We start from the raw sequence: 56,931 nt of genomic DNA on the forward strand, positions 1-56,931 counted from the left end.
AATGGTGTACCGCCGCGCTGGGGTGCCGTCGTGCCGGTTAGCGGCAGAAACGATGTCGCATAGTTCACATAGGGGGCAAGCCCCGACTCGAACAGATACAACAATCCGGCGCGGCCGGTGAACTTGCTTGGCTCGCTGTTGCTCGTCACACCCGTCAGGTCGTTGCGGTTCGAGAGCTCGGCAAAATCCTGCCGGCCGCCGACGGTCAGCCGCCAGCCGCCCCACGCCATCTGGTCTTGTGCGTAAAGCCCGACCTGGCCGAGCGTTTGGCTGTTGGTGCTCATGAGCCCCAGAGGCATCGTCGGCGCCGAACTGCCGTAAACCGGATTGATCAGATCGAGCGACGGCGCCAAGCCGGCATAATAGTCCAGCGTCGTGCTTTGCCGGAAATAATCAACACCCGCGAGGACCGTATGCTTGATCGGACCGGTGGCCAGCTTGGCCTCGATCTGGTTGTCGACGTTGAATGTGTTCAGCCGCTCACGGAAGGTCGCCGCGTAACGGTTGAGGGTGCGGCCATCCGGCGACAAACTGAGCGCATCGACCATGTTGCCCTCGAACGACACATGTCCGAGCCGGACATGCTGCCGGAACGCCAATGCCTCGTTGAAGCGATGCTCGAGCCTGTAACCGACCGAGGCCTGCCACTGCGTGAGCGCGTCGAATGCGGGATCGCCGAGACGAATATTGGTGACCACGCCGGTCACCGGGTTGCGAAGGTAATACGGCCACATCGACGTCTTGCTGCGCTCGTACTCGGCCAGCACGGTCAGCGTCGTATCCTCGTTCAGCTTGGCGGTCACGCTCGGGGCGAAAAACACGCGGTCGTCCCACGTCCCGGGAATCTGCGTGCCGCTGTCGCGCACCAGCCCGGTGAAGCGATAGAGCAGCTTGTCGTTATCAAGGCTCGGTCCGCTGAAGTCGAAACGTCCCTGATAGCGATCGAAATTGCCGATATCGAGGCCAACCTCGTTGAGCCGCTTGTCGAGCGGCATCTTGCTCACATAGTTCACCATGCCACCGGCTTCATTGGCACCGTACAGCACGGACGACGGACCGCGCATCACCTCGATGCGCTCGGCGCCATAGGGCTCGTTGCGGAAATAGGCGAACGAGCCGTTGCCCTGCCGCAAGCCGTCCCGATAATTGCCGTACTGGTTGGCCGCAAATCCCCGGATCAGAAACTGATCATAACGCGGGTCGAAGCCGTATGGCTGCGTCTGCACGCCGGCGGTGTAGGCCAACGCCTCGCCGACGGTTCGTGCGCCGGTGTCGCGGATCTGGTCCTGCGTCACGACCGAGACGGACTGCGGCGTCTCGATCAGCGGCGTATTCGTCTTGGTGCCGGTGGCGCTGCGCGTTGCGACGAAGCCCTGGACCGGACCCATCGCACTCTGAAGAGTCGTGACCGACACCGGAGCTGCTGCAGCAATCTGCGCCTCCCTGCGCGGATTCGGCCGCCGCACCGATCGTCGCATCTCGCTTGCGGCACCGGGCCGCGCGGACTGCGCGCGGCGGGCCTGCTGCGGCTTTGGAGCATCGACCGTCACTGGCGGTAGCTGAGATTGAGCGTAACTCTTGCCGTCAAGTCCTGCATCCAACACGAACAAACTGCAGGTCGCGAGAAAACCATGCCTCACGGCATTCAAACTCAGCATTCCAATCCCCGGTGAGCAAAAAATCAGACGCGGACTTATGGGCACACGGAAACAAGGAAGCGAAATTGAATGGGTCTAAAGAATGTCGTCTCGTCGCGACTGTGGCATTGTTGCGACTCCGATCCCGTATGCGCAGCGTGCGACATCTGGACATCGCACCCCTTGATGGATGGCGCTGCGAGCGCTGCGTCAAACCGCCCCGCGGCGATGTTGAACAAACACCGGCGTCAGGCGTCTACCGTTCCACCCTGTCAACTCAAGCGCGGAACGGAAGGATCCCATGAAGGTTCGCAAGTTTGCCGTGGCGGATGCGTCGTTCACGCTCGCCCGGGCAGGACGGAGACATTTTCGCAGGCAATGTGATCGACCAGCGCCACGGCGGCCCGATCACCATCGGATTCGGCCGCTATGCGCCGAACCAGAGCCTCGATGAAAAGCTCGCCGTGGACGATGTCATGCTCGTGCTGGAGGGCAAGCTATCGGTGTCGAGTGAAGCCGGCACCGTCACGGCAGGCCCCGGCGAGATCATCTACATGCCCAAGGGCGAGAAAGTCACTATCCGCTCGCACGAGCAAGGCGCCGTCACGGCCTACGTCACCTATCCACATTGGCAGGAGGCGCTTGAGTGAGGCGGTTCGGGTTCGGCGCAGCTCTCAGGCCCTCTTGCCGCTCCGCTTGGTCAGCGGTGCATTGCGTCGCTCCCGCTTGCCGCGCGCGATCTCCGTCGCCAGCGCGTCGAGCTTCGGCTCCCAGAAAGTCCTGAACCGACCGACCCACGCATCCACTGCCTGAAGTCCGGCCACGTCGACCGAGTAGAGGCGTCTTTGCGCTTCGGCCCGAACGGTCGCAAAGCCGCTCTCGCGCAGCACCTTCAGATGCTGCGACACGGCGGCTTGCGTGATGCCGAATTCGGCCCCGATCGCCTCCACGACTTCCCCGGATGCCATCTCTCCGGGGGCGAGCAGTTCGAGGATGCGTCGGCGCACGGGATCGGCGAGGACTTCGAAGACGTGCATCAGCTTCCTGTGCCGGGGTGCGCGATGTCAGGCGGCATCTCGCCGCGATAAAAGGCAATGGTACGGTCCGAGCGTTGCTTCGCCGAGGCCTCATCCACCCCGCTCGCGACATGCGCTGCGCGCCAAAATTCGCCGCTCCCGGTCATGAATTCCTTGCCCTCGGGCGAGCCCATCCACGCCTCGGCCGTCTCGTGGTCGACCGATGCGCCCGTCGCAACGTATCGCTCGAGCCCGGCAATGGCGAGGTCCCAACCGATGCCGACCGCACCCGGACCGAACTGATTCCAATGATCCTCGATCATCGCGCTGTGCTCAAGCGTCAAGCGCGCCTGGCTCCGTTCTGCCGCCAGCGTGACGTCGATCCAGCTGACCGCGCCCGCGAATTCCCATGTCGCCGCGAAATGGGTGGGCGGCGCACAGGCCGTGATGGTGCCGCCCGCATTGCCCTTGAGCTGATACCTTCCGCCGAGCTGGAGGTCTCCCTCGACCGGCAGGAACCAGCGCGGGATGCGTTCCCTGCTCGTCAGCGCGTCCCAGAGATCGTCGACGCTGGTGTCGTAAAGGCGCGTCAAGGTGACCGCGCTGGCCGGCTTCCCGTCCTTCTCGAAATTTCGCACCGAACGCGTGACAAGTCCCAACACCCTGGCAACGTCGATCTCCATCCCGGACCTCCCTTCTGGTTTCGTGAAGGAATATCGGCATGGTCTTATATAAGTCAATACTTATATTACGACAGGCGACTTGCGCCTCGCCGTCGCGCGCAATGGGTTCCGCTGCGCTCTACCTATCCTGCGGGCTGAGAGCGCGCCTATTGCTTAAAACAATGCTCGCGGTGCCATTGCAGAAAATGCGGATGAGGCCGATCCGACGGTCTTCTTGGCTCGAGTGCACGACCGGTCTTGTTGATGACCGAGCGGACCCCTTCCAGGTCGTTTGTCTGGCGCGAGATCAATATTTTCAGATCATCGGCCAAGCTGATCAAGCCACGATCGAACATCCAATGAGCGGTACCGGAGAGAGCGATCCCATTGCTCACGATGTCCGGCCCATTTGCCTCCACAGGCCGAATGTGCGCCGCAGCAACTTCCGCGCGCCCCATTCCGTTAATGAGCTTAAGCCCGGTAATGGCGCAGCGCTCGTCGTAGGCTCGCAAGACGATCCGACGAAAGACGCGGTCACGCAAGACTCTCGATACCGTCAAGCTAACGCGATCGCGCTGCTGCTCGAGTATGAACGGCGCCTGCTGACTTTCGTCGAGTTGAGACAATCGAACATCGGTATCGACTCGGGGCAGCAGCGGCGCGCCTTCCGCGAAACCGAGTTCGAATATTCCATTGAAATCGTCCGCTGAGATTGGCCGGACGGCCGACTGAGCACGCCCCGAGATTCGTCCCTGCTCATTCAGTACACCGCGCTCAACCGGACCAGTCGCCGTGTTGAAAGGGACCGGATTGGCAAAGTCGAGATAACTTCCGGGCTCGATCAGAGCGAGGTACATTCCCGAAGTACCGGAATCGGGAATGACTCGCTGAACCCGGGCGATCGCAAAGTAGCCCCGCGTCTCGGCGACCTTGCTTGGCTCATAATAAATGATCCAATCGCCGACGCAGGCCTCGACGCGCCGCAGATATTGACCGGGAAACTGGTATTGCTCAGCGGGGCTGTCATCGTAGATCGAGTCCGATCGATGGATGAATACCCCAAATCCCATTTATGCCGCGCCGCCTCTCCGAGAAGTAACGAGCTAATTCAGCTCTGTTGAACCTTGAGAGGAGCCCCTACTCCCACTCAATCGTCCCAGGCGGCTTGCTCGTCACATCGTACACCACCCTATTCACACCCTTCACCTCGTTGATGATGCGCGTGGCGGTCTCGCCCAGAAACTTCATATCGAACTGGTAGAAGTCCGCGGTCATGCCGTCGGTTGAGGTGACGGCGCGCAGGCCCACGACGTAGTCGTAGGTGCGGCCGTCGCCCATGACGCCGACTGTCTTCACCGGGAGCAGCACGGCAAAAGCCTGCCAGATCTCGTCGTAGAGACCGTGCTTCCTGATCTGGTCGATGTAGACGGCGTCGGCCTTGCGCAGGATGTCGAGCTTGTCGCTTGTGATGTCGCCGGGGCAGCGGATGGCGAGGCCCGGGCCCGGGAACGGGTGGCGGCCGACGAAGATTTCGGGCAGGCCGAGCTCGTAGCCGAGCTTGCGCACCTCGTCCTTGAACAGCTCGCGCAGGGGCTCGACCAGCTTCATGTTCATGCGTTCGGGCAGACCGCCGACATTGTGGTGCGACTTGATGGTGACCGAGGGGCCGCCGGTGAAGGAGACGCTCTCGATCACGTCAGGGTAGAGCGTGCCTTGCGCCAGGAAGTCGGCGCCGCCGATCTTCTTGGCCTCCTGCTCGAACACCTCGATGAAGAGGCGGCCGATGGTCTTGCGCTTGGTTTCGGGATCGGTGACGCCTTCGAGCTCGCCGAGGAACTGCTTGGACGCATCCACGTGCACGAGCGGGATGTTGTAGTGGTGGCGGAACAGGTCGACGACGGTCTTGGCTTCGTCGAGGCGCAGCATGCCGTGATCGACAAACACGCAGGTGAGCTGGTCGCCGATGGCTTCGTGGATCAGCACGGCCGCAACGGCCGAATCGACGCCGCCGGAGAGGCCGCAGAGCACCTTGCCCTTGCCGACCTGGGCACGGATTTTTGCGATCTCTTCCTCGCGGAAGGCGCGCATGGTCCAGTCGCCGGTGAGCCCTGCGATCTTGCGCACGAAGTTGCGGATCAGTTTCGCGCCGTCGGGCGTGTGCACCACTTCGGGGTGGAACATCAGGCCGTAATATTTGCGCGTCTCGTCCTGGATGATCGCGAACGGCGCGTTCGGCGAGGTGCCGGCGACGGAGAAGCCCGGCGGCATCTTGGTGATGCGGTCGCCGTGACTCATCCAGACCTGGTTCTTGCCGCCCGATGACCAGACGTCCTCGAACAGCTTGCTCGGCGCCTTGACCTCGACATCGGCGCGGCCGAATTCGCGGTGATGGCCACCCTCGACCTCGCCCCCGAGCTGGGCCGCCATGGTCATCTGGCCGTAGCAGATGCCCATCACTGGCACGCCGGAGTCGAAGATCGCTTGCGGGGCGCGGGGCGAGCCGGCCTCGTGGACCGACTCGGGGCCGCCCGAGAGAATCACCGCTTTCGGCTTCATCTCGTTGAAGGCGGCTTCGGCCTTGTTGAACGGGACGATCTCGCAATAGACGCCGTCCTCGCGCACGCGACGCGCGATCAGCTGCGTCACCTGGCTGCCGAAGTCGACGATGAGAATCTTGTCATGCGCCGAGGCCACCGAGGGCGTCGACGCGGAGCGGTCGTTCTGTGCTGCTGTCATGGCCAGCAAATACGCTGGCAGCGCGCGAGCCGCAACCGCGGTGGCGGCGCGCCCACATGCTTCTTTGGGCATGGACAAATGTATATAGGTAAGTATCATTGACCTAATTTGCCCCGCGTCTCAACCAGGGGCCGATCAGGGAGAACGCCATGCCACAGCATCATCAGCCATCAACGCTTGCCGCGCTCGGCCGAACCTGGGTCGAGGCCTGGAATGCGCGCGACCTCGAACGCGTGCTGGCGCTCTATGACGACGCGGCCGTGATGACCTCGGACCGCATCCCGGCGATGGGGTTCGACGCCAGCGGCACGGTGCGCGGCAAGGACGCCTTGCGGGCGTATTGGGGCAAGGCGCTCGCCCTGCTCCCGGAGCTGCATTTTTCGCTGATCGAATTGTTCGTCAGCCCCGATAGCGTCGTGGTGTTCTACGCCAACGAGCGCGGCAAGAAGATCTGCGAATATCTGCGGGTGAATGATGCGGGGCTGATCGTGCAGGGATCGGCGAACCATTTGGCGCATTGACGCCGCTCGCTCCCCGTCATTGCGAGCGCAGCGAAGCAATCCAAAATCCCTCCGCGGCGACAGTCTGGATTGCTTCGTCGCAAGAGCTCCTCGCAATGACGGAGACTGTGGAGACAGCTTGCGATAACAAACCCTCCGCCGGCTCCGCCATAGGATTCCCCCCATGAAGCTCCCCACCTCACCCTTCACCGTCACCGACTGGAGCAAGGTTGCGCCGACGACGCATCCGGGCGAGACCGGCCTAGCCACATGGCGGATGCTCAACATCGGCGACCTCCGGGTGCGGATGGTGGAGTATTCGCCGGGCTATCTGGCCGACCATTGGTGCGATCGCGGCCACGTGCTCTACGTGCTCAAGGGCGAGCTCGACAGCGAGCTGCGCGACGGGCGCAAATTCAAGCTCACGGCCGGGATGAGCTACCAGGTCTCGGATCACGGCGACGCCGCGCACCGGTCCTCGACCGCGACCGGGGCCACGCTCTTCATCGTGGACTGAGATCCGCCGGGCGGTTAATTTGCACCGCAAAATAGCAAAGTCGTGCGACGTGCCGGGCCACGGGTGGTGCCTTGAACTGGCCCCAAATTCTCGCTATATTGTGATCATCGATACTTGGCCGAACGACTGGGCCGCTTCGCTTCGTTGCTGACGGGCGCGCACGCTTCAGATGACTTCTCCAAACATCGACTGAACAGGGCCATGGGCGCAATGCTGCGTACCGGTCCACGTGCGTACCCTCTCTAACTAACTAAAGGAAATTCCCATGGCTATGGGCACCGTGAAGTGGTTCAACACCCAAAAGGGTTATGGTTTCATCCAGCCGGACGACGGCCAGAAGGACGTGTTCGTGCACATCAGCGCCGTCGAGCGCGCCGGCCTCTCCTCCCTCAACGAGGGTCAGAAGGTCTCGTTCGACATCGTCGCCGATCGTCGCAGCGGCAAGTCCTCGGCTGACAATCTCCGCGTCGGCTAACGCCTACGCAGCGTTCTGACCACGGACGTACCGGCAGAACGTTAGAAAAATGAAAGCCCCGCCACCGGGATCCGGTGCGCGGGGCTTTTGTTTCGGCTCCCCGTCATTCCGGGGCTCGCGAAGCGAGAGCCCGGAATCCATTGGACCGCAGAGACTGCCGCGCGATGGATTCCGGGCTCGCCCTGCGGGCGCCCCGGAATGACGGCGGAGTATTGTCAGCCCGCCTTCTTCAACACCGAGACGAAAAACCCGTCCGTCCCGGTCCGCCGCGGCGTCATCAGCCAGCCCTCAGGCGACTGCAGCGCGGCCTCGCCAAAAGCCTCCGCCTTGTCCCACAGCACGCTCGCGGTCTGCTCGGGCGGCACGGCCGCGAACTCGGGATGGCGCGCGACGAACGCCCTCACCTGCTCGCCGTTCTCTTCCGACAGCACCGAGCAGGTGATGTAGGCAATGCGGCCGCCAGCCTTCACCAGCGGCACCGCGCGCTCCAGCACCTCGGCCTGGTCGCGCAGGCGAATCTCCAGCGCGCCCGGCCGCATCCGCCATTTGGCGTCGGGGTTGCGCCGCCAGGTTCCGGTTCCCGTGCAGGGCGCGTCGATCACGACGAGGTCGGCCGTTGCGCTGATATCGGCCAGCGGATCGGCCTCGCCCTTGGGCGTGCGGACATCGGCATTGTGGACGCCGGCGCGCGACAGCCGTTCGTGGATCGGCGCGAGCTGGCGCTTGTCGCTGTCGGTCGCGATCAGCCGGCCCTTGCCCTGCATCAGGGCGGCGAGCGCCAGCGTCTTGCCGCCCGCGCCGGCGCAGAGGTCGATCACCTGCTCGCCGGGCTTTGCCGCGGTGAATTGGGCCGCCAGCTGCGATCCCTCATCCTGCACTTCAACGGCGCCCTTGATGAAATCCTCTTCGGCCTGGATCCCGGGGTTGCGCGCATCGGCCGAAAGCGCGATGCGCAGGCCCGTTGCCGACCAGGGCGTCGGTTTCGCATGAAGATGAGCAAGCGACTGCAGCGCCTTGTCGCGGTTGGATTTTAGCGTGTTGACGCGCAGGTCGAGCGGGGCCCGGCTCGCCATCGCGGCCGCCTCCGCGGCGCGGTCCTCGCCGAACACTTTTGCCAAGTGCGGATCCAGCCATTCGGGATAGTCGCCGGCGATCGCGGCCGGTGCGTCCTCGAGCGAGCGCGAGGCCAGCGCGGCCACTTCCGCCTCGGTCAGCGGCGCCGGCGCAAAGCGGCTGCCGTCGAACAACGCGCCCATCGTGGCCGTGTCCATGTCGCGCTCGAGCCGGAGCATGCCGATCAACCTGGCACGCGCGGTGTCGGACTCCATCAGGAACGCGCTCGAGGCGTAGCGGCGCAGCACGTCCCAGACGAGGCCGGCGATGGCGGCGCGGTCGCCCGAGCCGGCAAAGCGGTGCGCGGTACCCCACTCCTTCAGCGCCTTCGCCGCGGGCACGCGGTCTTTCTCGATGATGTCGATCAGTTCGATGGCTGCGGACAGCCTGGCGGCGGGAGTCATTCTCTATCTTTCAGATCAGTGTTGGCGGGCGCGCGGCTCAGATCAGCAACAGCATCTTCAGCGCGAAGTAGATCCACATCGCCAGCAGCACGAGCACGCCGGCGAGCCAGACCGTGGAGCGCTGGCCGAGATCGTTCGAGGAGACGAACACCCCGGCATGGGCAAAGCGCGTCACCACGAACACCCAGGACATCAGCACGATGAAGAGATCGGCATGGCGCAAGGGCAGCGCCAGCGCGATCAGGACATAGAGCAGCACCGGCAACTCGAACTGGTTGCGGTAGCAATTGGCGATCTGTGTGGCGCCCTTCGGCCAGTTCGGCTCGCCGAGCGCAATGTCGGGGATCCTGGTCTCGCCCGAGACCAGCGTCTTGCGGCGCGCGAATACCATGCCGATCAGAAGCGCGAAGGTAAGGCCGACCTGCACGAAGACAGGGAGCAGGACCATTTGGACGGACATCGGAACTTTCCCGTAGGGCGGAACGCCGCGAACCGTCATTAGCCGCCGCTCCTCGTCCTGACAATCAACCAGTTGAACCGGCGTTCCCGGTCTTGCGACCAACCACCGATAGTTAAAGCGATTTCGGCTCCTTTTCGGGGGCCCAAGGCGAGATAGAGGCGAGATGGCGCCATGACCACCCTGTCCAGCCTCTGGACCGAATCCGCCGACGGCCAGCTCGGTATTCTGATGTCGGCCCTCTCAGGTATCGCGATGGCACTTGCGGTCGCGCTGGCGATGACGGTCTACTTTCGCCTGAGCTACCGAACCTGGCGCGACGTCGTCCGGCATGGCCTCGCCACTCTGGCCGCCACTGCCCTGTTCGCCTTCGCCGCCTACGATATGCGCCACGCCGCGCTCGCCTATCTCGGCCTCAACCCGTCCAAGCCCGCCGTGGAGTTCGAGATCCGCATGCCCCGGGCGATGCTGACGGCGATGACCGACAGCCAGATCGAGCTGCATACCGACCGCAACCAGACGCTGGCGCTGGTCGACGGCGTGCGCGACCTCTCGGACGGCCGCGCGCTGCTGCGCGGCGCGGTCGCGCTCAACCACCGCACCGCGGACCGCGTGCTGGTCGTGAACCTGCCGGGCAAGGGCATTTTCGAGTTCCGCCTCCGTCTGCCCTCCGAGCCGCATCGCTCCGTCGAGTTCGGCCCTTGGCACCTCGCCGACCGCATCGCCTCGCCGCTCGCCGACGCCGTCGCGCCGCAGGACGCCTACACGATCCGCTACCGCGTGCTTTAAACTTTGTTCGCCTGCGATCCATCCCGCGCCGTCATCGTTCCGACGCGCAAGCACGGGTACGGTGGTCGCATGTCCGAATTTCGCCTGACGCAGATTTCCGACACCCATCTCGGCCGGCGCTTCCCCGGCCTGATCGCCAACTTCCAGGCGATCAGCGAACATATCGACGGCAACCGGCCCGATCTCGTCATCAACACCGGCGACGTCGCCTTCGACGGGCCGACCAGCCGCGACGATGTCGTCTTCGCAAAGGACCTGCACGACGCCCTGCCCGTCGCCTGCCGTTACCTCCCCGGCAATCACGACATCGGCGACAATCCGACCGCGATCGGCCCGGCGCCGAAACCGCCGGTCACGGAAGCGCATCGCCGGCAATTCTGCGACCTCATCGGCGAAGACCATTGGTCGTTCGAGGCCGGAGGCTGGCGCTTCATCGGCCTCAACTCGCTGGTGATGAATTCCGGGCTCGCCTTCGAGGCCGAGCAGTTCGACTGGCTGTCGCTGGAGATCGCGCGCACGAACGGCAGGCCGGTCGCGCTGTTCCTGCACAAGCCGGTGTTTCTCAACCTGCCGGACGACCCCGAGATACCGGAGACCGCGATCCGCTACGTGCCGCAGCCGGCGCGGGCACGGCTGATCGAGATGCTCGGAACGATCGATCTGCGCCTCATCGCCAGTGGCCACGTGCACCAGCGGCGCGACTTCACCCATTGCCACACCCGCCATGTCTGGGCGCCGTCGGCCGGCTTCGTCATCAACGATCAGCGCCAGGACCGGGTCGCGATCAAGGAAGTCGGGCTGGTCGAATACCGCTTCCGGCCCGACAGTTTCGAGGTCCGCCATGTCAGGGCCGCGGGCCAGGTCGATGTCGACATCGAGGAAGTGCTCGCCCAGATGGGCGGCGAGCATTAAGGCGCGCCGATCGGCTCAGGCGACGCTCTTGAGGTCCTGCTGGATCGCCGCGAGCAAGGATTGCAGCGCCTCGCTGTTCACCGGCTTGGCCGCGAGATCATTGGCAGGCGGCTGCCTGACAGGCGGCACGGCCTTGACCGGGCGCTTCGGGAATGGCGGGGGCGGTGCCGGCATCGAGGGGCGAGCAAAATCGCTCTCCTCGTCGACATGGACGAACTTGCCATGAATAACGTCGTCGTGGCGGCCCATGACGAACATGGCCAGCCAATAGCCGGCGGCAAGCAGGATAACGCAGAAAACACTGATCTCTAACATCGCAGCACCTAAAATATGCCCGATGATTCAATGCCTTCGCGGTCGCGTCAATGAACAGCCGGTCACACCTGCGGGTTTTGCGGGCAGGTGTGACCATTTGGTGACTCTTTCTTAACTATCCCTGGGCGGCGTGTGGCTCCCGAGCCACGGGAGCCCCAGTCCGTGTCGCGCTAGGCCTTATCCGGCCCGACCCGAACCAGCTGCTTGCCGAAATTGGCGCCCTTCAAGAGGCCCATGAAGGCGCCGGGCGCGCTCTCCAGGCCCTCGGTGACGAACTCCTTGTACTTGACCTTGCCGTCGCGGACCCAAGAGGACATGTCGCGCAGGAAGTCGCCATGGCGGGAGGCAAAGTCGGAGACGATGAAGCCGCGGAAGGTCAGCCGCTTGGTCAGTGTCGCGCGCATCATCGATGCGGCCCATTTCGGCGGCTTGGCTTCGGTGTCGTTGTAATGCGCGATCAGGCCGCACACCGGCACGCGCGCGAACGGATTGAGCAGCGGGAACACCGCCTCGAACACGGCGCCGCCGACATTCTCGAAATAGACGTCGATGCCTTTCGGGCAGGCCTCCTTCAGCTTGGCGCCGAGATCGGGATCGCGGTGATCGATGCAGGCATCGAAGCCCAGCTCCTTCACCACGTAGTCGCACTTGTCCTTGCCGCCGGCGATGCCGACCGCGCGTGCGCCCTTGATCTTCGCGATCTGACCGACGGCCGAGCCAACTGCACCGGAGGCGCCGGCGACCACGACGGTCTCGCCGGCTTGCGGCTTGCCGATGTCGAGCAGGCCCGTGTACGCAGTCATGCCGGGCATGCCGAGCACGCCGATCGAGGTCGAGATCGGACCCAGCCTGGGATCGACCTTGATCAGGCCCTTGCCGTTCGAGATCGCATGCGTCTGCCAGCCGGTCCGTGCACGGACGATGTCGCCCTTGGCAAAGTCGGGATTGTTGGAGGCCGCGACCTCGCTCACCGCCTCGCCTTCCATCACGCCGCCGACCGGCACCGGCGCAGCATAGGACGGACCATCACTCATGCGCCCGCGCATATAGGGATCGAGCGACAGCCAGATCGTGCGCAGCAGGACTTCGCCTGTCGCAGGCGCCGGGACATCGAATTCCTCCAGGCGAAAATCAGATGATTTGGGTTCGCCGACGGGACGCGCGGCGAGAACGATGCGCTTGGCTTGGGACATGGGTGCTTCCTCCGGATTGTGCTTCGGCGCGAACGGAAGCGGAGGGAGCGAGGCACGTCAATACAAAAGCGTGGAGTGGTTAGACGCAGAGACGCACGCAATTCTCGTGTCCCGGACGCGCTGCAACGTGCAACGTTGCTGCGCAGAGCCGGGACCCAGAAGGCAACACGGCAATATGCCGAGACATGGGCCCCGGCTCTGCAGCGCATCACCAAAGAGGTGCTGCGCTGCGTCCGGGGCACGAGAGCGGAGGAACTAGCCCCCGCCCGGATAGTTCGGGCTCTCGCGCGTGATGGTGACGTCGTGGACGTGGCTTTCGCGCAGGCCCGCGCCGGTGATGCGGACGAAGCTTGCCTTGTCGTGCAGCTCCTTCATGTCCTTTGCGCCGACATAACCCATCGCGGCGCGCAAGCCGCCGGCGAGCTGGTGCATGACGTGGCCGACCGCGCCCTTGTAGGGCACCTGACCCTCGATGCCTTCAGGCACGAGCTTGAGCGTATCCTTGATGTCCTGCTGAAAGTAGCGATCCGCCGAGCCCCGCGCCATCGCGCCGACCGAGCCCATGCCGCGATAGGCCTTGTAGGAACGGCCCTGCCACAGGAACACTTCGCCCGGCGTCTCGTCGGTGCCGGCGAGCAGCGAGCCGACCATCGCGATGTCGGCGCCGGCGGCGAGCGCCTTGGCAAGGTCGCCGGAGAACTTGATCCCGCCATCGGCGATGACGGGAATGTCGGCCTTCTTCGCCGCCTCGACCGCATCCATGATCGCGGTGAGCTGGGGAACGCCGACGCCGGCAACGATGCGCGTGGTGCAGATCGAGCCCGGGCCGATGCCGACCTTGATGCAGTCCGCGCCCGCATCGATCAATGCCTGCGTGCCCTCGGTGGTGGCGACGTTGCCGGCGACGACCTGCACCGAGTTGGAGAGGCGCTTGATGCGGTTCACGGCATGCAGCACGTGACGGGAATGACCGTGCGCGGTGTCGACGACGACGAGATCGACGCCGGCATCGATCAGCCGCTCGGTCCGCTCGAAGCCGGTGTCGCCGACGGTGGTAGCGGCGGCGACGCGCAGGCGGCCCTGGGCATCCTTGCAGGCGAGCGGATGGGCGACCGCCTTCTCCATGTCCTTGACGGTGATGAGGCCGACGCAGCGATATTGCTCGTCGACGACCAGCAGCTTCTCGATGCGATGCTGGTGCAGCATCCGACGCGCCTCGTCCTGGCTGACATTCTCGCGCACCGTGACGAGACCTTCATGCGTCATCAGCTCGGAGACTTTTTGCCTGGGGTCGGTGGCAAAGCGCACGTCGCGGTTGGTGAGGATGCCGACCAGCTTGCCCGGAATGTTCTTGGCGGCGCCGGTGACGACGGGAATGCCGGAGATGCCGTGATCGCTCATCAGCTTGAGCGCATCGTCGAGGCTGGCCTCGGGGCTGATGGTGAGCGGGTTCACCACCATGCCCGACTCGTAGCGCTTGACCTGCCGCACCTGGGCGGCCTGCCCTTCCGGATCGAAATTGCGGTGGATGACGCCGAGGCCGCCGGCCTGCGCCATCGCGATCGCCATGCGGGCTTCGGTGACGGTGTCCATGGCGGAGGCCATGATCGGGATGTTGAGCGGAATGGCGCGGGTGACGCGGGAGCGGATGTCGACCTCGCCCGGCATGACGTCCGACAGGCCCGGCTTCAGCAGCACGTCGTCGAACGTAAAGGCTTCGCGAATGCCTTGTTGCACCGTGGCCATGTGCCAACTCCTTCCGCGGCCCTGCCGCAAATAGCTATGGATGAGCGCCGCCCTCGGCGTACCTTGCGGCGTCGCCTTGAGAATCGGAGCCCATCGGTGGGGTTGACGCGGGTCGATAGCACGGTCGCGTGACGAATCAAAGCAATTCGGACCGCCGGCCAGCCATGCACAGGCTTTTTTTGGGGTAGATTCGGCATGGACAGCCAGGCGTTATCCCACCCCACCGTCATTCCGGGGCGCGACGAAGTCGCGAGCCCGGAATCCATCCCGCAGCGATCCCTGCGGCCTGATGGATTCCGGGCTCGCGCCAAAGGGGCGCGCCCCGGAATGACGAGAAGGGTCACACCGTTGTTACGCGAGACTTAGGTGCTATGCGTCGATCCGCGATGGTCGGGGACCAACGGCGGTGATAAGCCGCAATTCTCGCTCCTTCTTCCGATTTTCATTACCAATCCGTCATGGTCGACAAGCAACGCATCATTCCGCTGATCGTGGCCACTGCTCTCTTCATGGAGAACATGGACTCGACGGTGATCGCCACCTCGCTGCCGGCGATCGCGGCCGACATCGGCACCAGTCCACTGACGTTGAAGCTCGCGATCACCTCCTATCTGCTGTCGCTCGCGGTGTTCATCCCGGCGAGCGGCTGGACCGCCGACCGGTTCGGCGCGCGGATGGTGTTCGCGATCGCGGTCGGCGTGTTCATGGTGGGATCGGTCGGCTGCGCGCTCTCGGGTTCGGTCACCGATTTCGTGTTCGCGCGCATCCTGCAGGGCATGGGCGGGGCGATGATGACGCCGGTCGGGCGCCTCGTGCTGCTGCGCTCGGTCGACAAGAGCGCACTGGTCAACGCCATGGCCTGGGTGACGGTCCCTGCCCTGATCGGTCCCGTGATCGGGCCGCCGCTCGGCGGCTTCATCACGACCTATGCGTCCTGGCACTGGATCTTCCTGATCAACATCCCGATCGGGCTGCTCGGCATCTTCATGGCGCTGCGCTTCATCGACCCTATCAAGAGCGAGGAGCGCGAGCCGTTCGACCTCTACGGCATGGTGCTCGCAGGCATCGGCCTCGCCGGCATCGCGTTCGGCCTGTCGGTTGCCGGTCTCAACCTGCTGCCCTGGAGCACCGTCGCCGCGCTGATCGCGGGCGGCGCGATCTCGATGACGCTCTACGTCATTCACGCCCGGCGCACGGGCTCGCCGGTGCTCGATTTCTCGCTCCTGAAGCTGCCGACGCTGCGCGCGGCCGTGTTCGGCGGCTTCCTGTTCCGGCTCGGCATCGGCGCGCTGCCGTTCCTGCTGCCGCTCTTGATGCAGATCGGCTTCGGGCTGTCGCCGTTCCATTCGGGTCTCGTCACCTTCGCCTCTTCGCTCGGCGCCATGGGCATGAAGACGCTGGCGGCGCGCATCATCCGCACCTTCGGCTTCCGCAATCTGATGACGGTGAACGCGATCGTCAGCGCGTTCTTCCTCGCCGTCTGTGCGCTGTTCACGGTGACGACGCCGCTGCTCATCATCATGGTCATCCTGGTGGTCGGCGGCTTCTTCCGATCGTTGGAGTTCACCGCGATCAACACGGTCGCCTATGCCGACGTCGAGACGCCGCAAATGAGCCGCGCCACCACCCTCGTCAGCGTCAACCAGCAGCTCGCGGTCTCCGCCGGCGTCGCCGTCGGCGCGGCTTGCGTGGAAACGACGATGTGGTTCAACCATGTCAGCGAGATCGACGCCACCGTGTTCGCCCCCGCCTTCCTCGTCGTCGCACTGACCTCGGCGGCGTCGAGCTGGTTCTTCTGGCAGATGCCCGTCGATGCCGGCCATGAGATCTCCGGCCGCAAGGCCGTGGAGATCGCCAGCCGCAAAGGCGCCGGCAAGGGTGCAGAAAAGGCGGCGGTGAAGACCGCGACGGAGGATACCCAGGACGTGCGGGATCAAAGGTTGGGGTGAATACCTCCTTGGTCATTCCGGGGCGATGCGCAGCATCGAACCCGGAATCCATCGCACCACAGAATCCGTAGAAACATGGATTCCGGGCTCGCCTCTTCGAGGCGCCCCGGAATGACGGAGTACGAGGCTATGCGGTTCCGGCGCCCCGAAATCCAGTCGCCAGGACGTAACGCTCCGACGAATCCTGCCGGCTCGCCGCGGGCTTGACATGGCGCACCGTCGCAAAATCGCGCTTGAGCTGGGCGAGCAGATCGGCGTCGGCGCCGCTCTGGAACGTCTTGGCGAGGAATACGCCGCCGGGCTTGAGCACGTCGCAGGCAAACGCAGCCGCGGTCTCAACCAGGCCGACGATGCGGAGCTGGTCGGTCTTGCGGTGGCCGGTGGTGTTGGCGGCCATGTCGGACATCACGAAATCGGCACCGCCCCCCAGCATCGCGGTGAGCTTGTCCGGCGCGTCGCTGTCCATGAAGTCGAGCTGCGCGAAATCGACGCCGGGAATCTCGGGCATTTCCAGCAGGTCGATGGCGACGACCTTGCCCTTGCCTTCCACCGAGCCGACGCGCTTGGCCGCGATCTGGCTCCAGCCGCCGGGCGCCGCGCCGAGATCGACCACGGCCATGCCGGGCTTCAAGAGCCGAAATTTGTCGTCGATCTCGAGCAGCTTGAACGCCGCGCGCGAGCGATAGCCCGCCGCCTTGGCTTTCGCGACATAGGGATCGTTGAGCTGCCGCTCCAGCCACAGCTTCGACGACAATTTGCGCTTGCCGCCGGTCTTGACCTTGGTCTTGACTTGGACGTGCAAGCGGCCGGTGGTGTCCTTGGCCATCTCACCAGCTCCTGAGCGCGCCGTCCTCGCGCATCATCTCGACCAGCATGCCCTCGCGCAGGCCACGGTCGGCGACGCGCAGGCGCGGCAGCGGGAAGGCGCGGCGGATCGCATCGAGGATGGCGCAGCCGGCGAGCACGAGATCGGCGCGCTCGACGCTGATGCAGTTGTTGCCGGCGCGCTCCTCGTAGCTCATGCCGAGCAGCTTGTTGATGGTCGCGGTGATGTCGGAATCGTTCATCCAGATGCTGTCGATGCGGCGGCGGTCATAGCGCGCGAGGTTCAGATGGATGCCGGCGAGCGTCGTCACCGTGCCCGAGGTGCCGAGCAGGTGCATGTCGGCGAGATCGCCGCCGTGCACTTCGGCGAAAGGCGCGACGTGGTTCGCGACCTCCTGCTCCATCGCGGCATAGATCTCCGGCGTCACGTCGCGGCCGCCGAACTGCTCGGCGAGCGTGACCACACCGTAGGGGATCGACATCCAGGCCTTGATCCGCGGCTCCGGATTTTGCGGATCGCGCTCGATCCGCACCAGCTCGGTCGAGCCGCCGCCGATGTCGAACAGGATCGCGCCGCGTCCCCTGGGGTCGACCAGGGGCGAGCAGCCGAGCACGGCGAGCGCGGCCTCGGTCTCGCGGTCGATCACCTCGAGCTCGATGCCGGTTTCGGCCGCGACGCGGCTGCGGAACCCCTCCGCATTCGAGGCCGCGCGGCAGGCCTCGGTCGCGATCAGCCGCAACCGGCGCGCTTTGCGCAAATTGATCTTGTCGCGGCAGATGCTGAGCGCGGCGATGGCACGGTCGATCGCGGCCTCGCTGATGCACCCCGTCGACGAGACCCCCTCCCCGAGCCGGATGATGCGCGAGAAGGAATCGACGACGCGAAAGCCGTCCTGGGTCGGACAAGCGATCAGCAGCCTGCAATTGTTGGTGCCTAGGTCCAGCGCCGCATAGACGCCGGTTCCCGGCGCCTGCGCGCCGACAGCCGGTTCGGTGGCCAACGCCACCGCCGCCATCGACCCCTCCAGCTCACCGTGCGGCGCATGGCCGTCGCGGAGCCGCGTGTGGTCATTCATACAAACTGTCTTTCCGCGGCCGGTCGGGCCGGTCTGGAATTGATTTTTCGCCTGAAACATTAGCAGCGCGGCAGGCCTGCGCAACAACGCATCACATGGGACCATGCCCATTCGTGCGTTGTCGTGAACGGGACCGTGGGCTATTTTTGAGGGGTCCGGTCCTCCAGGCGTCCCCCAAAACGCGCATTTGCCGGCTTTTCAGGTCAATTCCATGCAAGAACACACCAAATCGTCCACGCTCGAAAACGCCATTGCACTGCAAAAATATGGCGTCGGGCAGCCTGTCCGCCGCAAGGAGGACGACACCCTGGTGCGCGGCAAGGGCCGCTACACCGACGATTTCAACCTGCCCGGCCAGGCCTATGCCGTGGTCGTCCGCTCCACCCACGCCCACGGCACCATCCGCGGCATCGGCCTTGATGCCGCCAAGGCGATGCCGGGCGTGCTCGGCGTGTGGACCGGCAGGGATCTCGATGCCGCCGGCTACGGCCCTTTCACCTGCGGCCTGCCGCTGAAGAGCCGCGACGGCTCGCCGTTGCTCCAGACCAACCGCCAGCCGCTGGCAACCGACAAGGTCCGCTTCGTCGGCGATCCCGTTGCCTTCGTCGTGGCGGAGACGCTGGCGCAGGCCCGTGATGCCGCTGAAGCCGTCGAGCTCGACATCGAGCCGCTGCCCGCTGTGACCGACCCTGAAGAAGCTGCCAAGCCCGGCGCGCCGCAGCTCTACGAGCACATTCCCGATAACGTCGCGCTCGACTACCATTATGGCGACATGGAGAAGGTCAACGCGGCCTTTGCCAGCGCCGCCCATGTCACCAAGATCGACATCGAGAACACCCGTGTCGCCGTGGTCTCGATGGAGCCGCGCGTCGGTCTCGCCTCCTACGACAAGAAGACCGAGCGCTACACGCTTCAGGTGCCGACCCAGGGCGTCGCCGGCAACCGCGCCAACCTCGCCAAGAACCTGAAAGTGCCGAACGAGAAGGTGCGCATCCTCACCGCCAATGTCGGCGGCTCCTTCGGCATGAAGAACATCAACTATCCCGAGTACATGTGCATCCTGTATGCGGCGAAGGAATTGGGAAAGCCGGTGAAGTGGCTCGACGAGCGCTCGACCGCCTTCCTCTCCGACAGCCACGGCCGTGCGCAGAAGATCCACGCCGAGCTGGCGCTCGACGCCGAAGGGCATTTCCTCGCGGCCAAGCTGTCCGGCTACGGCAATCTCGGCGCCTACATCACCGGCGTCGCACCGGGGCCGCTTTCGCTCAACACCGGCAAGAATTTTTCCAGCGTCTACCGCACGCCGTTGATGGCGGTCGACATCAAGGTGGTTCTGACCAACACCACGCTGATGGGCGCCTATCGCGGCGCCGGCCGGCCCGAGGCGAACTACTACATGGAGCGATTGATCGACCGCGCCGCCGACGAGATGGGCATCAACCGGCTGACCCTGCGCAAGCGCAACTTCATCAAGCAGAACCAGATGCCGTTCGCGGCATCCTCCGGCGTCACCTATGACAGCGGCGACTTCCAGGCCGTGTTCAACAAGGCGCTCGAAATCTCCGACCACGAGAATTTCGCCAAGCGCAAGAAGGAGAGCAAGAAGGCCGGCAAGCTGCGCGGCATCGCGGTCGGCTCCTATCTCGAGGTCACCGCGCCGCCGAGCCCCGAGCTCGGCAAGATCGTGTTCGACGCCGACGGCAGCGTGCAGCTGATCACCGGCACGCTGGATTACGGCCAGGGTCATGCGACCCCGTTCGCGCAGGTGCTGTGCGAGCAGCTCGGCGTCCCCTTCGAGAGCGTCAAGCTGGTGCAGGGCGACAGCGACATCGTCCATACCGGCAACGGCACCGGCGGCTCGCGCTCGATCACCGCGAGCGGCCAGGCCATCGTGGGAGCAGCAAAGCTCGTCATCGAGAAAGGCAAGCGCGCAGCGGCGCATATGCTCGAAGCGTCCGAAGCCGACATCGAATTCGAAGGCGGCAGCTTCACCATCGCCGGCACCGATCGCAGCATCGACATCATGGAGCTCGCCAGGAGGCTGCATGACGGCAAGACGCCGGAGAGCGTGCCCGACAGCCTCGACGTCGATCACACCAGCGAACCGATCGCCTCGGCGTTCCCGAACGGCTGTCATGTCGCCGAGGTCGAGATCGATCCGGAAACCGGCGTGGTGCAGATCGTGCGCTACAGCGCCGTCAACGATTTCGGCACGGTGATCAACCCGCTGCTGGTCGCAGGCCAGCTCCATGGCGGCGTGGTCCAGGGCATCGGGCAAGCGCTGATGGAGCACATCCGCTACGACGAGAGCGGCCAGCCGATCACGGGCTCGCTGATGGACTACGCGCTGCCGCGCGCCGAGGACGTTCCCAACATGACGGTCGGCGATCACCCGGTGCCCGCCACGACCAATCCGCTCGGCAGCAAGGGCTGCGGCGAAGCCGGCTGCGCCGGCAGCCTGTCGACGGTGGTGAACGCGGTGCTCGACGCGCTCTCGGACCACGGCATCAAGCAGATCGACATGCCACTGACCCCGGAGCGCGTGTGGCGGGCCATTCAGGATGCGAAGGGCAAGGCGGCGTAAGCATCGTCCTTCTTTCGCAGACGGTCCAATCGCCGTCTCCACACGCACACTGTCATCGCCCGGCCAGTGCGCAATTGCGCACTAGGAACGGGCGATCCAGTATTCCAGTGACGGCGCGGCTAGAAGCGATAAGCCGCGGCGTACTGGATGCCCCGGTCAAGCCGGGGCATGACACCGACTTTGAATCTCACCAGTCGTTCCGGGGCGATGCGCAGCATCGAACCCGGAACCTCGAGATTCCGGGGGCGGTCCTGCGGACCGCCCCGGAATGACAGTGGTTGATGCTATGCCGCCTGCTCGCGCGGCTGATAGATTGCAATGTGCTGGCAGTGCGCGATCGGCGTCGTGCCGTTGGCGACGACGAGTGCGTCGAGCTCGACGAAGCGGTGGCCCTTCTTCTCGTAGTTCGCGGTGACTTTCGCCCGCGCAGTGATCTCGTCGCCGGCGCGCAGCGCCGACAGCAGCTGCATGCGGCTGCCGACGTGGATCCACGGGCCGAGAATGGTGTTGTCGACCAGCACGCGGTTCATGACCCGCTGGATCAGGCCGGGATGGCCGAGCCCTTCGCGCGCAAAGATCGGATCGGTTTCCCTGACATCGGCGAGATAGTCTGCGGCGGCCTGCCCGGCCCACCGGCGCGGCTCGGTGCCCAGCCATTTGCCCGTCTCGAACGTCGCCGGACTGACCGGCTTGCGCTCGGCGGCCACGGGGACCGCGACATAGTCGCTCAGCGACACTGCCGGCGCTGCCGCCGGCAGCGAGGCCGTGCCTGTCGCGCAGAGCTCGGTGCGGCTGAACACTTCGATCGTCAGCAAGCCGTTGTGCTCGGTCGCATCGACATCGGCGGGCTCGCCATCATAAACCGGCTTGATGAAGCGCGCCTCGACCAGCCCGCGGGACAGGAAATCGCGGCCCCAGCGAGCAATCGGCACGTGCATCATGTAGGCGAAGACATCGACGCCCGGGACCAGCCCGCCGGAAAAGCCAAAGCGGCGCGCCACGGTGTCGTCATGCATCTTGTTTTCGGATTGCTTGGCGGTGTTGTAGGCCTCGACGCGCCAGGTCTCGAGCCGGTTCGGCATGGGGTCATCTTCCCTGTTCTTGTTGTTTCGGGCTGATCGTAGGCCCCAGGGAACACCGGTCAATCCCCTCGCCTTTGCGGCCCGAATGGGGTACCACGCGGCGAATGACCGACACCCCCACCCGCATCTATGTCGACGCCGACGCCTGCCCGGTGAAGGACGAGATTTATCGCGTCGCGCTCCGGCACGGCGTGCCCGTGAGCGTGGTCGCCGGCAATTTCATCCGCGTGCCGCACGATCCGCTGATCGAGCGTATCGCCGCAGGCGCCGGGATGGACGCTGCCGACGACTGGATCGTCGAACGCGTCAAGCCCGGCGACGTCGTCGTCACCTCGGACATTCCGCTGGCGAGCCGCTGCGTCAAGGCCGGCGCCGACGTGATCGCCCCGAACGGCAAGCCGTTCACGGAAGAATCGATCGGGATGACGCTGGCGGTGCGCAATCTGATGACCGATCTGCGCTCGGCCGGCGAAGTCACCGGCGGCCCGCGCTCGTTCGCACCGCGCGACCGCTCCGCCTTCCTCTCGGCGCTCGACCAGACGCTGCGCCGGATCCAGCGCCGCCGCGCCGATCAGGCCGCGACGAGCCAGAATTTGAGTCAAGGCTGACGATGGCGCCGCCGCTGATCCAACTGAAAGACATCAGGCTGACCTTTGGCGGAACGCCGCTCTTGAGCGGTGTCGAGCTCAATGTCGCGCCATCCGAGCGCGTCTGCCTGATCGGCCGCAACGGCTCCGGCAAGTCGACGCTGCTGAAGATCGCGGCCGGCCTGGTCGAGCCCGACGGCGGCACGCGCTTCGTGCAGCCGGGCGCGACCGTTCGCTATTTGCCGCAGGAGCCGGATTTCGGCGAGCACAAGACCACGCTCTCTTATGTCGAGTCCGGGCTCGCCCCCGGCGACGACCAGCATCAGGCGCGCTATCTGCTCGAGCAGCTCGGGCTCACCGGCGACGAGAACCCGCACAATCTCTCCGGCGGCGAGGCCCGTCGCGCGGCGCTGGCCTATGTGCTCGCGCCCTCGCCCGACATTCTGCTGCTGGACGAGCCGACCAACCATCTCGATCTCTCCACCATCGAGTGGCTGGAGCAGGAGCTCGACAGCCGCCGCAGCGCGCTGGTGATCATCAGCCACGACCGCCGCTTCCTCACCAATCTGTCGCGCTCCACCGCGTGGCTCGACCGCGGCAAGATCAAGCAGATCGACCGCGGCTTTGCCTCGTTCGAAAGCTGGCGCGACGAGGTGCTTGCGGAGGAAGAGCGCGACCAGCACAAGCTCGACCGCAAGATCGTCGACGAGGAGCACTGGCTGCGCCACGGCGTCTCCGGCCGCCGCAAGCGCAACGTCAAGCGTCTCGGCAATCTGCATGCGCTGCGCGACCAGCGGCGCAACTATCGCGGCACGGCCGGCACCGCCAATCTCGCGGCGGCAGAGGCGGAGCAATCCGGCAAGCTGGTGATCGAGGCCAAGGGCGTCACGAAAGCCTATGGCGAGCGCAGGATCGTCGACAATTTCTCCACACGCATCCAGCGCGGCGACCGGCTCGGCATCATCGGGCCGAACGGCGCCGGCAAGACCACGCTGGTCAATCTGCTCACCGGCGGCGCGCAGCCGGATTCCGGCACGATACGTCTCGGCGCCAATCTGGAGATAGCCACCCTCGATCAGCACCGCGAAAGCCTCGATCCCAAATCGACGCTGGCCGAAGCACTCACCGGCGGTCGCGGCGACCAGATCATGGTCGGCGGCAAGCCGAAGCATGTCGTCGGCTACATGAAGGACTTTTTGTTCGCGCAGGAACAGCGCGGCACGCCGGTGGAAGTGCTCTCGGGCGGCGAGCGCGGCCGGCTGATGCTGGCGCGCGCGCTGGCGAAGCCGTCGAACCTGCTGGTGCTGGACGAGCCGACCAACGACCTCGACCTCGAAACGCTCGACGTGCTCGAAGACATGCTCGGCGACTACGAGGGCACCGTCATCCTGATCAGCCATGACCGCGACTTCCTCGACCGCGTCGTCACCTCCGTGATCGCGCCCGAAGGCAACGGCAAATGGACCGAATATGCCGGCGGCTACAGCGACATGCTGACCCAGCGTGGCGCGGACCTGAAGCGGGAGACGGCGAAGGCCCAAGCCCCCGCAGAGAAGAAAGAGGAGCGTGCTGCGGCTCCCGCTGCCGCGCCAAAACGGAAACTGAGCTTCAACGAGAAGCACGCGCTGGACACCCTGCCGAAGACGATGGAAAAATTGCAGGCCGATATCGCCAGGCTGCAACGCGTACTCGACGATCCCAATCTCTATGCCAAGGACCGCAAGACATTCGACGATACGTCGGCTGCCATCGCCAAGGCGCATGACGAACTGTCCGCCGCCGAAGAGCGCTGGCTCGAACTTGAAATGCTTCGTGAAGAAATAGAGCAGGCCTAGCGCGCATTCCGCAAAAGTGGGCACCGGTTTTGCGATCAGAATGCGCGCCAACTAAGAGACTCCCATGACAACTCCCCTCGCCGCAAAAATCGCCCGCGAATACGGCACGCCCTGCGCCGTCATCGACATGGACAAGGTCGAGCGCAACATTGCGCGGATCCAGAAGGCCTGCGACGATGCAGGCGTCGCCAACCGTCCCCACATCAAGACGCACAAGAACCCGACCATCGCCAAGATGCAGGTCGCGGCCGGCGCCAAGGGCATCACCTGCCAGAAGCTCGGCGAAGCCGAGATCATGGCCAATGCCGGCATCGACGACATCCTGATCAGCTACAACCTCCTCGGCGAAGAGAAGATGGCGCGGCTCGGCGCGCTGCAGGCCAAGGCCAACATGACGGTCGCCGCGGACAATTCCACCGTCGTCGCCGGCCTGCCCAAGGCTGCGGCGGCGTCGGGCCGTCCGCTCTCGGTCGTCGTCGAATGCGACACCGGGCGCAAGCGCGCCGGCGTCGAGACGCCGGCGGAGGCGATCGCGCTGGCGCGCGAGATCGCGGGCTCGAAGGGACTGCAGTTCGCCGGATTCATGCTCTATCCGACCGAGACCGGCTGGGCGGACGCGCAAAAATTCTACGACGAAGCGCTGGCCGGCGTGCGCGCGCACGGGCTGGACGCAAAAATCGTCTCGACCGGCGGTACGCCGAACCTGAAGAACATCGGCAAGCTCAAGGGCGGCACCGAGCATCGCTTCGGCACCTACATCTACAACGATCGCATGCAGGTCGCCGCGGGCTCTGCCACCTGGGACGATTGCGCGCTGCACATCTACTCGACGGTCGTCAGCCGCGCCGCGCCCGAGCGCGGCATTCTCGATGCCGGCTCGAAGACGCTGACCACGGACACCGGCGGCCTCGACGGCCACGGCCTGATCCTCGAGCACCCCGAGGCCAAGATCGCAAAATTCGCCGAGGAGCACGGCTTCCTCGATCTCTCCCGCAGCAACACCCGCCCCAACGTCGGCGACGTCGTCCGCATCGTGCCGAACCATGTCTGCGTCGTCGTCAACATGATGGACGAGGTCGTGATGGTTCGCGGCGAGGAAATCATCGGCACGCTGCCGGTGGCGGCACGCGGGAAACTGCGGTAGGCGCGGAAGCGCCCGCGCGCGTCGGGCGCCCGCGCATCCTTCGAGGCTCTCGGCGCGATGCTTTGCATCACGCCGCTCGCGCCTCAGGATGACGCGCTCTCTAAAGTGCCACCAGATTGACGATCTCTCGTAGCCGTCACCCTGAGGTGGCCGCTTCTTCAGCGGCCCTCGAAGGGCGACGGCGTTCTAGGAACGCTTGAGCCAGCTCAGCACGCCCCGGCCCGCGGCAGCTCCCGTCGCGAACGAGGCTTGCAGCAGATAGCCGCCGGTCGGCGCCTCCCAGTCCAGCATCTCGCCGGCTGCGAACACGCCGGGCAATTTTCGCAGCATGAAGCGGCCGTCGAGCTCATCGAAGGTGATCCCGCCCGCAGTCGAGATCGCGCGATCGATCGGAGCAACGCCGGTGAGCTGCACCGGAATGGCGTTGATCAGCTGCGCAAGCTCGGCCGGCGTGAACGCGGCCAGCGGCCGGCCGGACGCAATGGCGGCCTCCTGCATCAGGCCGATGCCGACGGGCGACAATTGCGCCGCCTTGCGCAGGAAGTTCGCGAGCGATTGCTTGCCACGCGTGCCTGATAGCCGCGTGGTCAGCGCAGCGGTATCGAGGTCGGGCCGCAATGCGATCCTCAGCGTCGCCTGCCCGAGACCCAGCACCGCCTCGCGCAGCTCCGCCGACAGCGCGTAGACCGCGCCGCCTTCGATGCCGCGGCGGGTAATCATGGCTTCGCCACGCACCGTGTGCGCGCCGATCGTCAGCGCCACGCCCTTGAGCGGCTGGCCCTCGAAACGATCGCGGAACACATTTGACCAGGCGACCGTGAAGCCGGAATTGGCTGGCCGCAGCTTTGAGATGGCAATGCCTTTGGCCGCGAGGATGTCGGCCCAGCTGCCGTTCGACCCCAGCCGCGGCCAGCTCGCGCCGCCGAGCGCGAGCACGGTGGCGTCGGCAACGACGGCCGCCTCGCCATCCGGCGTTCGAAACAGCAGCCGCCCTTCCCCGTCCCAGCCGGTCCAGCGATGGCGAAACGCGAACCGCACCCCACTCGCATCGAGCCGCCGCAACCAGGCGCGCAGCAGCGGGGACGCCTTGAACGCCTTCGGAAACACCCGCCCGCTGGTGCCGACGAAGGTCGGCTCGCCCAGGGCTTCGCTCCAGGCGCGCAGCGCCTCAGGCGAAAACGCCTCAATCGCCGCTTGCAGCTTCGGTGCGGCCTCGCGATAGCGCGCCATGAATTGCGACAGCGGCTCGCTGTGGGTGAGGTTGAGACCGCCGCGGCCGGCCATCAGGAATTTGCGGCCCGCAGACGGCATCGCGTCGTAAACGGTGACGCGCGCGCCGCCCTGCGCCAGCACCTCCGCCGCCATCAGCCCGGCGGGACCGGCACCGATGACGGCGACGTCGGTCAGAGCTTGATCCCCGCCCGCGCCGCGGCCTGCGCCACGTATTTCTGCGTCTGCTCGAACGCGCCCGTCAGCGCCTTCGCCTTCGACATGTCGCTGATCTCCGCGAAATGTGCAGCAACGGCGTCCGGCGTCCATTCGGACTCCGGCAGGTTGATGCCTTCGCTCTCCAAAATCTTGATCACGGCGAAGGAGCCGGCACCGGCCCCCATGATGGTGCGGGTCGGCGCATCCTCGCTGAGCATGTACTCGACCGCCGGCGTGATCGCGTTCGGCTTCATCAATTGCAGCGCCTGCGGCGGCAGCAGCTCTTCCGTCATGCGCGTCGCCGCGGTCGGCGAGATGATGTTGACGCGGATGTCGGACTTGCGGCCTTCCTCGGCGAGCACGTTCATCAGGCCGACCATGCCGGATTTGGCCGCGCCGTAATTGGCCTGGCCGAAATTGCCGTAGAGGCCGGAGGACGACGTCGTCAGCACGATGCGGCCGTAATTGCGGTCGCGCATGCCGGCCCAGGCGGCCTTGCAGCAATAGAAGGTGCCGACCAGATGCACGTCGAGCACCTTCTGGAAGTCGGCCGCTTCCATCTTGCCGAACGACTTGTCGCGCAAAATGCCGGCATTGGCGCACAAGAGGTCGACGCTGCCCCACTGCTTGGTGGCGCGCTCGACCATCGCGGTGACCTGCTCGAAATTGGAGACGTCGGCGCCATCGGCCATCGCGGTGCCGCCGGCCTTGCGGATCTCCTCGACCACGGCTTCCGCCGGCGACAGCGAACCGCCGCTGCCGTCACGTGCGCCGCCGAAATCGTTGACCACGACTTTGGCGCCGCGGCTGGCCAATCCCAGCGCATGCGCGCGTCCCAGACCATTGCCCGCGCCGGTGACGATGGCGACGCGTCCGTCGAACCTGATTGCCATGAGTGCTTTCCTACATGCTGGTCGTCATGGCCGGGCTTGACCCGGCCATCCATCAAAATCGACAGGCTTTTGAGCAGCGATGGGTTGCCGGGTCAAGCCCGGCAACGACGCCTCGGGTTACGCGAAGTAGATCAGCCCCAGCCACTCGGCGACCAGCGCCGGCTTGTCCTCGCCTTCGATCTCCACGGTGACGTTGGTGCGGGACTGCAATTCGCCTGCCTTGCGCAGCTTGGCTTCCGCCAGCATGAAGCGGCCGCGGATGCGCTTGCCCGAGCGCACCGGCGAGATGAAGCGCAGCTTGTCGAAGCCGTAATTGACGCCCATCGTGGTGCCCGCAATCGCCGGCATCACCTCGTAGGACATCACCGATAGCATCGACATCGTCAGGAAGCCGTGCGCGATGGTGGTGCCGAATGCCGTCTCCTTCGCTCTCTCGGGATCGACGTGGATGAACTGGTGGTCCTCGGTCACGTCGGCATAGGCATCGATGCGGGGCTGGTCGATCAGGTGCCAGGACGACACGCCGATCTCCTTGCCGACCAGGGCCTGATAGGCTTCCAAGGAAATCGGCGGCTTCTTCCAGATTTGGTTCACTTAGGTCTCACTCCGTGTTTTCGGCAGCTCCGGAAAATCCTCCTCGCGGAATTCCCGGCCGCGCAGCGGATCGTTGCGATCGTCGTCGCGCTCCAGCCTGCGTAGCTGCACACGACGGATTTTGCCAGAGATCGTCTTCGGCAGTTCGGTGACGATCTCGAGGCGCCGGATGCGCTTGAACGGCGCAAGGCGCGTATGCAGGTGCTGGAAAATCGACAGCGCCGTCTCCGGCGTCCACTCCGCGCCGGATGTCAGCAGGACGAACGCCTTGGGAATCGCGAGCCGGATCGGGTCCGGGCTCGGCACCACCGCGGCTTCCGCAACCAGCTCGTGCTCGAGCAACACGCTCTCCAACTCAAACGGGCTGATGCGGTAATCCGACGACTTGAACACGTCGTCGGAGCGGCCGACGAAGGTGAGATAGCCGTCCTCGTCTTCGAACACGACGTCGCCGCTGCGATAGAGCGTGCCTTCCGCGCCCGAGAGCTTGCCGTCGTCGCCCTGATAGCCCTGCATCAGGCCGGCGGGACGGCTCGCCCCGAGCACCAGCGCCACCTCGCCTTCCTTCGCCTTGTTGCCGTCGGCATCGCTGATCTGCACGCGATAACCCGGCAGCGGCCGGCCCATCGAGCCGACCTTGATCTTCTGGCCCGGCGAGTTGCCGGCGAGCGCGGTGGTTTCGGTCTGGCCGTAGCCGTCCCGGATGGTGAGCCCCCAGGCGGCCCGCACCTGGTCGATCACTTCCGGGTTCAGCGGCTCGCCGGCGCCGCAGACCTCGCGCAAGGCGACCTTGAAGGAGGCAAGGTTCTCCTGGATGAACAGCCGCCACACCGTCGGCGGCGCGCACAGCGTGGTGACGCCGCAGCGGCCGATGGTGGCGAGCAGGCCCTTGGCATCGAAGCGCGGCTGGTTGACCACGAACACGGTGGCCCCAGCATTCCACGGCGCGAAGAAGCAGCTCCAGGCATGCTTGGCCCAGCCGGGCGAGGAGATGTTGAGATGGACGTCGCCGGGCTTCAGCCCGATCCAATACATCGTCGAGAGATGGCCGACGGGATAGCTGCGCTGGCTGTGCAGCACGAGTTTCGGTTTCGCCGTCGTGCCCGATGTGAAATAGAGCAGCATCCGATCGTCGGCGTTGGTCGGGCCGTCCGGTGCAAAGGTCTCCGAATCTTTCGCCGCCTGGTCATAGGCGAGCCAGCCGTCGGAGGCGGTGCCAACCACGATGCGCACGATATTCTCCGCACCCAGGCTTGCGAATTTCGCGACCTGATCCTCGGCGGCGACCACCGCCTTGGCCTTGCCGCGATCGAGGCGATCGCGCAGCTCATCCGCGGTGAGCAGCGTGGTCGCGGGGATCACGACGACGCCGAGCTTCATCGCCGCCAGCATCGTCTCCCACAGCGGAACCACATTGCCGAGCAGCAACAGGAGATGATCGCCGCGCTTCAGGCCCTGCGCACGAAGGAAATTCGCGACCTGGTTGGAGCGCTTCGAGAGCGCTGCAAAGGACAGTTTTGTCTGCCGGTCCTGCGCGGCATCGACGATCCAGAGCGCAGGACGGTCCTTGGCTTCGGCGTCCTTCGCCAGCTCGTCGAACCAGTCGAGCGCCCAGTTGAAGGGAACCGGATCCGGCCAGCGGAAGCCTTTGACCGCAGCCTCGTAATCGGTGCGGTGCTCGAGCAGAAACGCGCGCGCGTCCTGAAATGTCGTCATGTTCCGGGCCCGTCGAATTGATGTTCGAGCGTAGCTCGGATGGAGCGAAGCGCAATCCGGGGCCGGCTACGCCATTGGAAGCAGCTGTCCCGGATTTCGCTTCGCTCCATCCGGGCTACGAAGCCTCGCTATTTTCCAGCGAGGCTGCGAACGTGCTTGATAATTCCGGAAAAATCCACCCCACCTTGCCCCGCTGCATCGAAAGACTGATAGATCTCCTGCGCATGCTTGCCGAGCGGCGTGGCCGCGCCGGCCGCCTTCGCGGCGTCCTGCGCCAGCGTCAGATCCTTCACCATCAGCGCCGAGGCGAAACCCGGCTTGTAGTCGTTGTTGGCCGGAGAGGTCGGCACCGGGCCCGGCACCGGGCAATAGGTCGTCAGCGACCAGCACTGGCCCGACGAGGTCGAGGCGACGTCGAACAGCGCCTGGTGCGAGAGCCCGAGCTTCTCGCCGAGTGCGAAAGCTTCGCTCACCGCGATCATGGAAATGCCGAGGATCATGTTGTTGCAGATCTTGGCCGCTTGGCCGGCGCCGGCACCGCCACAATGCACGATCTTCTTGCCCATGTTCTCCAGCACGGGCTTGGCCGCCGCGAATGCGTTCTCCTCGCCACCGCACATGAAGGTGAGCGTCGCGCCCTTGGCGCCGCCGGTGCCGCCGGAGACCGGCGCATCCACCGAGAGCACGCCGTGCTTGCCGGCGAGCGCATGCGCCTGCCGCGCGCTCTCGACGTCGATGGTAGAGCTGTCGATGACCAGCGCACCCTTGGTCATCGCAGGAAGGATCTCGTTCCAGACGCCGAGCACATGCTTGCCGGCCGGCAGCATGGTGACGACGACATCGGCGCCCTTTACCGCGCCCGCGGCGCTGTCGGCGATGCCGGCGCCATCGGCCTTGGCCTGATTGCGCGAGGCTTCGACGAGATCGAACGCCACCACCTTGTGGCCGGCCTTGACCAGATTGGCGGCCATCGGGCCGCCCATGTTGCCGAGACCAATGAATGCGATCGTGGCCATTGTCGTTTCCTCCGCTTCAATCGTTGATTAATTGAACTTCAGCTCATCGGCGCCGATCTCGGCGAGATACGGCGCCAGCATTTGCGGCGTCACGTCCTCAATCCGCGGCGGCGACCAGATCGGGCTGCGATCCTTGTCGATCACGGCAGCGCGCACGCCCTCGCGAAAATCATCGCTGCGGAACACCTCCAGCGCGGCGCGGTATTCGCGCACCAGGCATTCCTCCAGGCTCGACGCGGTGCGCGCCAGCCGCAGCAGCTTGAGCGTCACCACCATGCCGCGCGGCGATTTTTCGTTGAGCGTCTTCAGCGTCGCCAGCGCGAACTCCGAGCCGTCGCGCTCGAGCGCTGCAAAAATGTCGTCCATGCGATCGAAGCCGAACAGGCCATCGATGATCGGCTCCTTGGCGGCGACCGGCCCCGCGGCTTCGCCGGTCGCAAAGCCGTTGATGAGCTTGCCGACATCGACCGCGCTCGCGCCTGGACGCACCCTGGTCAGCGCCTCGCGCAGCTCCGGCCATTTGCCCGCCGGCACCACGGCGTCGGCGAATTTCGCGTGGATCGCGTCGGGCCCGTTCATGGTCTGGCCGGTCAGGCCGAAGTAAGTGCCGATCTCACCCGGCGAGCGCGACAGCAGATAGGTGCCGCCCACGTCAGGGAAGAAGCCGAGCCCGACTTCGGGCATCGCGAGTTTCGTGCGATCAGTGACGATGCGATGGCTCGCATGGGCGGAGAGTCCGACGCCGCCGCCCATCACGATGCCGTCCATGAAGGCGATATACGGCTTCGGAAATGCCTTGATCCGGGCGTTGAGGATGTATTCCTCGCGCCACAAGATTTTGCCGAGATCGCCGTTGGCCTTGGAGCTTTCCCAGAGCGTGCGGATGTCGCCGCCGGCGCACAGGCCGCGCTCGCCGGCGCCTTCCAGCACGATCAGGGCGACGGCGGGATCGGCTTCGAAGCGGTCGAGCGCCTTGTCGATGTCGCGAAACATCTCCAGCGTGACGGCGTTGATGGCCTTGGGACGATTGAGCCGGATCACGCCGGCTGCGCCCTCGACGCGGGCGACCAGATCGCCCTCTTCCACCGAACTCATCGCGCGCCCTCGATCAGTTTGCGCGCCACGATGAGCCGCATGATTTCATTGGTGCCTTCGAGGATCTGGTGCACGCGCAGATCGCGCACGATCTTCTCGATGCCGTATTCGCTGAGATAGCCGTAGCCGCCGTGCAGCTGCAGCGCATGATTGGCGACCTCGAAACCGACATCGGTGCCGAAGCGTTTGGCCATCGCACACAGCATGGTGGCATCGGGGTCTTTGCGGTCGAGCGCCGCGGCGGCGCGCCACAGGAAGGTGCGCGCGGCCTCGAGCTCGATCGCCATGTCGGCAAGGCGGAATTGCAGCGCCTGGAATTCGTCGAGGCGCTTTCCAAACGCCTTGCGCTCCTTCATGTAGGCGCGCGCCTTGTCGAGCGCGGTCTGCGCACCACCGAGCGAGCATGCGGTGATGTTGAGGCGGCCGCCATCGAGACCGGCCATCGCGATCTTGAAGCCGATGCCCTCCTCGCCGAGGCGGTTGGTAACAGGCACGCGGGCGTTCTCGAACATCACAGCGCGGGTCGGCTGCGCGTTCCAGCCCATCTTGCGCTCGTTGGCGCCGAAGGAGACGCCCGGCGTGTTGCCGTCGATGACGAGGGTCGAGATGCCGCCGGGGCCATCGCCGCCGGTGCGCACCATCGCGACCAGGAGATCAGTGCCGCCGGCGCCGGAGATGAACTGCTTCTGGCCGTTGAGAACGTAAGTATCGCCGTCGCGCACCGCGCGGGTGCGCAGCGCCGCGGCATCGGAGCCCGCGCCGGGCTCGGTCAGGCAGTAGCTGGCGATCAGCTCCATGGTGCAGAGCTTCGGCAGCCACTTCTGGCGCTGGGTGTCGCTGCCGAAGGCATCGATCATCCAGCTCGCCATGTTGTGGATGGAGATGAAGGCGGACGTGGTCGGGCAGCCCGTCGCCAGCGCCTCGAAGATCAGCGCCGCGTCGAACCGCGTCATGGCGGAGCCCCCGACATCCTCGCGGATGTAGATGCCGCCCATGCCGAGGGTCGCCGCCTCGCGCATGACGTCGACGGGGAAATGCTTCTCCTCGTCCCAGCGCAGCGCATGCGGCGCGATCTTCTCCGCCGCAAACGCCAACGCCATGTCGCGAACCGCGATCTGATCCTCGTTCAGAGCGAACTGCATATGAGCCTCGCTCTCAAGGGGATCACTTCATCAGCGGGATCGAGAACTCCGCGCCTTCCTTGACGCCGGACGGCCAGCGCGAGGTCACCGTCTTGGTCTTGGTGTAGAAGCGGACCGAATCCGGGCCGTGCTGGTTGAGATCGCCAAAGCCCGACTTCTTCCAGCCGCCGAAGGTATAATAGGCGATCGGCACCGGGATCGGCACGTTGATGCCGACCATGCCGACATTGACCTTGGCTGCGAAGTCGCGCGCGGCGTCGCCGTCGCGGGTGAAGATCGCAACGCCATTGCCGTAGTCATGCTCCGACGGCAGCGCCAGGGCTTCCTTGTAGTCGTGCGCACGGACGACCGAGAGCACCGGGCCAAAAATCTCTTCCTTGTAGATCCGCATGTCCTTGGTGACGTTGTCGAACAGCGAGCCGCCGAGATAGAAGCCGTTCTCGTAGCCCTGCATCTTGAAGCCGCGGCCGTCGACGGCGAGCGTCGCGCCTTCCTTGAGGCCGATGTCGATGTAGCCCTTGACCTTCTCGACCGCCTCGCGCGTGACCAGCGGACCGTAATCGGCCGACGGATCGATCGAGGTGCCGATCTTGAGCGACTCGACGCGCGGGATCAGCTTTTCCATGAGACGGTCGGCGGTCGACTTGCCGACGGGGACCGCGACGGAGACGGCCATGCAGCGCTCGCCGGCCGAGCCATAGCCCGCGCCGATCAGCGCATCGACCGCCTGGTCCATGTCGGCGTCAGGCATGATGATGGCGTGGTTCTTGGCACCGCCAAAGCACTGGCAGCGCTTGCCGGTCTGGGCGGCACGCTCATAGATATACTGCGCGATCGGCGTGGAGCCGACGAAGCCGACGGCCTTGATATCGGGATCGTCGAGGATGGCGTCGACCGCTTCCTTGTCGCCGTTGACGACGTTGAGGATGCCGGCCGGCAGGCCCGCCTCGATCATGAGTTCGGCGAGCATCATCGGCACGCCGGGATCGCGCTCCGAGGGCTTGAGGATGAAGGCATTGCCGCAGGCGATCGCGGGGGCGAACTTCCACATCGGGATCATCGCCGGGAAGTTGAACGGCGTGATGCCGGCGACGACACCGAGCGCCTGACGCATGGAATAGATGTCGATGCCGGGGCCGGCGCCTTCGGTGTATTCGCCCTTCATCAGATGCGGGATGCCGCAGGCGAACTCGGCGACCTCGAGGCCGCGCTGGATGTCGCCCTTGGCGTCCGGCACGGTCTTGCCGTGCTCGCGCGCGAGCAGCTCGGCGAGCTTGTCGTAGTCGCGCTGCACCAGCTCGACGAATTTCATCATGACGCGGGCGCGGCGCTGCGGGTTGGTCGCGGCCCATTCCGGCTGGGCGGCGCGCGCGTTCTCGACGGCGGCGCGAACCTCGGCCTTGGACGCCAGCGCGACCTTGGCCTGGACGTCACCGGTCATCGGCTCGAAAACGTCGGCGGTGCGGCCCGAGGTACCCTTGACCTCCTTGCCACCGATGAAATGTCCGACTGAACGCATGAATGATCTCCTTGAGGCCGAGCTTGAACGCTTTGACAAATCCTATCGACCTGCATTTTATAGGATTCAAGTCTGAGATAATGCACCATAGATGTGCGAAAATGCTGGATCAAGGTCACATCGACTGGGACGACTTTCGCTTCGTGCTGGCCATCGTGCGGGGCGGCTCGGTGTCGGCTGCGGCAAAACAGCTCGGCGTCGACCATGCCACCGTGATCCGCCGCGTCGACCGGCTGGAAAAGCACCTGTCGGCAAAGCTGTTCGACCGGCGCAAGACAGGCTACCTGCTGACCGAGGCCGGCCAGCGCGTCGCCGACAGCGCTGAAGCCATGGAATCGACCATCGTCGCCAACCAGGAGCAGGTCGGCGGCTCCGTGGCGCGGCTGACCGGAACAGTGCGGATCGGCGCGCCCGACGGGTTCGGCACCGCTTTCCTGGCGCCGCGGCTGGCACCCTTCGCGGACCGGTATCCCGATCTCGATCTGCAACTTGTGGCCACCGCGCGGCTGTTCAGTCTCTCCAAGCGCGAGGCCGATATCGCCATCAGCCTGACCATGCCGAAGGAAGGCCGCATCGTCGGCCGCAAGCTGCTCGACTACGGCCTTGGCCTCTATGCCGCGCCTGGCTATCTCGATCGCTTCCCTGCGATCACCTCGCGGCAGGATCTGCCGCAACATCGCTTCGTCGGCTACATCGAGGAGCTCCTGTTCACGCCGGAGCTCGATTATCTGCCGCAGGTGTCGCCGCGGATCTCGGCGCGCTTCCGCAGCGCCAATCTGATCGCGCAGCTCAATGCCACGCTGTCCGGCTTCGGCATCGCGGTGCTGCCGCATTTCATGGCGAGCGATTATCCGCAACTCGTTCCGGTGCTGCCCGAGGAGATCTCGATCACGCGGACATTCTGGATGCTGATGCACGCCGACAGCAAGGATCTGGCGCGGATCAGGGCGGTGGCCGATTACATCGGCGAGATCGTGGAGCGCGAGCGGGCGTTGTTCGCGGGGCGCACTTCGTAGGGTGGGTTAGCCGAAGGCGTAACCCACCACGTCTGCCTCCGCGGAAATCGAAGAGGTGGATTACGCTTCGCTAATCCACCCTACGCATTCAACGGCACCTCGCCTAGGTCTTCGCCTTCTTCACCGCCGGCGCCTTCGGCTCGCGCTTCGTGCCCTCCAGCGCACTGTCCCGGCCCACCTTCAACACCTCGTCCGAGAGCTCGCTCGACCCGGCAATGCGCGCCAGCAGCATGGTGCCGGCCATCGTCGCCAGCGTCGCAACCGCCTGCTTGCGCGCGGCCTTGCGCGGCACGTTCGGGATGTTGTCGGCCAGCTGCTCGATCATCTCGTCGAGCTTGCCGGCAAATGCCTTTCGCGCCTTCGGGCTCTCGCGGGCGATTTCGGCACCGAGCGCGGGAATCGAGCAGCCATGGCCGGGATTGTCGCGATGCAGCGCCGAGAGGTAAGCATCCGCGATCAGCGCCAGCCGCTTGTCCGGCGAAACCTCGTCGGTGATCTTGCGCCAGTGCTCCATCGAGCGGTCCATCGCATACCCGAACGCCTCGATCACCAGCGCCTCGCGGGAATCGAAATGCGCGTAGAACCCGCCATGGGTCAGGCCCGCCTCCTTCATGAGGTCGGCGACGCCGATGCCATGGGCACCCTTTTCACGCAGCCGCACGGAGGCCTTTTTCACGATGCGGTCGTGGGTTTCCTGCTTGTGTTCCCGGGAGTAGCGCATGCGGTTCTCATTGGATGTCGAGGGTCATCTCATAACACGCAAATGACGAAATGGGTGCATTAATTCATGTTAAGTTGCTTCCGATCATGGAAAACGTTGCAGTTGCATGCACCGCAAGAGCGCTCCTGCCGTCCCGGACGAAGCCTTCGGCGTAGCTGGTCTGCCGCCCCAGCTTGATCACCTTACCTTCGGCCGAGATCAGGCCTGAGCGAACCGAGAGCGGACGCAGGAAGGTCATTTTCAGGTCGAGCGTGACGGAGCTCTGCCCCGCTTCCAACCGGGTCGAGATCGCGCACCCCATCGCGGTATCGAGCAGCGCAGCTGCGGTCGCGCCGTGGATAAGGCCGATGGTATTTTCGAGATCCTCGCGCGGCTCCAGTTCCATGACGATCCGGCCCGGCTCGACCACCCCCACCGTGAAGCCGATCAGTTTTGCAAAAGGCGGCGGCGGCAGCCGGCCGTCGCGAATGCCCAGCATGGCGTCCATGCCCGACAGGCCCATCGCCACTTTCGCGACCGGCGCCGGCACCTGCCAATCCACCACGCGCTCGCGCCGCTGCGCGGACGAAAACAGATCGAGTTGGTCGGGTTCAGTCATGGGATTCCTTTTGTATGATACATGTCATACTATGCCGCGGACTTCGCACTTGCAACTCGCCCCCCTGCCCGCTTGACAATAAGGACGTTTCGGCCCGGAAGTGGCACCGACCCGCGCGCCTCGCGCCGGTCCACGAAATCTTCGAGATGCCACGATGGAAATGCTCAACCACCACTGCGGCGTGACGCGCGATGCGCGCGGCGTCGTTCATGTCGCGATCTGCAACGCCGGCCCGCTCAATATTCTCGGTTCGCCGGTGACCGACGCCGTGCGCGAAGGCCTGCAGCAGCTCAGCTCCGACCGCAGCATCCGGGTCGTGGTGCTGCGCGGCCAGAGCGAGAAGAGCATGATCGGCGGCGCCGACATCAAGGAGATGGCCAAGCTCGACCAACGATCGGCCGAAGCCTTCATCAGCCGCCTGCGCGATCTCTGCGAGGCCGTGCGCGCCTTCCCTGCCCCGGTGATCGCGCGCATGCCCGGCTGGTGCCTTGGCGGCGGCCTCGAGGTCGCCGCCGCCTGCGATTTCCGGATTGCCGCGCATGATGCGCATTTCGGCATGCCGGAGGTGCGCGTCGGCATCCCCTCGGTGATCCACGCAGCGCTGTTGCCCCGCCTGATCGGCTGGGCCCGCGCGCGCTGGCTGGTGATGACGGCGGAGAATATCGACGCCCCGACCGCGCTGGCCTGGGGACTGGTCGACAAGGTGGCGGCGGAGGGCGAACTGGATGCCGCCGTCGAGCATCTCGTGAACACGCTGCTCGAATGCGGCCCCGAAGCGCTGAGGTCGCAAAAGGCGCTGCTGCGGCAATGGGAGGAGCTGCCGTTGACGGAGTCGGTGAACCTCAGCGTCAAGGTGTTCGGCGAGTCGTTCCTGACGGACGAGCCGACGCGGCTGATGCAGGCGTTTGTGAACAGGAAACGGTAGGCGATAAGCCCACCCCAAAAACGGTGTCATGCCCCGCGAAGGCGGGGCATCCAGTACGCCGCAGCAGCAGTGGTAAGAGCGAGTTCGCCAACGCGGGCCTCTGGAATATACTGGATTGCCCGCTTTCGCAGGCAATGACAGCGAGGGTCGACCGACCAAATCTCATCCGACCCACGACATTTTCTCATCCCAGCCGCGGTTGCATTTTTTGCGCCGCATCATATGATGATCGTAATTCTACACAGCACCGCCAGGGAGCCCCATCATGGCCGAAGCCGCCGATCCCGTCGTCATCGTCTCCGCCGCCCGCACCCCGCTCGGCCGCTTCATGGGCGAGCTCTCGCCTCTCCCCGCGCACAAGCTCGGATCGCACGTGATCGGCGCGGCGCTGGAGCGCGCAAGACTTGCACCCGAGAAAGTCGACGAGGTCTTCATGGGCTGTGTGCTGCCGGCCGGACAGGGCCAGGCACCCGCCCGCCAGGCGGCGCGCGCGGCCGGACTGCCCGATGGCACGGGCGCGACCACCGTCAACAAGGTCTGCGGTTCCGGCATGAAGGCGACCATGCTGGCGCACGACATCATTCGCGCCGGCTCGGCCGAGATCGTCGTCTCCGGCGGCATGGAGAGCATGAGCAACGCACCGTATCTCCTCGCCAAGGCCCGCGGCGGCTATCGCGTTGGCCATGACCGCATCATCGACCACATGATGATGGATGGCCTCGAGGATGCCTACGAGACCGGCCGTTCCATGGGCGATTTCGGCGAGGCCACCGCGGAGGCGTACCAGTTCACCCGCAACGACCAGGACGCCTACGCGATGGAGACGCTGAGCCGCGCCCGCAAGGCGGTCGAGGGCGGCGCGTTCAAGGCCGAGATTGCGCCGATCACGCTCGCGGAAAAGGCCGGTCCCCGCATCGTCGCCAATGATGAGCATCCGCTGAAGGTCGATCCGGCGAAGATCCCGGGCCTGAAGCCGGCATTCCGCGCCAACGGCACCATCACGCCGGCCGCCTCCTCCGCCAATGCCGACGGCGCCGCTGCGCTCGTGCTGACCAAGCGCTCGCTGGCCGATCGGAGCGGCCTGCCCGTTCTCGCCGAGATCAAGGGCCACGCCACCCACAGCCAGGAGCCGCAATGGTTCACCACGGCGCCGATCCCGGCGATCCGCACGCTGCTCGACAAGGTCGGCTGGAGCGCAGGCGACGTCGACCTGTTCGAGATCAACGAGGCCTTCGCCGTGGTGGCGATGGCGGCGCAGCGTGATCTCGGCATTCCCCGCGACAGACTGAACATCAATGGCGGCGCCTGCGCGCTCGGCCATCCCATCGGCGCCACCGGCGCACGGCTGATCGTGACCCTGCTGCATGCGCTCGAGGCGAACAACCTCAAGCGCGGCATTGCCGCGCTCTGCATCGGCGGCGGCGAAGCCACGGCGATCGCGGTCGAGCGGTCGGCGCGCTGAGCGCGGGCGTCCGAAATGGAGGGAAGTCTGTCATTTTAGACTTCCCTTCCCCGTGCCAGACTGAAACCATGACGCGAGTCCCACCGGGCTCGCCAACCCACATTGAGGCCCAATGATCTCGAACTGGCTCGCGGCAGCATTGTCCCGCCGCAACATCCATTACGGCTGGGTGATGGTCGGCGTGACCTTCCTTGCCGCGCTGATCAGCGCCGGCACGGTCGGCGCGCCCGGCGTGTTCATCGTTCCGCTTCAGAAGGAGTTCGGCTGGAGCACGGCGCAGATCTCGTCCGCGCTGTCGATCCGTTTCATCCTGTTCGGACTGATGGCGCCTTTCGCAGCCGCCCTGCTCAACCGCTACGGCCTGCGCAACGTCACGCTGGCGGCACAGCTCATCGTCGTCTCGGCGCTCGTGCTCTCGCTCGGCATGACCGAGGTCTGGCAGCTCGTCGCGCTGTGGGGCGTGGTGATCGGCATCGGCACCGGCATGACCGCGCTGGTGCTCGGCGCGACCATTGCCACGCGCTGGTTCGCGGCACGGCGCGGCCTCGTCGTCGGCATCATGACCGCGAGCGTCGCCACCGGCCAGCTCGTGTTCCTGCCGCTGCTCGCAAGCCTCACCGATCGCTACGGCTGGCGGCTCGCGCTCGGCTTCGTCTGCATCATGCTCGGCGTCTCGGCGCTGGCCGTCCTGCTCGCGATGCGCGACCGTCCGAGCGATCTCGGCCTGCGCCCGTACGGCGATGAGGGCACCGAGCCCCTGCCCGCCCCGCCCGTGAGCCACGGCTCGATCACCGGCGTTGCGCTCGGCACGCTGCGCGACGCGTCGAAATCATCCGCGTTCTGGATCCTGTTTGCGACCTTCTTCGTCTGCGGCGCCTCGACCAATGGTCTCGTCCAGGTGCACCTGATCCCGATGTGCCTCGATTTCGGTATCCCGCAGGTGCAGGCCGCGAGCCTGCTCGCTGCCATGGGCATCTTCGATTTCTTCGGCACCATCATGTCGGGCTGGCTGTCGGATCGCTACGACAACCGCTATCTCTTGTTCTGGTACTACGGGCTGCGCGGGCTCTCGCTGATCTTCCTGCCCTTCAGCGATTTCTCGTTCTACGGCCTCTCCGTCTTCGCGATGTTCTACGGCCTCGACTGGATCGCGACGGTGCCGCCGACGGTGCGTCTCACCGCGCAGAAATTCGGGCCCGAGCGCGCCAATCTGGTGTTCGGCTGGATCTTTGCCGGCCATCAGCTCGGAGCCGGTACCGCGGCGTTCGGCGCAGGTCTCTCACGGACGGTCTATGAGAGCTACCTGCCCGCGTTCTTCATCGCCGGCGCGCTCTGCGTGTTCGCCTCGCTGATCGTGCTGGCGCTGTCGCGGCAACCGAAACTACAGCCGGCGACGGCCTCGGCCTAGTACCGCAGCGTGGTGGTGACGCCGAACACCGCGGCGTCACCGATCCGCGAAATACCGCTCGGATCGTTCGGATTCGCGATGCCGCCCGAGGGACGGAACACATATTGAAAGTAAGGCGCGATCAGCCAGCCCGGCTTGATGTGCGCCTCGTAGATCATCTCGATCAGCGTCTCGTTGCTGCGCACCGGGCTTCGGACGCCGGTGAAGGCCTGCGTATCAACGTCGAGATTGCGCGCGGTGTTCGAGATCCGCATGTACGCCATGGCCACGCCGAAGCGGTCGAGCGGACGGCCCGGCGTGAAGCCGACGAAGCCGATGCCGCCGTCCAGATAGAGGTCGATCAGATTGCGGTCCGGCGGGCTGTAGGCGATGCGGCCGAACGCGGTGATGCCGGGCAGCGAAGCCGAGGTGCTGTTCTCGGTGACCTCAGGCGGCCGATAGAGCACCTGCTCGATCACGGCGAAGATGCCGTAACTGCCATTGAGCCTTGCGGGAATGCCGCTGCCGCCGGGATCGGCGATCGACATCCCCTCCGCCGTCAAGCGCTGGCTGTCGAACGAGCCGTAATGCTTCCACGCGCCCGGCGTGAAATTGCCGGCGAGCGGACGGCCGCCGATATCGATGTCGTAGTTGAAGCGGACCTGCCCGATCACCCATGGCGGATCGTTGACGCGGAATGCCAGGCCATGATGGTCGCGCAGCTGCGGATCGACATCGCCCGGCCCCGACGGATCGCCGTTGAACACCGCACCATAGGCGGTGATCCTGTCGGTCAGTGCCGCCTTGATGCGAATGCCGGGCACCGCGATCGGCGGCGCCGGGCCGCCGGCCGGAAGGTTGCTCGCCTTGATCGCGGGCCAGCCGAAGGTGCCGTTGATGAAGAGGTCGTCGGTCTGACTGTCGAAGAACTCGACATCGGCGGCCTGCTGGCCGGCCCGGATGTTCAGGCGGTCATTGAAAAAGCTCTGCTCGAAATAGGCGTTGTAGAGCCGCTGGTCCGGCAGTGCTTCGATCTCGCTGATGGTGGCGAGGTTCTGGACGTAGTTGCGGGACAGGCCCTGGCCGTAGATGACGAGAGCATTGGCGTAAAACCGGCCGCCGGTCCACCCGACCAGCTTGTCGAGATCGGCATCGACCGACAGATCGAGGCGGCCGAAATGGACCGCACCGCGCTTCACGCCGCCGGCGGCGTTGGCGATATTGTCTGCGATATAGGTGGCGCCGAAATTCAGGCCCTTGCTGGCAAGGCCGTCGTGCCACGCGTTGAACCATTTGGGAAACAGCCATGCGGCCGCGCTCTCGTCCTTGGCGCCGGCGAGCGCGCTCGTCGCCGTGCAGGCCAGGGCAAGCGCGGCCGCACCTCGCAACAGAGAGCTATGGACGGTCCCGATCACGGCTGATTCCGGCTGGCGCAACGCTATTTGAAGATACCCGTGCGCCGCATGAAGAGATAGGCAGCGCCAACCGAGGAGGCCATCAGCACCGACGCCCAGAGGAATCCGGTCTCGACCTCGGTCAGCGGCAGGCCCTTGGTGTTCATGCCGAAAATGCCGGTGACCAGCGTCGGCGGCAGCAACAGCGAGGTCACGATCGAGAGGGTGTGGAGATGGCGGTTGCTCTCCTCCTCGTTCTTGAAGCGCAGCTCTTCCTCGAGCAGGCGGCTGCGCTCGCGCAGCTCGACGATGTCGTGATCGAGCCCGTCGAGCCGCTGCGCCAGCTTGCCGGCCTGGATCCGCAGCGCCGGCGACAGATGATCGGTGTTCTTTTGATCGAGACGGTGAAACAGCGTGCGCAATCCGGTGAGCTGCCGATGCAGCCGCACGCAGGTGCGGCGGAGCCGGCCGAGATTGCGGCGCATCTCCGGCCTCGCGTCATCGGCCAGGATGCGCTCCTCGATATCGTCGATCTCCTGGCCGAGCTTGTCGGCCATCCGGTCCAGCGTGTCGGCGACCTCGTCGACGATCTTTTCGAGCAGATGAGCGACATTGTCGACGCGGTAGCCGCCTTCGAGCACCCGCCGCGTGGCGTCCGCCGAGCACAGCGCCTGATGGCGGCCAGAGACCAGCAGGTGCTCGGTCATGGCGAAGCGCAGGAACGCGGTCTCCTCCGTCGCGCTGTCGATCTCGCGCACGAGATCGGAGAACACGCCGTAGACGCAATGGTCGATGACGTGAAGCTGCTGGAAGGTGTCGTGCGACAGCAGCAGCTCGCGCGCCAGCGGCGGCAGCTGCGACGCCGCGATCCAGGGCCGCGCGCGTGCGTCCGTGAGGTTGAAATGCAGCCACAGCCGTCCGTCATGGCTGAACTCGATCGGCTGGTCGACCGGCAGCGCCTCGGCACTGCCGTCGCTGTGCAGGCGGAAGGCCCAGACCAGGCCGGGAATGGCGGGTTCGGCGTTCGATAATGCGCTGGCAAGCTTTGCCGGCTCAGCCATGGATAGCCCCAACCGTCAACAACTGCCCCATTCCGGAAGACGGCTGACGGCATCTTCCGGACCCAGGCGGGTACTCAATTACGCCAGTGTTACAGTTTGATGATGCCGCCCTATTCCGCCGCCAGCCCGGTCGCGGCTGCCTCGGCTTGCCTGATGTAGTCGTGCACGACGCGGCCGAACGGCAGCGTCAGATCGGCGATGTAATGATGCGCCCCGAGGCAGCGGCGGACCGGGAAATCGGCGACCGGCGCATTGACATGCGGCACCAGATGCAGCCGGCCCGGCCCCATCCAGGAGCCCTTCGGCACGATATCGATCAGGTTGATCGCGACCAGCTGGCAGACCTCGAGACGGCCGTCGACGCCCGGGATCATCTTCAGATTCACTTGCGTCTTCGACAGCGTGGCGCGGGTGAGATCGCCGTTGCCGGCCATGCTCTCGTGCTTGTAGCCCATGGTGCCCATGGCGACGAGCTGGCCGGCATATTCCAGCGTGCCCGTCAGCGTGTCCTTGACGATCTCGAGCTTGGGATGGGCGTACTTCTTGGGAAAGCCCCAGATCTCGCGGCCGGCGGCGATCGGCGGATCGTCGTCGAGATACATCTGCGAGACGAAATTGACGTCCTCGCCGTTGAGGCGCGCGGGGATGACGAGGCCGGATTCGGTGTAGCTGCCGAAGCCGGAGGAATCCGGCATCTTGATCCACTCGTAATGCACGATCGGCTGGTCGATCGGCTGCAACGGCTCAGGCAGGCCGGCGCGGATCAGCTCCGGGTCGGTCTCGTAAGTGATGACGAGGAATTCGCGGTTGACGAACCGGTACGGACCGGCCGGATAGCTCGGCCCTGCCGCGGGCATGGACGGAAGTCTCAGCACGTCTTCGCTTCGCATCGCTGGTCTCCTGTGAATCCCGATCGGCGGCAATTGCTAACGATCCTCATTGACTGCGATGTGAAGCTTTTCCGTCAGGCGCACGACCCCTGCCGTTGCAGCGTGGTCGGTCTGCGCTACCGGAGATGTATCGGTGCCGCCTTGTCATCACGCCGTCACCACGTGACGCAATCGTCTGGCGCAAGCAGGAGGCATCGCCATGGACGCCCGCACGTCGCAACCGACATATCAGAGCCATCAGGCGCCCTCGCGGGGCTGGCGGCCCGAACGCTGCGATCGCGTCGCGCTGGTGCTGCAAGGCGGCGGCGCGCTCGGGGCCTACCAGGCCGGCGTCTATCAGGCGCTGCACGAGGCCGGCATCGAGCCCGACTGGGTCTGCGGCGTCTCGATCGGCGCGATCAACTCCGCCATCATCGCCGGCAACAAGCCGGAGAAGCGGCTCGAGGCGCTGCGCATCTTCTGGGAGCGCATCACCAACCGCAAGATCTGGCACTACACGCCCGACGGCGACATCTTCCGGCAGTGGCGCAATTTCACCAGCGCGTGGATGACCTCGGCGATGGGACAGCCCGGCTTCTTCACCCCGCATCAGGTCAATCCCTGGTTCAGCCCGGTCGGCGCGCGCACCGCGACCAGCTATTACGACACGATGCCGCTGAAGGAGAGCCTGCTCGAGCTGGTCGATTTCGATCTCATCAACGAGAAGAAGGTCCGGTTCGCGGTCGGCGCGGTCAACGTGCTCTCGGGCAATTTCATCTATTTCGACAATTCCCATGACGAGATCGAGCCGGAGCACATCATGGCCTCCGGCGCCCTGCCCCCGGCGCTGCCGATGGTGCGGATCGGCACCGATCATTTCTGGGACGGCGGCATCGTCTCCAACACGCCGCTGCAGCATCTGCTCGACCAGGAGGACGCGCTCAATTCGCTGGTGTTCCAGGTCGACCTGTTCAGCGCGCGCGGCGTGCTGCCGCGCTCGATCCAGGACGTGATGGCCCGCCACAAGGACATCATGTATTCCTCGCGCACGCGCCACAACACCGACGTCTATCGCCGCACCCACAATCTCAAGGTCCTGCTCTACAAGGCGCTGGCGAAGCTGCCGGACGAGCAGCTGTCCGACGAGGAGCGCAAGCTGAAGGGAAGCCTGTGCCACATGCCGGAGATCGCGATCCTGCATCTGATCTATCAGCAGAAGGCCTATGAGGGCGACGCCAAGGACCACGAATTCTCGGGCACCTCGATGCGCGAGCACTGGACCAGCGGCTATGAAGACACCAAGCGCACGCTGAAGCGCCGCGACTGGATCAAGATGCCGGACGAAGGCATGGGCCTCGTGGTGCACGACGTGCACCGGGAGACGGAGAGCGCGTAAGGGCCGCTTGTCTCCCGGACGCGCAGCCTTGCTGCGCAGAGCCGGGACCCAGACGCCACACGGTTCGCCGCAATCATGGGCCCCGGCTCTGCAGCGCACCGTCGAAGGGACGCTGCGCTGCTTCCGGGGCGCGAGCGTGCCTGCAAGACATGATCCCTTCAGAAGACACACTCTCGCATTCTCGCGGCTCATTTCGCCCGAGCTTTGCTCTCTTCGTTGCCCTTCTTGTTCAGAAAGGGCGCAGGGAAGGCCGGGCGCCGGCTGGCACCCGCGGTCCCGTGTGCGAACAAGACGCGCACGGGGTGGACAACAGGTGTAGCCGGGCGACCGGCCTTCCCTGCGCGGATGGCTTTACGGCTTATGTCGCGCTCTCCCCGGGGAGCGATGCACTATTGCCCCCGTCGCCTTGCGGATGACTGATGTGCTGACCCGGTTGAGCCGCAACATCACCGCAACACTTGACGCACAGACCCCGGGCGTCAGGACCACACGATTTTGCCGTCCGCGCACATCCCCGTTCCTGTCCCCGATGGCTTGCGTGCGCTCACCATCAAGGCCGAACCAAGGACGCTGTCAGCGCCGTGTCGTATCGCGCGTGCCGCTGCTCACGGGGATTCCCGCCCTGCAGCCTGCCCAGCGCGCCGACGCCGTCGCGGCCACCGCCTCCCGGCCCGCGTCTCGTGACGATCGCGAAACGCCCCTTGTGGCGGGCGGGATGGCCATTGATACGACATATCCGAAATTCGGTAAATAGGAATATTTTTGCATCGAGGGATTGACAGGGTGTTTTGCCCGACGGGCGGGGTGCCACCGTAACTGAATATTCGATGCAATGGTGTAATGGGCCTTCGGGTCCCTCCCGCAATCACCGGGGTGGAACAACAGCAGATCGTTTCGAGCAAGTCGCTTCCTGATGGAGGCGCCAGGCTCCTGGATGGCGGAGGTCGCGATCGAATTGAACAAGGAAGCGAAGTGACGCCGATCTTCGCGCATGCGCAACAATTCTCCATACGCAGCAATTGTTCTCCGCTTGGTGGCGCGGCATCGCAGCCGCTATCGTTGTCTTCAGGCCCTAGGACTCCCCAAGTTCTCGCGCCTGAGGACCGCCGCCTCGGCCCCTGGACGTTGACAGTCCCCGAGCAGCTGGCGGCGGTCCTTTCTCCTGTCTCGGCCGCGCCCCGATTTGCAACAGTCGGTTGCTGAGGCGGGCCGAGCCGAGGCAGACGATTTGCGGACCCGCTAAGTCATTGATCCCTTTTGTAACCCGAACTGGAAGGTCAAGCCTTTTTCCGAGTCCCAATCTCTCGGCTTGGGGTAGAAGTCAGCCACCTCCGGACCCAAATCGGCCGTGCAAGGCCCCAAAACAAACCGCAGGAGTCGCCGCGGTAGGACGTCGATTGAAGGAATGTCGTTAGCTACCACATCAGGTGGACATCAGGGCGGGCTGGCGCTAACGGCGGCCACAAAAGCGCCCGAACGATGAGCGGAATACCAACGGCCAAAGGTATCAGCCAGTACATGAAATGAGGCAGGTCCTTCCAAAGTGGAAGCTGCTTTCCGTTGTCCACGTAAAAGGCAACCAGCATCAGGATATACGACAGGCCCATCCCCGCGATATGGACCCTGACCCAATACCGCCAGCGGTGTCGGAGCGCCGTGCGACCGATCCAGGCGCAGGCGAACGACAACGTACCGAGAACGAACAAGTGATAGTTTTCGGCCCAGCGCATAAGCGACAGTAACGTCGCGGACGCGAAGAGCGCCAGCAGACACCAGAAATAGATCGTTCCAAGCCTAGAATGACGCCCGCGACGCTTCTGACTCAACATTGCGATTGCGCTGATCGCAACGCTCGCAAGGCCCAGGGGGATATGCACCCCGAAGATCAACGCCAGAAAGAAGTGGTCGGTTGATGGAATTTCGATGCCCGCCACGATGGTCGTTTCTTCGCCTGTCATGGCGTTACTCCCATCTTGCAATTCAACATCGACTAAGCCGGCGAAGAGGGTCGTTTGACGGCGAACGCTACGGCGCCGCAGACAATGCAAAGCATGCAGCAGCCGATCAGGACGACTGCATAGCTTCCCGTCCAATCGGCGCTTGCTGCGAAAGGCAGCGGGCCGGACGCTGCGCCGGCAAGGCCAACCCCTTCGGGCCGCGCCCGCCAGGGACGAGAGCGCGCCTGGTCAAGCGTTCGAGCTGCGACATGGAGTACTCGTCAGGTCAATTGCCCGTCAATTTCCACTGCGCAGCTTCGTCAATGGTGCTGACGGTAATTCTCCGGAATTGCCGTTGCGTCTGCCCCGGTCTGGGATGGGCCATTCAATGCATCCACTTCGAGACAAGACGACTGCCCCTTTGTCTGTATCGTACATTGAGTCTGGAGATGATCATGCGCAACATTGCATCGGCGATTGCAATCGTGATCGCGTTGAGCGCGCCGGCTTTGGCTCAGAAGGCCGAGATCGAAGCGAACAATGCGAAATGGATAGAGATGTTCAACAAGGGAGATTTTTCCGGGATTGCGTCCCTCTACAGCGCCGATGCGACCGCGCTCCCGCTCGGCTCCGCGATGGTGCAGGGCCGACCAGCCATCGAGGTCATGTGGAAAAGCATGGCTGAACAAGTGACCGATCCGAAGCTCACAACGGTGGATGTCAAGCCACTCGGTTCTTCCGCGGCCCGTGAGATCGGCACGTTCGTCCTGAAGACCAAGGGATCGACACCGCAGGAAGTGACCGGAAAGTATGTCGTCGTCTGGGAGAAGGTCGGAGACGACTGGAAGCTCGCCACCGACATCTGGAACGACGGCAAGTAGCCGTCTTACGTCCAAACCAGCGCTTGCGCAGAAAGCAGGAGGGATCCAACCGACGCGCGTGTTCATTCGTCGTTGTCATTCGATACGCAGGCGCTATCGTGCGCATGCGGCGTAGCCGCGACATTCATCCGATAATTCTAGTCATGGGAGAATCGCATGAAATTCATAACCACCTGGAGCGTACCTCAAGGCACCTTCAATGCAGCCGTCGCCCGCTTTCTCGAGACCGGTGGCGCACCACCCGAGGGCGTCAAGATGCTGGGCCGCTGGCACGGCATGAATGGACAGGGATTTGCGATCTCTGAATCGAGTGATCCAAAAGCCATGTATCGTTGGCTCGCGCAATGGTCTGACCTGCTCCCGTTGACCGTCACGCCCTGCCTTGAGGACGGAGACGCGGGCGAGGTGATGGCGTCGCTTCCCAAGCGTTGATCATCAAGCGAGCGAAGGGTTTTCTGAACCAGATCATCCACTGAAGCGCGATGAGATTAGGATGAATCGTCATCGCGCTTTAGTTTATTGCTTGAGCATGAACTTCTCGGAAAACCGCTGCGCAATCTTCCGGATCATGCTCTAGGGTCTAGCCGTCTCCTGGCGGAGAGCGGCTACTTCGCGTCCTTGTTCAATTCGATCGCGACCTCCGCCATCCAGGAGCCCGGCGCCTCCATCAGGAAAGATTGACGGTTGCTCCTGGTCTGGATCGTCACCAGCGCGGCCACTGTGTTTCCCTCTATTCGCGCCTCGATCAGTCCGTCCTTGTTGGTGCCGTAGACCTTGCCGCCCTGCCGGTACTCGCTCTCGAACCAGTTGCCGGAAAGCTCCGTCCCGCTCTGCTCGATGTTCGCGGACAGGACCATCTTGTACGCATCGCTTGCGCAGCGCAGGTCGAGTGTCAACGACCGCCCCGGCCTGGTGACGTTGTACGCCACCTTGCAGCGAACCTTCTCGCGCGGACCGTCCGACGGCTTCATCGTGCCGATGCCCGACCAGGCACCGGCCAAACTGTCGAACACCGGCTCTGCGCGCAGCGGGCCGGTGCCGACGAGCACGAGCCAGGCCGCGCCAATGCTCATGCGCGCCGCCGAAACCTTCAATCGCATTCTGCCAATCCTGATTCGTAAAGTCTGAGCGCGTCCTACGCCCTGATCGCCGCGGGATGTTGACGAAGATGTTTAGAAATGTTGCAGAGATTGCCTGAACGTTGCCGGGATCGGCGCATCAACCGGTAACGAAGCCGATATCGCCGCGGCAAGTTCTCGTCGGTCCCGCTCGGCCGCAAACACCCCGCGGGAGCGCAGGGCAATCGCATACGGCATTTTCCGCCAGCCGAGCGCGCGCCTCGTCCTTCGAGACGACCGCTTTGCGGTCTCCTCAGGATGAGGCTAAGCGGCATCGGTGCCCGTTAAGAGTGCTGCCGCACACTCCGTCCTCATCCTGAGGGCCCGCCAACGGCGGGCGTCTCGAAGGATGGCCACAGAGAACGTCGCCGGAGCGGAATCCAGCCTCAGCCCGGCCCCGGCATATTGCCCGCGAACTGCGGATAGCACTCGCGCAGCTCCTCGCGGATTCGGCCCCGGATCAAGGACAACGTCGCCTCGTCCGGCAACGGCGTCGTGACCTCGCATGTCTCGTTGTCGTACGAGAAGCCCGTCGTGCCGCGAATGTCGCGCCAATCATATCCCGGGTGGGTGCTCTCGAGACGAAAGCGTCCCGCCTCTCGCTCGAAGGAGAACAACGCGGCATTGGTCAGCAGCGCATGAGGGCCGCCTCGCCGATAGACCGTCTCGTCGGTGACCCCGGGCGCAGACACGAAGTCCACGCGTTCCACCAGGGATCGCAGGCTGTGCTCCTCACGGAACAGAATGACCCGCGGCACCAGGAAATACAGATAGGCGGAGCCGAACGAGCCGGGCCATCTGACCGGATTGTTCGGATAGTCGCCGGTGCCGACGAGGTTGACGTTGCCCTGGCCGTCGATCTGGCCGCCGCCGAGAAAGAAGGCGTCGAGGCGTCCCTGCGCGGCACAATCGAACAGCTCCTCGGCACCGCCAGTGAAGGAATTGTGCTTGACCGACCCGAGGATCGAGACCTGCACGTGCTCCAACCCGTCGCGTTGGTTGAGCGCACGCAACAGCATCGCTCCAGCCGCCGGCATCGGCGACGATTGACCGACTGCAACATGCCGCACGCCCTTCAGCAGCCGCGAGATCGTGTAGATCATCAACTCGCGGCTGGTGCACGCCTCGCTCATGCCGCGCTCCTCGCGCCCCGGATGTAGGCCTGGAACCCTTCCGGCGAGCGCGCCGCGCGCGCGTACTTTTCAACCTCCTGCCCGTCCCTGGGATATTCGGCGTAAAGCCCCGTGGGCCACCCACCGTTCTTCAGCTGTGCCACCGCGCTGACGTAGATCGCAGGCAGGACGCCCGCGGCCATCTTCTCGTCCTCGAGCAGCGACGTCTCGGAGATGCGCTCCACGGTCACGAAAGCCTGCTTCGACGCATGGGCCAGCAGCATCGTTTCGCGCCGGCGGCCCAGCCGCACATTGCCGAACCTGTCTGCTTCAGGCGCATGAAACAAGGCGATGTCGGGCCGGATCGCCGAGACCACGACGATCTTCTCGCCGTCGTCGAACGGATTGGACGTCACCTTCCAGTCGTCGCGCTTCTTGAGGACGTCGCTGCCGATGATGCCGCGGATCGGCATGAACGGAACGCCCTTCTCCGCGGCCGTCAACCCTGCGAACACCGCGGGACAAGTGGCATCACGGAGGCGAATGGATCCGTCGCGGACAGCCCGGCTGAAGCAGGGCGCGCCGCCGGCTTCGCCGAGACTGACGGCGCTCGTCTCCAGCGTTGCCACGGCGCCGGCGCCGATGAGCATGTCGACCTGCATGCCGCCGATCGGCGCACAGACCACGTGGAGATCGCGAATGCCGCGATCGATCAGCATCCGAACCAGTCCCGGGGCCGCGGCGTAATCGTCCGGCGCCAGGCCGAGCTTACACCCCGAGGGTATCATCTCCGCCATCTCTCGCGGCGTTACGAAGTCTGTCATCTCTTCACTTCTCCCTCGCTTCGCATCAGATGCCGATCGAACAACGATCAGTTTCCGGATTCGACCGACGTCTCTCTCAATCTTCTCAGCCGCGTCCCATGTTGTAGAACTCCGGGTTCGGACGCATGCTGGTGACGTTGGCAAGCCGGTTGGAGAGGCCGAAGAAGGCCGAGATCGCGGCAATGTCCCAGATGTCCTCTTCCGTGAACCCGTGCGATTTCAGCGTGGCGAAATCGGATTCGGAAACCTTGTAAGCCTCGGTCGAGACCCGTACGGCGAAGTCGAGCATCGCCTTCTGCCGGTCGGTGATATCAGCCTTGCGGTAGTTGACCGCAACCTGATCGGCGATCAGCGGATTCTTGGCGCGGATGCGCAGGATCGCGCCATGGGCGATGACGCAATACTGGCATTGATTGAGGTTGCTGGTCGCAACCACGATCATCTCCCGCTCTGCCTTGGTGAGGTTGCCGGGCTTGTCCATCAGCGCATCGTGATAGGCAAAGAACGCGCGAAACTCGTCCGGCCGGTGCGCCAGCACGAGAAACACGTTCGGAATGAAGCCGGACTTCTCCTGGACGGCGACGATGCGGGCCCGGATGTCCTCTGGCATGTCGGCCAGATCAGGGACAGGGAAGCGGCTGATTGCAAGTGCCTGGGTCATGGCCTGGTTATCCTCGCTACTAATCGATGGAGATCGGTACGATCACGCGTTCCTTCGCCTGGATCATTGTGAGAAAGCCGCGCGCGAAGACGTCGAGCGCATCGGGGCGTCTTTCCAGCTTCGCCCGGAGCACTGCCCCCTCCCAGCCGATCCAGAAGAAATGCGCGAGGCTGTCGCAATCGACGCCTTCGGAAATGTCGCCCGCCTGCTGCGCCGCGCGAAGGCAGCGCGAGGTCCGCGCTTCCCAATCCCTGAAGACGGCGGCGAGGCGCTTTCGGAACGGCTCCGGCAGCGCCCCCATCTCTTGCCCGAGATTGCCGACGAGACAGCCACGTCGATAGCCGTAGCGCGCCATGCCCGAGCGCGCGTCTGCGATGAAATCGCGCAGGCGGTCCAGCGGAGCCCGCTCTGCATCGTCGAACCATCGATCCAGCTTGCGGGCGAAATAGGCGGCGTAGGCATCGATCAGCTCGAGGCCAAAAGCCTCCTTGCTGCCGAAGTAATGATAGAATGACCCTTTCGGCACGTCCGCGGAATCAAGGATCTCCTCGACGCCGACGGCGCTGAATCCCTTCTCGGTCAGTATAGCAACGCCCGTGCGCAACAGACGCGCGCGCGGCGCATTCGGCTGCGACTGGTCCTTGGGAGGACGGCCCCGTCGGCGCGGCTCCGAAACCGAGGCTGCTCTATTCATCAGGATTTATTAGACTGACTGTCTTGCAAAATCAATCCCTCGCCTCCCAAGGCTCAACTCTCCCGCGGACCGCATTCGTCACCGGGGGCAGTTCGAGACATCTTGCCGTTAGACTCCCCGCGCCAAACGTGGACAATACCCGGGCACGTCACGTGCGCAGTGCACACCAAGATGCGCCAGGGGAAACGAAAATGCCGGCTGCCTTTCCGTCGTCCGAACCCACCATTCCGACCGCTCCCTTGACTGCCGAGATGCGCGATGCGTTGCGCGCGATCGTGGGTGAGAAGGGCCTCATCGAGGACGAGCACGGCAAGCAGCCGTTCGTGACGGATTGGCGGGGATTGCTGGTCGGCGGTGCCGGCGCCGTCGTACGTCCTGGCAGCACCGAGGACGTCTCGAAAGTGGTCCGGCTTTGCCATGAGCACGGCGTCGCCATCGTGCCGCAGGGTGGCAACACCGGCCTGATGGGTGGGGCAACGCCCTGGCCTGCGCATACCGGCATCGTGTTGTCGCTCGGCCGCATGAACCGCGTGCTGGACGTCGATCCCGTCGGCTACGCGATGACGGTCGAGGCCGGCTGCGTGCTGCAGACGCTGCAGGAGACGGCAAGCCGGCACGACAGGTTCCTGCCGCTCAGCCTCGGCGCCCAGGGCTCGTGCATGATCGGCGGCAATCTGTCGACCAACGCCGGTGGCGTGCAGGTGCTGCGCTATGGCAATGCCCGCAATCTCGTGCTGGGGCTCGAGGTCGTGCTGGCGAGCGGCGAGGTCTGGGACGGATTGCGCGCGCTCAAGAAGGACAACACCGGCTATGACCTCAAGCACCTCTTCATGGGCGCCGAGGGCACGCTCGGCATCATCACCAAGGCCGTGCTCAAGCTGTGGCCGGCGCCGAAGGACGTCTCGACATCGTGGCTGGCGATCCGCGATCCGCGCGCGGCGCTGGAGATCCTGTCGGAAGCCCATAGCGCGTCCGAGGACAATGTCGGCTCTTGCGAGCTGATGAGCCGCGCCGCCATCGACATGGTGTTGCGCCATATTCCCGGCACCCAGGATCCTCTTAAAGCGAACACGCCCTGGTACCTGCTGCTGGAATGGTCGTCCTCGCGGGCGCGCCAGGACGGCGCCGAGGGCATGTCCGAGAAGATGGAGCAGTTTCTTGGCCATCAACTCGAGGCCGGCCGCGTGCTCGATGCGGTGATCGCCCACACGGTCGGTCAATCGCGCAACATGTGGCGCATCCGCGAAAGTGTCGCCGAGGCCTCCCGGGCCGAAGGTCCGGGGCTCAGCTTCGATGTGTCGGTGGCCATCTCCAAGATTCCGGAGTTCATCGCCAAGGGCACCACGGCGGTGCTCGATATTCTCCCGACCATCAGGCCCTATCCTTTGGGGCACATCGGCGATGGCAATCTGCATTTCTCGTTCATGGGGCCATCAGGCATGGATCAGCAGACGCTGACCCAATACAAGGGCGCCATCACGCGGGCCGTGAACGATCTCGTCACCTCGATGGGCGGATCGATCTCGGCGGAACACGGCATCGGCATCGACAAGCTCGACGAGCTCAGCCATTACCGCTCGAAGACCGAGCTCAACATCATGCGCACCATCAAGCGCGCGCTCGATCCGCAGAACATCATGAATCCCGGCAAGGTGCTGCGGCTGTGACCGACGCTGCGCCCCGCGCCGACGATTGGTCGAGCGTGGGCAGGTCGCAACGATGTTGCGACCCGTCCGCGATCTTGTCGAGAGTGGTGTCCGGAGGCCCTCAAGCCGTCGAACCGCCGCGCGGATTGACGATCGCATACCCTCGCAATGAACGTGCGTGGATTCGCGTGGCGTGTCCGCCCGAGTTGGCGTCATAGGCCATCCAGACATCGCCTCCGAGGTGCTGCTCGAGAACGAAAACGTGTCCCCGTCGCGCAGCAACCATTCCCGGTGCGGGTGATGTCCGCGGGAAGCGCAGCCAATTGGCCGCAAGATTCAATTCCGGCACGATACGACCGAACACGCGCAGAGCCGCGCCGCAGCCGCAGAAGGATGAAGGGCAACCTGCCGGACGACCACCGACAACGCGAGCCCCGGAGACGGTCGTCGGCGTGGCGGCGCCCCCAGCATCGGTCACTGTCAGCTGCGTCGAGCGGTACGCTTGCAGTGAAGGCCTGGAAATCAGTGAGGATCTGGAAGTCAGTGAGGACCTGGAAGTCCGCTCGCGTTGCATCTGCGAATACGAGAAGTCGCAGGGCATGCTGACATTGCATTCGGAAGCATGATGAATGCGGTAAGGCCGCGCTTCCGAAACGACAGAGCTCAAGACAACGAAGAGGTACGCAAAAATTACTAGCCTGTACATTGCAGGACTCCAAAATAGAGTGGTCCTGCCCCAGGCAACGAGAAACCAATAACAGTTTGGCTGAAATGGGCCTAAAGAGCGGCTGAAAATGGCTGCGTTTACGCGACGCCGTCTGCAATCATCATAGCCTACAAATAGCGACCGAAATGATTAACTCGCAGAAAACGAATGAGCGCTCCGCGCGTCCAACGCACCGCATGCAATCAAGTCCGGTTCGCATGGGTCGTGGATTCTGCAACGAGCGCTCCTCGTCACTGCGCTGCCCCGATCGGCACGACGGCGCTCCTCACCGCATCATCGCGGCCGCGATCTTCTCCGCCGACATCAACACGGGAAAATTGGTGTTGGCGCATGGCACCACCGGGAAGATCGAGGCGTCGACGACGCGCAGGCCCTGGATGCCCTTGACGCGGCCCTGATTGTCGACCACCGCCATGGGATCGTCGGCCCGGCCCATGCGGCATGAGCAGGAGGCGTGCCAGACGCCGATGGTCGCCTTGCGCACGAAGGCTTCCAGCGCCTCGTCGTCGTTCATCACCTGGTCGAAGGTGAAACCTTCGACCACGAAATTGTCGATCATGTAGTGACGCAGCGCCGCCGGCCCGTCCATCAAGGTCGCGGCGATCTTGGTCAAGATCCTGTTCCTGGTGTTGACCACGCCGATCTTGCGGACCTTGTCCGTATAGGCGGCCGGGAACGGCTTGTCCGTCACCGCCTTGACCACGTCGCTCATCTGCACCGCCGCCATCTTGCGGAAGCCGCTCATCAGGCGATCCAGATCGCGCCGGTCGGACAACAGGTTGAACTCGACGATCGGCTCTGCCGACGGATCGCGCGAGGCGAGCTTGACCTGTCCGGTCTCGGAATAGGTCTTGTTGACGAAGGTCAGCAGCGAGCCGATCTGCTCGCCTACCGCATGCCAGGCCGATTTGGAGAGCAGGACGACGAACATGTCGCCCTTCGGCACGCCTTCGAGACCCGACGAGTAGCGCAGTCCGAGCTGCATGTGGCGCCTGGTGTGCTCGTTCATGCGCGCGCCGCGGCGGACAAAGGACGACAGCGAGATCGAGGGATGATCCATCAGGCGCTGGCCGACGCCAGGCAATCCCATCAGCACGGGAATGCCGAGATCCTTGAGATGGCCGACCGGTCCGATGCCGGCGCGGAGCAGATGCGCCGGCGAATGGATGGCGCCGCTGGAGAGGATGATCTCGCGTCCACGGAATTCCTGCTCGCGTCCGTCCACGACGGCCTTCACGCCGACGCAGCGCGTGCCCTCGAACAGCAGCTCGCGGACTTGCGTGTTGGTGGAGATGGTGAGGTTGGCGCGCTGGCGGGTGTCGCGGTCGAGATAGCCCATCGCGGCCGAGACGCGCTGCTCGGCCTGGTTGGAATGCGTCACCGGGAAATAGCCGTCGACGAACTCACCGTTCTGGTCCGGCAGGAATTGATGGCCGGCCTGCTGGAAGGCGTCTGCGAAGGCCTGCGAGTGCCGCGTCCAGTGCTCCCGCGGAATCCGGCGCACCGGGATGCGGCCGTCTTTGCCGTGATAGGGACCGTCGAAAT

51 protein-coding genes and 1 pseudogene (2 of these 52 cut by a window edge) are annotated in these 56,931 nt (G+C 64.8%); 19 read left to right on the forward strand and 33 right to left on the reverse strand.

Annotated features, from left to right (window positions below):
* Positions 1-1,415, reverse strand: partial view of a TonB-dependent siderophore receptor gene (locus AABA84_RS22845; protein ID WP_338313224.1) — the 5' portion only. The gene continues 589 nt to the left of window position 1, outside the view; the window shows 1,415 of its 2,004 coding nt (coding positions 1-1,415); it begins with the start codon at positions 1,413-1,415; its stop codon lies off the left edge, out of view.
* A gap of 523 nt (positions 1,416-1,938) precedes the next feature.
* Between AABA84_RS22845 and AABA84_RS22850 the strand changes: the two are divergent.
* Positions 1,939-2,287: pseudogene (locus AABA84_RS22850) on the forward strand (AraC family ligand binding domain-containing protein).
* A gap of 24 nt (positions 2,288-2,311) precedes the next feature.
* On the opposite strand, the gene AABA84_RS22855 reads toward AABA84_RS22850, so the two are convergent.
* The 4 genes from AABA84_RS22855 to guaA all read right to left on the reverse strand — a co-directional run bounded on the left by AABA84_RS22855 (position 2,312) and on the right by guaA (position 6,051).
* Positions 2,312-2,674, reverse strand: coding sequence for an ArsR/SmtB family transcription factor (locus tag AABA84_RS22855; protein ID WP_104465384.1), 363 nt, complete (start codon positions 2,672-2,674; stop codon positions 2,312-2,314).
* Entirely contained in the window at positions 2,674-3,336 is a 663-nt protein-coding gene (locus AABA84_RS22860) for an SRPBCC family protein (protein WP_212246359.1), read from the reverse strand. Before AABA84_RS22860 ends, AABA84_RS22855 begins: the two co-directional genes overlap by 1 nt.
* A 146-nt stretch (positions 3,337-3,482) precedes the next feature.
* The gene (locus tag AABA84_RS22865) at positions 3,483-4,385 is read right to left on the reverse strand and encodes an HNH endonuclease (RefSeq protein ID WP_338313225.1); all 903 of its coding nucleotides are present in this window, start codon (positions 4,383-4,385) and stop codon (positions 3,483-3,485) included.
* Between the two features lie 67 nt (positions 4,386-4,452).
* The gene (guaA, locus tag AABA84_RS22870) at positions 4,453-6,051 is read right to left on the reverse strand and encodes a glutamine-hydrolyzing GMP synthase (RefSeq protein WP_338313227.1); all 1,599 of its coding nucleotides are present in this window, start codon (positions 6,049-6,051) and stop codon (positions 4,453-4,455) included.
* A gap of 149 nt (positions 6,052-6,200) precedes the next feature.
* On the opposite strand from guaA, the gene AABA84_RS22875 reads away from it, so the two are divergent.
* The 3 genes from AABA84_RS22875 to AABA84_RS22885 all read left to right on the forward strand — a co-directional run bounded on the left by AABA84_RS22875 (position 6,201) and on the right by AABA84_RS22885 (position 7,543).
* Complete coding sequence (locus AABA84_RS22875; RefSeq protein WP_338307006.1) at positions 6,201-6,572, forward strand: nuclear transport factor 2 family protein; 372 nt, start codon at positions 6,201-6,203, stop codon at positions 6,570-6,572.
* Positions 6,573-6,735: 163 nt separating this feature from the next.
* Positions 6,736-7,068, forward strand: a complete 333-nt coding sequence (locus tag AABA84_RS22880) for a DHCW motif cupin fold protein (protein WP_338313228.1) — start codon at positions 6,736-6,738, stop codon at positions 7,066-7,068.
* Between the two features lie 265 nt (positions 7,069-7,333).
* Positions 7,334-7,543, forward strand: coding sequence for a cold-shock protein (locus AABA84_RS22885; protein WP_008141931.1), 210 nt, complete (start codon positions 7,334-7,336; stop codon positions 7,541-7,543).
* Positions 7,544-7,758: 215 nt separating this feature from the next.
* Here AABA84_RS22885 and AABA84_RS22890 read toward each other — a convergent pair whose 3' ends face one another.
* The gene (locus tag AABA84_RS22890) at positions 7,759-9,060 is read right to left on the reverse strand and encodes an RsmB/NOP family class I SAM-dependent RNA methyltransferase (RefSeq protein WP_338313230.1); all 1,302 of its coding nucleotides are present in this window, start codon (positions 9,058-9,060) and stop codon (positions 7,759-7,761) included.
* A 37-nt stretch (positions 9,061-9,097) separates the two neighbouring features.
* Complete coding sequence (locus AABA84_RS22895) at positions 9,098-9,520, reverse strand: MAPEG family protein (RefSeq protein ID WP_338313232.1); 423 nt, start codon at positions 9,518-9,520, stop codon at positions 9,098-9,100.
* A 171-nt stretch (positions 9,521-9,691) separates the two neighbouring features.
* Here AABA84_RS22895 and AABA84_RS22900 point away from each other — a divergent pair, with 171 nt between their 5' ends.
* Complete coding sequence (locus AABA84_RS22900) at positions 9,692-10,306, forward strand: acriflavin resistance protein (protein WP_338313233.1); 615 nt, start codon at positions 9,692-9,694, stop codon at positions 10,304-10,306.
* A gap of 69 nt (positions 10,307-10,375) precedes the next feature.
* A complete protein-coding gene (locus tag AABA84_RS22905; RefSeq protein ID WP_338313234.1) occupies positions 10,376-11,218 on the forward strand; it encodes a metallophosphoesterase family protein in 843 nt (280 codons plus the stop codon).
* A gap of 15 nt (positions 11,219-11,233) precedes the next feature.
* Here the strand turns inward: AABA84_RS22905 and AABA84_RS22910 are convergent, their stop codons facing one another.
* From AABA84_RS22910 to guaB, 3 genes are all read right to left on the reverse strand, one after another.
* The gene (locus AABA84_RS22910) at positions 11,234-11,533 is read right to left on the reverse strand and encodes a hypothetical protein (protein ID WP_338313236.1); all 300 of its coding nucleotides are present in this window, start codon (positions 11,531-11,533) and stop codon (positions 11,234-11,236) included.
* 170 nt (positions 11,534-11,703) lie between these two features.
* Entirely contained in the window at positions 11,704-12,726 is a 1,023-nt protein-coding gene (locus AABA84_RS22915) for an NADP-dependent oxidoreductase (protein ID WP_338313237.1), read from the reverse strand.
* Between the two features lie 255 nt (positions 12,727-12,981).
* Positions 12,982-14,472, reverse strand: coding sequence for an IMP dehydrogenase (gene guaB / locus AABA84_RS22920; protein WP_212246382.1), 1,491 nt, complete (start codon positions 14,470-14,472; stop codon positions 12,982-12,984).
* A gap of 458 nt (positions 14,473-14,930) precedes the next feature.
* Here guaB and AABA84_RS22925 point away from each other — a divergent pair, with 458 nt between their 5' ends.
* Positions 14,931-16,421, forward strand: coding sequence for an MFS transporter (locus AABA84_RS22925; protein ID WP_338313239.1), 1,491 nt, complete (start codon positions 14,931-14,933; stop codon positions 16,419-16,421).
* 127 nt (positions 16,422-16,548) lie between these two features.
* Here the strand turns inward: AABA84_RS22925 and AABA84_RS22930 are convergent, their stop codons facing one another.
* A complete protein-coding gene (locus AABA84_RS22930) occupies positions 16,549-17,247 on the reverse strand; it encodes an RlmE family RNA methyltransferase (protein ID WP_212246386.1) in 699 nt (232 codons plus the stop codon).
* Position 17,248: 1 nt separating this feature from the next.
* Complete coding sequence (locus tag AABA84_RS22935; protein ID WP_338313240.1) at positions 17,249-18,322, reverse strand: Ppx/GppA phosphatase family protein; 1,074 nt, start codon at positions 18,320-18,322, stop codon at positions 17,249-17,251.
* Positions 18,323-18,533: 211 nt separating this feature from the next.
* Here AABA84_RS22935 and AABA84_RS22940 point away from each other — a divergent pair, with 211 nt between their 5' ends.
* Positions 18,534-20,906, forward strand: a complete 2,373-nt coding sequence (locus AABA84_RS22940) for a xanthine dehydrogenase family protein molybdopterin-binding subunit (protein WP_338313242.1) — start codon at positions 18,534-18,536, stop codon at positions 20,904-20,906.
* Between the two features lie 284 nt (positions 20,907-21,190).
* On the opposite strand, the gene AABA84_RS22945 is transcribed toward AABA84_RS22940, so the two are convergent.
* Complete coding sequence (locus tag AABA84_RS22945; RefSeq protein ID WP_338313243.1) at positions 21,191-21,988, reverse strand: hypothetical protein; 798 nt, start codon at positions 21,986-21,988, stop codon at positions 21,191-21,193.
* 104 nt (positions 21,989-22,092) lie between these two features.
* Between AABA84_RS22945 and AABA84_RS22950 the strand changes: the two genes are divergently transcribed.
* The 3 genes from AABA84_RS22950 (at position 22,093) to AABA84_RS22960 (ending at position 25,554) form a co-directional block, all read left to right on the forward strand.
* Entirely contained in the window at positions 22,093-22,596 is a 504-nt protein-coding gene (locus AABA84_RS22950) for a YaiI/YqxD family protein (protein ID WP_018319890.1), read from the forward strand.
* 2 nt (positions 22,597-22,598) lie between these two features.
* Positions 22,599-24,410, forward strand: a complete 1,812-nt coding sequence (locus tag AABA84_RS22955) for an ABC-F family ATP-binding cassette domain-containing protein (RefSeq protein WP_338313245.1) — start codon at positions 22,599-22,601, stop codon at positions 24,408-24,410.
* Positions 24,411-24,474: 64 nt separating this feature from the next.
* Positions 24,475-25,554: a D-TA family PLP-dependent enzyme gene (locus AABA84_RS22960; protein ID WP_338313247.1), complete on the forward strand. Its 1,080-nt coding sequence runs from the start codon at positions 24,475-24,477 to the stop codon at positions 25,552-25,554.
* 186 nt (positions 25,555-25,740) lie between these two features.
* Here the strand turns inward: AABA84_RS22960 and AABA84_RS22965 are convergent, their stop codons facing one another.
* The 8 genes from AABA84_RS22965 to AABA84_RS23000 all read right to left on the reverse strand — a co-directional run bounded on the left by AABA84_RS22965 (position 25,741) and on the right by AABA84_RS23000 (position 34,957).
* Positions 25,741-26,961: an NAD(P)/FAD-dependent oxidoreductase gene (locus AABA84_RS22965; protein WP_338313409.1), complete on the reverse strand. Its 1,221-nt coding sequence runs from the start codon at positions 26,959-26,961 to the stop codon at positions 25,741-25,743.
* A complete protein-coding gene (locus AABA84_RS22970; RefSeq protein WP_338313249.1) occupies positions 26,958-27,875 on the reverse strand; it encodes an SDR family NAD(P)-dependent oxidoreductase in 918 nt (305 codons plus the stop codon). The genes AABA84_RS22965 and AABA84_RS22970 overlap by 4 nt, the downstream gene beginning before the upstream one ends.
* 117 nt (positions 27,876-27,992) lie before the next feature.
* Positions 27,993-28,469, reverse strand: a complete 477-nt coding sequence (locus AABA84_RS22975; RefSeq protein ID WP_338313250.1) for a MaoC family dehydratase — start codon at positions 28,467-28,469, stop codon at positions 27,993-27,995.
* Positions 28,470-30,185, reverse strand: coding sequence for an AMP-binding protein (locus tag AABA84_RS22980; RefSeq protein WP_338313252.1), 1,716 nt, complete (start codon positions 30,183-30,185; stop codon positions 28,470-28,472).
* Positions 30,186-30,313: 128 nt separating this feature from the next.
* Positions 30,314-31,222, reverse strand: a complete 909-nt coding sequence (gene mmsB / locus AABA84_RS22985) for a 3-hydroxyisobutyrate dehydrogenase (protein WP_338307191.1) — start codon at positions 31,220-31,222, stop codon at positions 30,314-30,316.
* 6 nt (positions 31,223-31,228) lie between these two features.
* On the reverse strand, positions 31,229-32,296 hold the full coding sequence (locus AABA84_RS22990) for an enoyl-CoA hydratase/isomerase family protein (RefSeq protein WP_338313253.1): 1,068 nt from the start codon (positions 32,294-32,296) through the stop codon (positions 31,229-31,231).
* Positions 32,293-33,438, reverse strand: a complete 1,146-nt coding sequence (locus AABA84_RS22995) for an isobutyryl-CoA dehydrogenase (protein WP_338313254.1) — start codon at positions 33,436-33,438, stop codon at positions 32,293-32,295. The genes AABA84_RS22990 and AABA84_RS22995 overlap by 4 nt, the downstream gene beginning before the upstream one ends.
* Positions 33,439-33,460: 22 nt before the next feature.
* Positions 33,461-34,957 carry a CoA-acylating methylmalonate-semialdehyde dehydrogenase gene (locus AABA84_RS23000; RefSeq protein ID WP_338313255.1) on the reverse strand — a complete coding sequence of 499 codons (1,497 nt, stop codon included), beginning with the start codon at positions 34,955-34,957 and terminating at the stop codon, positions 33,461-33,463.
* A 101-nt stretch (positions 34,958-35,058) separates the two neighbouring features.
* On the opposite strand from AABA84_RS23000, the gene AABA84_RS23005 reads away from it, so the two are divergent.
* Entirely contained in the window at positions 35,059-35,973 is a 915-nt protein-coding gene (locus AABA84_RS23005; RefSeq protein ID WP_212246407.1) for a LysR family transcriptional regulator, read from the forward strand.
* Positions 35,974-36,076: 103 nt separating this feature from the next.
* On the opposite strand, the gene AABA84_RS23010 is transcribed toward AABA84_RS23005, so the two are convergent.
* Complete coding sequence (locus tag AABA84_RS23010; RefSeq protein WP_338313256.1) at positions 36,077-36,694, reverse strand: TetR/AcrR family transcriptional regulator; 618 nt, start codon at positions 36,692-36,694, stop codon at positions 36,077-36,079.
* Between the two features lie 64 nt (positions 36,695-36,758).
* On the reverse strand, positions 36,759-37,292 hold the full coding sequence (locus AABA84_RS23015) for a PaaI family thioesterase (protein ID WP_338313258.1): 534 nt from the start codon (positions 37,290-37,292) through the stop codon (positions 36,759-36,761).
* Between the two features lie 154 nt (positions 37,293-37,446).
* Between AABA84_RS23015 and AABA84_RS23020 the strand changes: the two genes are divergently transcribed.
* The 3 genes from AABA84_RS23020 to AABA84_RS23030 all read left to right on the forward strand — a co-directional run bounded on the left by AABA84_RS23020 (position 37,447) and on the right by AABA84_RS23030 (position 41,087).
* Complete coding sequence (locus tag AABA84_RS23020; protein ID WP_338307029.1) at positions 37,447-38,217, forward strand: enoyl-CoA hydratase; 771 nt, start codon at positions 37,447-37,449, stop codon at positions 38,215-38,217.
* A 265-nt stretch (positions 38,218-38,482) separates the two neighbouring features.
* Positions 38,483-39,679: an acetyl-CoA C-acyltransferase gene (locus AABA84_RS23025; protein WP_338313260.1), complete on the forward strand. Its 1,197-nt coding sequence runs from the start codon at positions 38,483-38,485 to the stop codon at positions 39,677-39,679.
* A 112-nt stretch (positions 39,680-39,791) separates the two neighbouring features.
* Positions 39,792-41,087, forward strand: coding sequence for an MFS transporter (locus tag AABA84_RS23030; protein ID WP_338313262.1), 1,296 nt, complete (start codon positions 39,792-39,794; stop codon positions 41,085-41,087).
* Here AABA84_RS23030 and AABA84_RS23035 read toward each other — a convergent pair.
* From AABA84_RS23035 to AABA84_RS23045, 3 genes are all read right to left on the reverse strand, one after another.
* Positions 41,084-42,481 carry a carbohydrate porin gene (locus AABA84_RS23035; RefSeq protein ID WP_338313264.1) on the reverse strand — a complete coding sequence of 466 codons (1,398 nt, stop codon included), beginning with the start codon at positions 42,479-42,481 and terminating at the stop codon, positions 41,084-41,086. The genes AABA84_RS23030 and AABA84_RS23035 overlap by 4 nt on opposite strands.
* A gap of 23 nt (positions 42,482-42,504) precedes the next feature.
* Positions 42,505-43,521, reverse strand: a complete 1,017-nt coding sequence (locus AABA84_RS23040) for a transporter (protein WP_338313266.1) — start codon at positions 43,519-43,521, stop codon at positions 42,505-42,507.
* 110 nt (positions 43,522-43,631) lie between these two features.
* Positions 43,632-44,411, reverse strand: a complete 780-nt coding sequence (locus AABA84_RS23045) for an acetoacetate decarboxylase (RefSeq protein WP_212246420.1) — start codon at positions 44,409-44,411, stop codon at positions 43,632-43,634.
* A gap of 199 nt (positions 44,412-44,610) precedes the next feature.
* Between AABA84_RS23045 and AABA84_RS23050 the strand changes: the two genes are divergently transcribed.
* On the forward strand, positions 44,611-45,786 hold the full coding sequence (locus AABA84_RS23050) for a patatin-like phospholipase family protein (RefSeq protein WP_338313268.1): 1,176 nt from the start codon (positions 44,611-44,613) through the stop codon (positions 45,784-45,786).
* Positions 45,787-47,201: 1,415 nt separating this feature from the next.
* Here AABA84_RS23050 and AABA84_RS23055 read toward each other — a convergent pair.
* Complete coding sequence (locus tag AABA84_RS23055; RefSeq protein ID WP_338313270.1) at positions 47,202-47,744, reverse strand: hypothetical protein; 543 nt, start codon at positions 47,742-47,744, stop codon at positions 47,202-47,204.
* A gap of 434 nt (positions 47,745-48,178) precedes the next feature.
* On the opposite strand from AABA84_RS23055, the gene AABA84_RS23060 reads away from it, so the two are divergent.
* Entirely contained in the window at positions 48,179-48,604 is a 426-nt protein-coding gene (locus AABA84_RS23060) for a YybH family protein (RefSeq protein WP_338313271.1), read from the forward strand.
* 156 nt (positions 48,605-48,760) lie between these two features.
* Positions 48,761-49,036 (forward strand): DUF3303 domain-containing protein, encoded by a 276-nt coding sequence (locus tag AABA84_RS23065; protein ID WP_018319867.1) that lies wholly within the window; start codon positions 48,761-48,763, stop codon positions 49,034-49,036.
* Between the two features lie 173 nt (positions 49,037-49,209).
* Here the strand turns inward: AABA84_RS23065 and AABA84_RS23070 are convergent, their stop codons facing one another.
* The 5 genes from AABA84_RS23070 to acuR all read right to left on the reverse strand — a co-directional run bounded on the left by AABA84_RS23070 (position 49,210) and on the right by acuR (position 53,013).
* Positions 49,210-49,704: a hypothetical protein gene (locus AABA84_RS23070; protein ID WP_212246424.1), complete on the reverse strand. Its 495-nt coding sequence runs from the start codon at positions 49,702-49,704 to the stop codon at positions 49,210-49,212.
* Positions 49,705-50,108: 404 nt separating this feature from the next.
* Positions 50,109-50,855 (reverse strand): CoA-transferase, encoded by a 747-nt coding sequence (locus AABA84_RS23075; RefSeq protein WP_212246425.1) that lies wholly within the window; start codon positions 50,853-50,855, stop codon positions 50,109-50,111.
* Positions 50,852-51,658 (reverse strand): CoA transferase subunit A, encoded by an 807-nt coding sequence (locus tag AABA84_RS23080; protein WP_338313272.1) that lies wholly within the window; start codon positions 51,656-51,658, stop codon positions 50,852-50,854. The genes AABA84_RS23075 and AABA84_RS23080 overlap by 4 nt, the downstream gene beginning before the upstream one ends.
* A gap of 85 nt (positions 51,659-51,743) precedes the next feature.
* A complete protein-coding gene (locus AABA84_RS23085; protein ID WP_338313273.1) occupies positions 51,744-52,319 on the reverse strand; it encodes a peroxidase-related enzyme in 576 nt (191 codons plus the stop codon).
* 19 nt (positions 52,320-52,338) lie between these two features.
* Complete coding sequence (gene acuR, locus AABA84_RS23090) at positions 52,339-53,013, reverse strand: acrylate utilization transcriptional regulator AcuR (protein WP_338313275.1); 675 nt, start codon at positions 53,011-53,013, stop codon at positions 52,339-52,341.
* Between the two features lie 191 nt (positions 53,014-53,204).
* Here acuR and AABA84_RS23095 point away from each other — a divergent pair, with 191 nt between their 5' ends.
* On the forward strand, positions 53,205-54,680 hold the full coding sequence (locus AABA84_RS23095) for an FAD-binding oxidoreductase (RefSeq protein WP_338313276.1): 1,476 nt from the start codon (positions 53,205-53,207) through the stop codon (positions 54,678-54,680).
* Positions 54,681-55,651: 971 nt separating this feature from the next.
* On the opposite strand, the gene AABA84_RS23100 is transcribed toward AABA84_RS23095, so the two are convergent.
* Positions 55,652-56,931 carry the 3' portion of a GMC family oxidoreductase gene (locus AABA84_RS23100; RefSeq protein WP_338307040.1) on the reverse strand. It continues 418 nt past the right edge of the window, so 1,280 of the gene's 1,698 nt are visible here — the last part of the coding sequence; its start codon lies off the right edge, out of view; it ends in the stop codon at positions 55,652-55,654.

Source organism: Bradyrhizobium sp. TM239 (assembly GCF_036247985.1).
GTDB classification, from domain to species: Bacteria; Pseudomonadota; Alphaproteobacteria; order Rhizobiales; family Xanthobacteraceae; genus Bradyrhizobium; species Bradyrhizobium ottawaense.

Excerpts from the sequence above, each read along its gene's own strand:
- AABA84_RS22855 (WP_104465384.1), bottom strand. The coding sequence starts at position 2,674 with ATGCACGTCTTCGAAGTCCTCGCCGATCCCGTGCGCCGACGCATCCTC.
- AABA84_RS22860 (WP_212246359.1), bottom strand. The coding sequence starts at position 3,336 with ATGGAGATCGACGTTGCCAGGGTGTTGGGACTTGTCACGCGTTCGGTG.
- AABA84_RS22865 (WP_338313225.1), bottom strand. The coding sequence starts at position 4,385 with ATGGGATTTGGGGTATTCATCCATCGATCGGACTCGATCTACGATGAC.
- guaA (WP_338313227.1), bottom strand. The coding sequence starts at position 6,051 with ATGACAGCAGCACAGAACGACCGCTCCGCGTCGACGCCCTCGGTGGCC.
- AABA84_RS22875 (WP_338307006.1), top strand. The coding sequence starts at position 6,201 with ATGCCACAGCATCATCAGCCATCAACGCTTGCCGCGCTCGGCCGAACC.
- AABA84_RS22880 (WP_338313228.1), top strand. The coding sequence starts at position 6,736 with ATGAAGCTCCCCACCTCACCCTTCACCGTCACCGACTGGAGCAAGGTT.
- AABA84_RS22885 (WP_008141931.1), top strand. The coding sequence starts at position 7,334 with ATGGCTATGGGCACCGTGAAGTGGTTCAACACCCAAAAGGGTTATGGT.
- AABA84_RS22890 (WP_338313230.1), bottom strand. The coding sequence starts at position 9,060 with ATGACTCCCGCCGCCAGGCTGTCCGCAGCCATCGAACTGATCGACATC.
- AABA84_RS22895 (WP_338313232.1), bottom strand. The coding sequence starts at position 9,520 with ATGTCCGTCCAAATGGTCCTGCTCCCTGTCTTCGTGCAGGTCGGCCTT.
- AABA84_RS22900 (WP_338313233.1), top strand. The coding sequence starts at position 9,692 with ATGACCACCCTGTCCAGCCTCTGGACCGAATCCGCCGACGGCCAGCTC.
- AABA84_RS22905 (WP_338313234.1), top strand. The coding sequence starts at position 10,376 with ATGTCCGAATTTCGCCTGACGCAGATTTCCGACACCCATCTCGGCCGG.
- AABA84_RS22910 (WP_338313236.1), bottom strand. The coding sequence starts at position 11,533 with ATGTTAGAGATCAGTGTTTTCTGCGTTATCCTGCTTGCCGCCGGCTAT.
- AABA84_RS22915 (WP_338313237.1), bottom strand. The coding sequence starts at position 12,726 with ATGTCCCAAGCCAAGCGCATCGTTCTCGCCGCGCGTCCCGTCGGCGAA.
- guaB (WP_212246382.1), bottom strand. The coding sequence starts at position 14,472 with ATGGCCACGGTGCAACAAGGCATTCGCGAAGCCTTTACGTTCGACGAC.
- AABA84_RS22925 (WP_338313239.1), top strand. The coding sequence starts at position 14,931 with ATGGTCGACAAGCAACGCATCATTCCGCTGATCGTGGCCACTGCTCTC.
- AABA84_RS22930 (WP_212246386.1), bottom strand. The coding sequence starts at position 17,247 with ATGGCCAAGGACACCACCGGCCGCTTGCACGTCCAAGTCAAGACCAAG.
- AABA84_RS22935 (WP_338313240.1), bottom strand. The coding sequence starts at position 18,322 with ATGAATGACCACACGCGGCTCCGCGACGGCCATGCGCCGCACGGTGAG.
- AABA84_RS22940 (WP_338313242.1), top strand. The coding sequence starts at position 18,534 with ATGCAAGAACACACCAAATCGTCCACGCTCGAAAACGCCATTGCACTG.
- AABA84_RS22945 (WP_338313243.1), bottom strand. The coding sequence starts at position 21,988 with ATGCCGAACCGGCTCGAGACCTGGCGCGTCGAGGCCTACAACACCGCC.
- AABA84_RS22950 (WP_018319890.1), top strand. The coding sequence starts at position 22,093 with ATGACCGACACCCCCACCCGCATCTATGTCGACGCCGACGCCTGCCCG.
- AABA84_RS22955 (WP_338313245.1), top strand. The coding sequence starts at position 22,599 with ATGGCGCCGCCGCTGATCCAACTGAAAGACATCAGGCTGACCTTTGGC.
- AABA84_RS22960 (WP_338313247.1), top strand. The coding sequence starts at position 24,475 with ATGACAACTCCCCTCGCCGCAAAAATCGCCCGCGAATACGGCACGCCC.
- AABA84_RS22970 (WP_338313249.1), bottom strand. The coding sequence starts at position 27,875 with ATGGCAATCAGGTTCGACGGACGCGTCGCCATCGTCACCGGCGCGGGC.
- AABA84_RS22980 (WP_338313252.1), bottom strand. The coding sequence starts at position 30,185 with ATGACGACATTTCAGGACGCGCGCGCGTTTCTGCTCGAGCACCGCACC.
- AABA84_RS22990 (WP_338313253.1), bottom strand. The coding sequence starts at position 32,296 with ATGAGTTCGGTGGAAGAGGGCGATCTGGTCGCCCGCGTCGAGGGCGCA.
- AABA84_RS22995 (WP_338313254.1), bottom strand. The coding sequence starts at position 33,438 with ATGCAGTTCGCTCTGAACGAGGATCAGATCGCGGTTCGCGACATGGCG.
- AABA84_RS23000 (WP_338313255.1), bottom strand. The coding sequence starts at position 34,957 with ATGCGTTCAGTCGGACATTTCATCGGTGGCAAGGAGGTCAAGGGTACC.
- AABA84_RS23005 (WP_212246407.1), top strand. The coding sequence starts at position 35,059 with ATGCTGGATCAAGGTCACATCGACTGGGACGACTTTCGCTTCGTGCTG.
- AABA84_RS23010 (WP_338313256.1), bottom strand. The coding sequence starts at position 36,694 with ATGCGCTACTCCCGGGAACACAAGCAGGAAACCCACGACCGCATCGTG.
- AABA84_RS23015 (WP_338313258.1), bottom strand. The coding sequence starts at position 37,292 with ATGACTGAACCCGACCAACTCGATCTGTTTTCGTCCGCGCAGCGGCGC.
- AABA84_RS23020 (WP_338307029.1), top strand. The coding sequence starts at position 37,447 with ATGGAAATGCTCAACCACCACTGCGGCGTGACGCGCGATGCGCGCGGC.
- AABA84_RS23025 (WP_338313260.1), top strand. The coding sequence starts at position 38,483 with ATGGCCGAAGCCGCCGATCCCGTCGTCATCGTCTCCGCCGCCCGCACC.
- AABA84_RS23030 (WP_338313262.1), top strand. The coding sequence starts at position 39,792 with ATGATCTCGAACTGGCTCGCGGCAGCATTGTCCCGCCGCAACATCCAT.
- AABA84_RS23040 (WP_338313266.1), bottom strand. The coding sequence starts at position 43,521 with ATGGCTGAGCCGGCAAAGCTTGCCAGCGCATTATCGAACGCCGAACCC.
- AABA84_RS23045 (WP_212246420.1), bottom strand. The coding sequence starts at position 44,411 with ATGCGAAGCGAAGACGTGCTGAGACTTCCGTCCATGCCCGCGGCAGGG.
- AABA84_RS23050 (WP_338313268.1), top strand. The coding sequence starts at position 44,611 with ATGGACGCCCGCACGTCGCAACCGACATATCAGAGCCATCAGGCGCCC.
- AABA84_RS23055 (WP_338313270.1), bottom strand. The coding sequence starts at position 47,744 with ATGACAGGCGAAGAAACGACCATCGTGGCGGGCATCGAAATTCCATCA.
- AABA84_RS23060 (WP_338313271.1), top strand. The coding sequence starts at position 48,179 with ATGCGCAACATTGCATCGGCGATTGCAATCGTGATCGCGTTGAGCGCG.
- AABA84_RS23065 (WP_018319867.1), top strand. The coding sequence starts at position 48,761 with ATGAAATTCATAACCACCTGGAGCGTACCTCAAGGCACCTTCAATGCA.
- AABA84_RS23070 (WP_212246424.1), bottom strand. The coding sequence starts at position 49,704 with ATGCGATTGAAGGTTTCGGCGGCGCGCATGAGCATTGGCGCGGCCTGG.
- AABA84_RS23075 (WP_212246425.1), bottom strand. The coding sequence starts at position 50,855 with ATGAGCGAGGCGTGCACCAGCCGCGAGTTGATGATCTACACGATCTCG.
- AABA84_RS23080 (WP_338313272.1), bottom strand. The coding sequence starts at position 51,658 with ATGACAGACTTCGTAACGCCGCGAGAGATGGCGGAGATGATACCCTCG.
- AABA84_RS23085 (WP_338313273.1), bottom strand. The coding sequence starts at position 52,319 with ATGACCCAGGCACTTGCAATCAGCCGCTTCCCTGTCCCTGATCTGGCC.
- acuR (WP_338313275.1), bottom strand. The coding sequence starts at position 53,013 with ATGAATAGAGCAGCCTCGGTTTCGGAGCCGCGCCGACGGGGCCGTCCT.
- AABA84_RS23095 (WP_338313276.1), top strand. The coding sequence starts at position 53,205 with ATGCCGGCTGCCTTTCCGTCGTCCGAACCCACCATTCCGACCGCTCCC.